Annotated in this window: 36 protein-coding genes (1 of these 36 cut by a window edge); 17 read left to right on the top strand and 19 right to left on the bottom strand. The window is 46.1% G+C overall.

Translation table 11 applies throughout. The annotated features are described in order from the left end of the window. Positions 1–1,053 carry the final stretch of a DNA topoisomerase (ATP-hydrolyzing) subunit B gene (gene gyrB / locus YWE_RS0106495; RefSeq protein ID WP_029093794.1) on the top strand. Its footprint begins 1,368 nt before the window's first position, so 1,053 of the gene's 2,421 nt are visible here — the last part of the coding sequence; the start codon falls outside the window, past its left edge; it ends in the stop codon at positions 1,051–1,053. 111 nt (positions 1,054–1,164) lie between these two features. On the opposite strand, the gene YWE_RS0106500 is transcribed toward gyrB, so the two are convergent. From YWE_RS0106500 to YWE_RS0106520, 4 genes are all read right to left on the bottom strand, one after another. Beyond that, entirely contained in the window at positions 1,165–1,554 is a 390-nt protein-coding gene (locus YWE_RS0106500; protein ID WP_127526392.1) for a hypothetical protein, read from the bottom strand. A 303-nt stretch (positions 1,555–1,857) separates the two neighbouring features. Then, a complete protein-coding gene (locus YWE_RS0106510; RefSeq protein ID WP_029093796.1) occupies positions 1,858–3,126 on the bottom strand; it encodes an MFS transporter in 1,269 nt (422 codons plus the stop codon). A 168-nt stretch (positions 3,127–3,294) separates the two neighbouring features. Beyond that, positions 3,295–4,266: a sugar phosphate isomerase/epimerase family protein gene (locus tag YWE_RS0106515; RefSeq protein WP_029093797.1), complete on the bottom strand. Its 972-nt coding sequence runs from the start codon at positions 4,264–4,266 to the stop codon at positions 3,295–3,297. Positions 4,267–4,276: 10 nt separating this feature from the next. Further along, positions 4,277–4,984 carry a GntR family transcriptional regulator gene (locus YWE_RS0106520; protein ID WP_029093798.1) on the bottom strand — a complete coding sequence of 236 codons (708 nt, stop codon included), beginning with the start codon at positions 4,982–4,984 and terminating at the stop codon, positions 4,277–4,279. A gap of 188 nt (positions 4,985–5,172) precedes the next feature. On the opposite strand from YWE_RS0106520, the gene YWE_RS0106525 reads away from it, so the two are divergent. The 4 genes from YWE_RS0106525 to YWE_RS0106540 all read left to right on the top strand — a co-directional run bounded on the left by YWE_RS0106525 (position 5,173) and on the right by YWE_RS0106540 (position 8,924). Next, positions 5,173–5,562 carry a hypothetical protein gene (locus tag YWE_RS0106525; protein ID WP_029093799.1) on the top strand — a complete coding sequence of 130 codons (390 nt, stop codon included), beginning with the start codon at positions 5,173–5,175 and terminating at the stop codon, positions 5,560–5,562. A 70-nt stretch (positions 5,563–5,632) separates the two neighbouring features. Then, complete coding sequence (locus YWE_RS0106530; RefSeq protein ID WP_029093800.1) at positions 5,633–7,690, top strand: protein-disulfide reductase DsbD family protein; 2,058 nt, start codon at positions 5,633–5,635, stop codon at positions 7,688–7,690. Continuing rightward, positions 7,687–8,421, top strand: coding sequence for a DsbA family protein (locus YWE_RS0106535; RefSeq protein WP_029093801.1), 735 nt, complete (start codon positions 7,687–7,689; stop codon positions 8,419–8,421). The genes YWE_RS0106530 and YWE_RS0106535 overlap by 4 nt, the downstream gene beginning before the upstream one ends. After that, entirely contained in the window at positions 8,421–8,924 is a 504-nt protein-coding gene (locus YWE_RS0106540) for a protein disulfide oxidoreductase (protein WP_227659912.1), read from the top strand. Before YWE_RS0106535 ends, YWE_RS0106540 begins: the two co-directional genes overlap by 1 nt. A gap of 73 nt (positions 8,925–8,997) precedes the next feature. On the opposite strand, the gene dsdC is transcribed toward YWE_RS0106540, so the two are convergent. Continuing rightward, positions 8,998–9,951: a DNA-binding transcriptional regulator DsdC gene (gene dsdC, locus YWE_RS0106545; RefSeq protein WP_029093803.1), complete on the bottom strand. Its 954-nt coding sequence runs from the start codon at positions 9,949–9,951 to the stop codon at positions 8,998–9,000. 227 nt (positions 9,952–10,178) lie between these two features. Here dsdC and dsdX point away from each other — a divergent pair, with 227 nt between their 5' ends. The 3 genes from dsdX to YWE_RS0106560 all read left to right on the top strand — a co-directional run bounded on the left by dsdX (position 10,179) and on the right by YWE_RS0106560 (position 13,774). Further along, the gene (gene dsdX / locus YWE_RS0106550) at positions 10,179–11,519 is read left to right on the top strand and encodes a D-serine transporter DsdX (protein ID WP_029093804.1); all 1,341 of its coding nucleotides are present in this window, start codon (positions 10,179–10,181) and stop codon (positions 11,517–11,519) included. A gap of 16 nt (positions 11,520–11,535) precedes the next feature. Next, the gene (gene dsdA, locus YWE_RS0106555; RefSeq protein ID WP_029093805.1) at positions 11,536–12,867 is read left to right on the top strand and encodes a D-serine ammonia-lyase; all 1,332 of its coding nucleotides are present in this window, start codon (positions 11,536–11,538) and stop codon (positions 12,865–12,867) included. A 127-nt stretch (positions 12,868–12,994) separates the two neighbouring features. After that, a complete protein-coding gene (locus tag YWE_RS0106560; RefSeq protein ID WP_029093806.1) occupies positions 12,995–13,774 on the top strand; it encodes a hypothetical protein in 780 nt (259 codons plus the stop codon). A gap of 14 nt (positions 13,775–13,788) precedes the next feature. Here the strand turns inward: YWE_RS0106560 and YWE_RS0106565 are convergent, their stop codons facing one another. Then, positions 13,789–15,885: a WG repeat-containing protein gene (locus tag YWE_RS0106565; protein ID WP_029093807.1), complete on the bottom strand. Its 2,097-nt coding sequence runs from the start codon at positions 15,883–15,885 to the stop codon at positions 13,789–13,791. A 214-nt stretch (positions 15,886–16,099) separates the two neighbouring features. Between YWE_RS0106565 and YWE_RS0106570 the strand changes: the two genes are divergently transcribed. Beyond that, positions 16,100–17,572 (top strand): PstS family phosphate ABC transporter substrate-binding protein, encoded by a 1,473-nt coding sequence (locus tag YWE_RS0106570; protein ID WP_029093808.1) that lies wholly within the window; start codon positions 16,100–16,102, stop codon positions 17,570–17,572. 76 nt (positions 17,573–17,648) lie between these two features. On the opposite strand, the gene maeB is transcribed toward YWE_RS0106570, so the two are convergent. Then, entirely contained in the window at positions 17,649–19,928 is a 2,280-nt protein-coding gene (gene maeB, locus YWE_RS0106575) for an NADP-dependent oxaloacetate-decarboxylating malate dehydrogenase (RefSeq protein ID WP_029093809.1), read from the bottom strand. A gap of 456 nt (positions 19,929–20,384) precedes the next feature. On the opposite strand from maeB, the gene YWE_RS0106580 reads away from it, so the two are divergent. After that, positions 20,385–20,729 carry a YegP family protein gene (locus YWE_RS0106580; protein WP_029093810.1) on the top strand — a complete coding sequence of 115 codons (345 nt, stop codon included), beginning with the start codon at positions 20,385–20,387 and terminating at the stop codon, positions 20,727–20,729. Positions 20,730–20,854: 125 nt separating this feature from the next. On the opposite strand, the gene YWE_RS26800 is transcribed toward YWE_RS0106580, so the two are convergent. From YWE_RS26800 to traT, 5 genes are all read right to left on the bottom strand, one after another. Next, complete coding sequence (locus tag YWE_RS26800; protein WP_051323229.1) at positions 20,855–21,478, bottom strand: GNAT family N-acetyltransferase; 624 nt, start codon at positions 21,476–21,478, stop codon at positions 20,855–20,857. 20 nt (positions 21,479–21,498) lie between these two features. Beyond that, on the bottom strand, positions 21,499–22,953 hold the full coding sequence (locus tag YWE_RS26805; RefSeq protein ID WP_071605837.1) for an MFS transporter: 1,455 nt from the start codon (positions 22,951–22,953) through the stop codon (positions 21,499–21,501). 173 nt (positions 22,954–23,126) lie between these two features. Beyond that, a complete protein-coding gene (gene gsiB / locus YWE_RS0106595) occupies positions 23,127–24,689 on the bottom strand; it encodes a glutathione ABC transporter substrate-binding protein GsiB (protein ID WP_036015311.1) in 1,563 nt (520 codons plus the stop codon). 538 nt (positions 24,690–25,227) lie between these two features. Next, positions 25,228–25,623, bottom strand: a complete 396-nt coding sequence (locus YWE_RS0106600) for a hypothetical protein (RefSeq protein ID WP_029093812.1) — start codon at positions 25,621–25,623, stop codon at positions 25,228–25,230. A 427-nt stretch (positions 25,624–26,050) separates the two neighbouring features. After that, positions 26,051–26,788: a complement resistance protein TraT gene (traT, locus tag YWE_RS0106605; RefSeq protein ID WP_036015315.1), complete on the bottom strand. Its 738-nt coding sequence runs from the start codon at positions 26,786–26,788 to the stop codon at positions 26,051–26,053. 831 nt (positions 26,789–27,619) lie between these two features. On the opposite strand from traT, the gene YWE_RS28935 reads away from it, so the two are divergent. The 6 genes from YWE_RS28935 (at position 27,620) to YWE_RS29525 (ending at position 30,836) form a co-directional block, all read left to right on the top strand. After that, a complete protein-coding gene (locus YWE_RS28935; RefSeq protein WP_051323230.1) occupies positions 27,620–28,333 on the top strand; it encodes a 4'-phosphopantetheinyl transferase family protein in 714 nt (237 codons plus the stop codon). A 48-nt stretch (positions 28,334–28,381) separates the two neighbouring features. Continuing rightward, entirely contained in the window at positions 28,382–28,972 is a 591-nt protein-coding gene (locus YWE_RS0106615; protein ID WP_029093814.1) for a hypothetical protein, read from the top strand. 184 nt (positions 28,973–29,156) lie between these two features. Further along, the gene (locus YWE_RS26815; protein WP_051323231.1) at positions 29,157–29,537 is read left to right on the top strand and encodes a hypothetical protein; all 381 of its coding nucleotides are present in this window, start codon (positions 29,157–29,159) and stop codon (positions 29,535–29,537) included. 6 nt (positions 29,538–29,543) lie between these two features. Continuing rightward, positions 29,544–30,062, top strand: coding sequence for an O-acetyl-ADP-ribose deacetylase (locus YWE_RS0106625; RefSeq protein ID WP_029093815.1), 519 nt, complete (start codon positions 29,544–29,546; stop codon positions 30,060–30,062). Between the two features lie 223 nt (positions 30,063–30,285). Then, complete coding sequence (locus YWE_RS0106630) at positions 30,286–30,540, top strand: type II toxin-antitoxin system ParD family antitoxin (protein WP_029093816.1); 255 nt, start codon at positions 30,286–30,288, stop codon at positions 30,538–30,540. A 5-nt stretch (positions 30,541–30,545) separates the two neighbouring features. Further along, entirely contained in the window at positions 30,546–30,836 is a 291-nt protein-coding gene (locus YWE_RS29525) for a type II toxin-antitoxin system RelE/ParE family toxin (RefSeq protein WP_071605838.1), read from the top strand. Between the two features lie 317 nt (positions 30,837–31,153). Here YWE_RS29525 and YWE_RS28940 read toward each other — a convergent pair whose 3' ends face one another. The 7 genes from YWE_RS28940 to YWE_RS0106665 all read right to left on the bottom strand — a co-directional run bounded on the left by YWE_RS28940 (position 31,154) and on the right by YWE_RS0106665 (position 42,051). Next, a complete protein-coding gene (locus YWE_RS28940) occupies positions 31,154–32,341 on the bottom strand; it encodes a YadA C-terminal domain-containing protein (RefSeq protein ID WP_051323232.1) in 1,188 nt (395 codons plus the stop codon). Between the two features lie 379 nt (positions 32,342–32,720). Continuing rightward, positions 32,721–34,106 carry a DUF6880 family protein gene (locus YWE_RS0106640; protein WP_029093817.1) on the bottom strand — a complete coding sequence of 462 codons (1,386 nt, stop codon included), beginning with the start codon at positions 34,104–34,106 and terminating at the stop codon, positions 32,721–32,723. Between the two features lie 45 nt (positions 34,107–34,151). Continuing rightward, entirely contained in the window at positions 34,152–34,946 is a 795-nt protein-coding gene (locus tag YWE_RS0106645) for a M48 family metallopeptidase (protein WP_051323233.1), read from the bottom strand. 10 nt (positions 34,947–34,956) lie between these two features. Continuing rightward, positions 34,957–38,274, bottom strand: a complete 3,318-nt coding sequence (locus tag YWE_RS0106650; RefSeq protein WP_036015318.1) for a type I restriction endonuclease subunit R — start codon at positions 38,272–38,274, stop codon at positions 34,957–34,959. 3 nt (positions 38,275–38,277) lie between these two features. Then, complete coding sequence (locus YWE_RS0106655; protein WP_029093820.1) at positions 38,278–39,315, bottom strand: virulence RhuM family protein; 1,038 nt, start codon at positions 39,313–39,315, stop codon at positions 38,278–38,280. After that, positions 39,315–40,523 carry a restriction endonuclease subunit S gene (locus YWE_RS0106660; RefSeq protein ID WP_036015321.1) on the bottom strand — a complete coding sequence of 403 codons (1,209 nt, stop codon included), beginning with the start codon at positions 40,521–40,523 and terminating at the stop codon, positions 39,315–39,317. Before YWE_RS0106660 ends, YWE_RS0106655 begins: the two co-directional genes overlap by 1 nt. Continuing rightward, positions 40,516–42,051 (bottom strand): type I restriction-modification system subunit M, encoded by a 1,536-nt coding sequence (locus tag YWE_RS0106665; RefSeq protein ID WP_029093822.1) that lies wholly within the window; start codon positions 42,049–42,051, stop codon positions 40,516–40,518. Before YWE_RS0106665 ends, YWE_RS0106660 begins: the two co-directional genes overlap by 8 nt. 265 nt (positions 42,052–42,316) lie before the next feature. Here YWE_RS0106665 and YWE_RS31090 point away from each other — a divergent pair. Beyond that, the coding region (locus YWE_RS31090) for a hypothetical protein (protein ID WP_029093823.1) at positions 42,317–42,669 on the top strand (353 nt) is incomplete at its 3' end.

Below are 42,669 nucleotides of genomic sequence, written 5' to 3' on the forward strand. Positions count from 1 at the left end.
AAAGCACGCTTCGATAAGATGCTCTCCTCACAAGAAGTCGCCACGCTGATCACTGCTCTGGGCTGCGGCATTGGCCGTGATGAATATAACCCGGACAAGTTACGCTATCACAGCATCATCATCATGACGGATGCCGACGTGGATGGTTCACACATCCGTACCCTGCTGCTGACCTTCTTCTACCGCCAAATGCCTGAAGTTATCGAGCGCGGCTATATCTATATTGCCCAACCGCCGTTATATAAGGTGAAAAAAGGTAAGCAAGAGCAGTACATCAAAGATGATGAAGCAATGGACCAGTACCAGATCGTTACCGCTCTGGACGGTGCTTCTCTGCACGTTAACCCGGATGCACCAGCTATGGCCGGTGAACCACTGGAGCGTTTAGTCGCTGAATATTACAGCGTCCAGAAAATGCTTAAGCGTATGGAACGTCGTACCCCATTAGCGCTGCTGAATGAACTGGTTTATCAGCCAGCCCTGACCACTGAAACTCTGGAAGATAAAGCCAAAGTACAACACTGGATTGAAACTCTGGTTAATACTCTGAATGAGCAAGAGCAGCATGGCAGTACCTATATTGCTCTGGTTCAGGAAAACAGTGAACGTGCCATCTTTGAGCCGGCAATCCGTATTCGTACTCACGGCGTTGATACTGACTACAGCCTGAATATCGACTTCGTGCTGGGCGGTGAATACCGTAAAATCTGTCATCTTGGTGAGCAACTGCGCGGCCTGATTGAAGACGGCGCCTATATCGAACGCGGTGAGCGTCGTCAGGCTATCGATAGCTTTGAACAAGCCATCGAGTGGCTGGTTAAAGAGTCGCGCCGTGGCCTGACTATCCAGCGCTATAAAGGGCTGGGTGAGATGAACCCTGAGCAACTTTGGGAAACCACCATGGATCCGCAAGGTCGCCGTATGCTTCAGGTCACCATCAAAGATGCTATCGCTGCCGATCAGCTGTTCACCACATTAATGGGTGATGAAGTTGAACCTCGTCGTGCGTTTATCGAAGAGAATGCCCTGCGCGTGGCGAATTTGGATATCTAGTTTCTCACTTTGTCGGATCTAGTCGAAAGTGAGATGAAATCCAGCAAAGATGGGATGATGTCTAGTCCGCAATAAGATAAAAGGAGCCAATTGGCTCCTTTTGACAATTAATTATTGATCATGATGTTTGGAAATACCTCTAAGATCGGGTAATACTTTTTCTTCTATTAGAGCAAGAAGAATATCTCTTAACGCACCATGTTTATTGGTTAGGTGATATTGTTCATCATAAGATAATGATTCCCACCATTGACCATAACGAAAATGCCAATGGTGTTCAGACCAGTCAGGTAAAAGTGTGAAATACTCTTTTCTAAAGTATTCCTCACTTACATCACCATTACAATATTGTTTACACAGCTCTAATACACGGCATGTTGGTTTGTTCTTGCTTGCACTAGATTTGATTAAATCATTAATTTTTCTTGTACGTTTCTTCTTTATTTTGGCATCAATCATTTTTATTATCTCTAACAAACTCAAACGACCTATCCATTCCACCTGAGTAGCATCCCAGTAATCAGCCGCTATTGGAGCATTAACCTCTGCTGGACAAGGTCCTTTATTTTACCCACGAACAATGGTTATCACCAATATTACAGGTGTACACTTTAAATTATCTTTTTCAACATCAACTATAAAATTTAAAGATAGTAGTATTCGTCGCATTCTTGGATATATCATCATATACCACAATCAATATTTCGATTAATTGGTCATTAACCAAACCTTTTATTTTTAGAATAACCGCCCACAAAAAAGCGTACAGCATAAATATGCTGTACGCTTTTTTTATGGTTAGTGCTAAACATTAGCCGATAATGTTTGATTTGTTTCTTTGCTTTTATTGATATTTTTAATTAACGCTACGGATACAATGGCACCACAGAAAGCAAAGCAGGCCATAATCCCGAAGACGATCTTATACCCCAGCATCCCCGGATTAGAATCCAGAATATGACCGTACAGGCTAAAGCAGAACATCGCCGGAGCATAGCCAATAAAGCTACCAAGCGCCATGGCAGCCCCTGTCGATTCTTCACCAATCTTAGCTTCACCAATCGGAGCGAAGAATACCGCTCTCTGAGTAAACACGATAGCACCAAAGCCTAATGTGCAAACCATCCCTAAATAAACCGGCATCTGCTCATGGGGAAGAATAATCAGCAGTACTAAAACCGCCACGCTAACGATAAACGAATAGCATAAGTATTTGCTTGGCGATTTGAGTATTTTATCTGAAATCAGGCCGCCAATCGGCCCACCGATCATCTTTAAGCAGTATTGATTAATAATGCCGTATGCCCCGACTAAGGCAATCGGCAGCGCATAGATATTTTTCAGGAACGGGATAAAGAAGGTTAAACCACAATAGACCGCATAAACAAAGAAGACGTTGAAGGCAATCATCCATACCGTCTTATTCTTTAGTATGCTCGACATTTTATTGCTGTCATTCTTTGGCTTGTCTGCATGAGCTACCAGCGGTTTATCATCACTATCATTTAATACTAAAGGGATAAAGATGCCGACCAGAATAGCAATCCCCGAATAAAACCAGATACCAGCTTTAAAGCCCAATAGCCCGCTACCGTAGTAAGCAAACAGCCCGAGCGCTGAGAATGCAACCACGGTGTCAACAACGCCCCGCCCGGTCTCAAAGAAACCAAACAGGCGTCCTTGCTGACTGCTATCGCCTAACATACTGATAGATTTGAGTAATACCGGCCAGTTCAACATATCACAGGTTACGCCAAACAGTGCCCAAACTAAAAGAATACCCCAGTAGCCCGGCATAGTTGATAAGTAAATACCCAGTAAGCCGGTCGCAATAAGTGAAAACGACATGGTATATTTTCTGGGTAATTTATCGGCAAAGTAAATAGATAAAAAGAAGCCTATGGTTGTCACGAACGAGTTAACCGACATGGCATTACCAATCTGGCCATTGGTTAAATGGAAGAATTCCTGCATTGGAATATAAAATGCATCTTTCAACGAAGGTAATTTATATATTGTACCGCCACAAAGCGTTAGCAGGCTAAATATAGCCCACTTTTTTTTAGTTAGCATAGGGTTACCTACTCATGTCTAAGAGTATTTGTTATAAGCGAATAAAATCACTCACTTAATATAAAATAAAGCAATACCGTTTAATTCTTGTAATAAAATTTAATTAACACCTACATTTAACAAAAATATTCTATTTTCTTAAATACATTAATTTAGTTTCACTCATTTTCATTTAATTAATAGGAGAGCATCTTGTTTTATTTCATCAAGCATACTTCGTACAAAGCTAATCTGTTTTAATGCATCGTTTCGCTCCTGAACTAGCCGTTCAGCCAATTGCTCTTTTGGTAGCGGTGTTTCACTCATTTGGCGCCAGGGAATCCAAGGATTATCACCTTCATCGTCAAAACGAAACGCCGGTGCATAATAATCCACTTCTTCTTCCAAACCGTAAGCCACTACCTGTGGTCGTTCATCCCCAAGGCAAATCAGCCGGGTTAATAGCTGTTTAAATGGCATATCACCCGCTCCCGAAGCACAGGCTTTATGCCCGGTTCCTTTTCCTTCAGGAATAATAAGGGCATCTTTAATATGTACCTGAGTAACCCAAGGAGCCATATCACTCAGGGCGACCAGCGGCTGCTCATTTGCATTAATCATATTGGCAAAATCAAACAAAATAGACAGCGTATCCATACCACTTCGAGAGACAATATCAGCCAGTTCAGCCCCTTTTAAGTCTTCATGTTGTTCAAGGGTGAAGGTTAATCCTGAGTCAGAGTAAGTGTTTTTAATATATTGAATATCTGAATCAATTTTAGCTATCACCTGCTGTAGATTGCCTTCATAGCGAGGATAAAATCGTACTGATGACGCCTTCACTTTCAACGCAATATCTACAGCCTGATCAATCAGCTTTGGCTCAGAGGAGCTGGTCTCAATATGTATATCTAACCCTAACTGCGCTGCTTTTTGACCAAATAGTGCCAAACTCCGATCGTCTGATTGCCCCAATGAACGAGTCTCACCATCTAATACGTGAATCTTCACGCCGAATAGTTTCTGCTCAGCGGCAATATCTAATAGGTCTAACGGCAGAATATTTTCTACCCTCATATTTAGATGGTAAGCATATGCATGTAAATAAAGCGGCAGGTGATCTATACGCTGAATTATTTTTTCAGCCTCACTCCTTATCATGACTCACTCCTTACAGGTTGATAAAAAAATCGACTGACTCAAAGCGCCAGTATTCAATATCTATTTGAACAATATTTTTATTATTATCCGCCCGATGTTTTTCGACTAAAATAATCGGCGTCCCCGCAGAACCACCAATAACTTTACAGGCATCGCCGGATATTCTGGTGGGACGAAATGCCAGCTTCTGAATATTAAGTTTCTTTTTATATTCATTTTCCCACAGCTGAGAAAAAGAGAGATCGCCTAATTTATCAATAAACCCCGGCGCTACCGCTGGGTTAATAAAGGTTTCATGATAAAATACTTTATGATTATCTAATGCCCCCCAGCCGGTGATTCGATAGAGCGGGTGATGCGGCTCTTCACCAAATAAAGGCTCTACGATAGCGGGATAATCAGCAACCGTGCTTTTTTCAATAAATCCCCAAGACGGAACCCGATTTTGTTCAATCGCGGCTAATTTAAAGCTGGCTGATGATTTAGGGTTATAGTTGAAGCGCGGCTGAGCAACAAACCATCCTCGCCTGTCTTTACGAAAGATTTTTGATTCTGATTCCAGATTCAACAGCGCCTGACGCAGCGTCATACGTTTGACCCCCAGCAGGTCGCCTAACTCTCTTTCTGAAGGCAATTTGGCACCGGGAGCAACCGTACCGTTGCATAACCATTGGTCTAATTTTTCTTTAGCCACTTCAACTGTCGAGATGTTATTCATTCTGGGTTAATCCTTCTGGTTTAAACCTGATTGAAAAATGGTATCACCAACGTTAAAAAATAAACAAACAATTCTCCTATATAAAAGTATAAACGTGATGTTAATCTCAGTTCGTGCCCAATCCGCAATGATTCACATTTGCGTAAGGTTACGTTAGACTCTTGGCAAACTCACCGCCTGATAAGACAATGCCGCGCAATAAACAACCTTTAGCCCACTGGCTGATTACTCTTGTTTGCCTGACTATGCTGATGTGTATAGTGCAGCGTGCCGCCGCGCCATTGTTAAAGTTCTACCAACCGGTTGTCTCGGCCAGTATCGCCCTGAAAGCGGTTGATGCCGTAGTTTCTGACAGCCTGCCCGCCGCAGGCAGCGATGACGAAAGCGGCTGTACTAAAAATCAGAAGCTACTCTCTTATTTGCAGGATCACCTACAGAGCCAACCCGCTCTATTATTTATTCTGCTATTTCTGCTGGTTCCGTTACTTCAGTTTCTTTCTCCTGCCTATCGTCATTCACCGCCAATATCGTGCCATGAACGGCGACTCCATCTGCGGCTGTGTAATTTCCGCGAATAAATAGGTTATGCCGTAAGCAGCATGAGTTGGAATTGCTGCATCTCGCTAATATTTATTTTTGGAGGTATTGATGTACTCTTTTTTTAGAGCGGCACTGGTCTGCTTTAATCTGTTATTACTCTCATTTTCGGCTACGGCTGCTGATTCCGGCTGGCTCAAAAAGTCAGACAAACATCATGCTCAAGTGCGGATTTGGAGCGAACAAACCGACTCAGCCAGTCAGGTAAGGTTACTGCTGGACGTCAAACTAGATCCTGACTGGAAAACCTACTGGCGTTCACCGGGTGCCGGCGGGTTAGCCCCTGAAATCAAGTGGAACTCACCCGATATACAAACCCAGTGGAACTGGCCGGTTCCGCAATGGTTCGACGTTGCGGGTATCAGCACTCAGGGTTATAAAAACTCGGTGTCTTTCCCGATTGTTCTCAAAGGGCAGATTCCTCAGCAGCTCTCCGGAGTATTAACGCTGTCATCCTGCAGCAATGTCTGTGTGCTAACCGACTTTCCGTTTTCGTTGAATTTACAGGGCGTTCAGGATGCTAACTTTGATGCCGCGTTTGCCCGCGCCAGCGGTCAAATACCGATAGCATCTGGAATGATAGAACCAGCGAATGTCAGTGCGACATATAGCAACGGGCTGCTACAGGTCACAGCGACTCGCCCAAGCGGTTGGGCATCACCAATGGTATTTTCTGACATTTTGCCGGGTGCGGAATTTCATCAGCCCCAAATTACCGTCGACGGTGAAACGCTGCTGGCAAAGATTAAAGTGACTCCGGACTGGGCTGGCGAAGTACCCGAGCTGGTTAATCAAAATATTGGCATGGTGATTAGCGATCGGGGAATTGCTCAGGAAATTCCGCTGAAAATTTCTGCCGGTTCCGCGACAGCAGATTCAGAAAGTAGCCCGGGGTCTATATGGGTCATTTTACTGATGGCACTGGCAGGCGGGCTGATACTCAACCTGATGCCCTGTGTATTACCGGTATTGGGCATTAAAATCAGTACCCTTTTGCAGTCACAACCTACGTCAAAATCAGAGGTGAAAAAGCAGTTTCTGGCATCAGCGATGGGAATATTAACCTCATTCTGGATACTGGCGCTGCTGATGACCGTTCTCAGCGCCTTGCAGATCTCGCTGGGCTGGGGAATTCAGTTCCAAAGCCCGTGGTTTATCGGCTTTATGGTGGTGGTGACCGGATTATTCACCGCAAACCTATTTGGCCTGTTTACTATCCGGCTCTCTTCCGAAGTAAATACCCGCTTAGCCACCACCGGTAATAACGGTTACAGCGGCCATTTCCTTCAGGGCCTTTTCGCTACCTTACTGGCAACACCCTGTTCAGCGCCATTCTTAGGCACGGCCGTTGCTTTTGCACTCGCATCGTCATTGCCGGTGATGTGGTTGATTTTTACCGCTCTGGGTATTGGCATGAGCCTGCCATGGTTGCTGATTGCACTATTCCCCTCTGCCGCACTTTTATTACCTAAGCCGGGCCGTTGGATGAACGGGCTTCGTCTGGTGATGGCGGGGTTAATGTTAGCCTCCAGCTTATGGTTAATTAGCCTGCTTACGACCCATCTAGGCCAGACTTATACATTGATCATCGGTGGCGCATTGATCGCCGGATTATTGCTGGCAACGGCTATCCGCTTCGGGACGCGCAGGTTTATTCAGGCGGCGTTATTTAGCTTAGCGATTAGCGCCATTGTATGGTCTTTGTCAATCTTCAGCCCGACGAATGGCACGTCACTTACAGAAGATCGGGTTCACTGGCAGCCGTTGAGTGAGCAAGCAATAACTCAGGCCCTGTCAGAAGGTAAAACAGTCTTTGTTGATGTTACCGCCGACTGGTGCATTACCTGTAAGGTGAACAAATACAACGTTCTGCTTAGCCCTGAAGTTCAATCAGCGCTCAGTGCTGACGATATCGTTGCCCTGCGCGGAGACTGGACGACACCGTCAGAAGAGATCACCCGCTTTCTAAAAAGTCGCAACAGCGTATCAGTACCGTTCAATCAAATTTACGGGTCGGCACTGACGCAGGGAGAAATAATGTCTCCTATTCTTACTAAAGAGAAGGTTCTGAATACCTTGTCATCGGCTAAAAAAGGTCACTCGTTATGAAAAAAATTAATCTGATTATTACCGCTTTATTACTATCAACTGCCAGCCTGAGCGCGGTTTCTGCGCCATTTACCCAAGAACAGGAGCAGCGCATTCGCGAGTTAATTCGTGAAACCTTGGTTACACAGCCTCAGATTCTGGATGAAGCTATTGGCGAACTACAAAAGCAAGAGATGGCCAAACAGGATTCCGTACTTAAGAACCTGCTGAAAGATAACGCGGCCAAGCTCTATAACAGCGCTGACAGCCCGAAGATCGGCCCTAAAAATGCAGCGCTCACTCTGGTCTATTTTACTGACTATAACTGCCCGTACTGTAAGCAGTTTGAAGCCTCGCTGGAAAAAGCCATGGCTAAGCATGCTGATGTGAATCTGATTATTAAGCCATTGCCCTATCTGGGAGATAGCTCTCAGTCTTCTGCAGAGCTGGCGCTAACCCTATGGCAAACGCAGCCGGAAAAATTTGCAGCATTTCATCAGGGCTTAATTTCAAAAAACGGCCGACACGATCAGGCCAGCATTCAGAAAGTGTTAAGCCAAATCAATATGCCTAAACTGACCGCAACTGCGCAGGCAAAAGCATCGTTGGAGAATAATACCCGCCTGGCAGAAACCCTTGGCGTTGGCGGCACCCCTGTCACTGTGGTCGGAGATACCATGCTGATGGGGCTTGTTCCCTATGAGGATTTAGAGGCTGCGGTAGTTGCAGCACTCAAACAGAGTAAATCCTGATGCGGATAAAAAAATGGCTAAAGGAACTGGTTCTATTCTCCGTTATTGCACTGATGGTTATCGGAGCGATTGACTGGTGGCGGGCACCGACAATGCCAGAGGATATGGACTTCAGCCAACAAATGACGCTGAGCGGCCAGCCGATCGACTTACAGCAGCTAAGCCAGGATAGGCCGGTCGTGATCTACTTCTGGGCAACCTGGTGTGGCGTTTGTAAGCTGACAACGCCGATGGTGCGCGGGCTGGCTAATGACAACGTACAAGTCGTTACCGTAGCTTTGCGATCGGGGGCGGATTCACAGCTGGCCCCGGCGCTGGAAAAAGCAGGCTTCACGCTCCCTACCATCAACGATGAGGACGGTATTATTTCCGATAATTGGGGAATTGGCGTAACGCCAACCTTCGCCATCATTTATAAAGGCAACATGGTTCACAGCACGACAGGGTGGACCAGCGCCTGGGGAATAAAATTCCGCCTCTGGCTAACGGAAAAATTTAGCTAATCCGACAGGGTGCCATAAAAGTGGCACCCTATTTCAGGCGGTTAACAAACCCAAGACACAAACTGCTTTCGATTTACTCATTAACCTCTGACTTCAACCATTCAATAAATGCATTAATCTTCGGGCACTCACGGCTGGAGAGGGTAGAAATGTAATAGCGCTGCGCGCACTGAACTTCCATCTCAGGAAACGGGCTGACCAGCTCATTATTTTCCAGTCGTTTAGTCACCAACTTTTTACGCCCCATGGCGATCCCGCCGTGATTAATGGCGGCAATAATGGCTAAGTCGGAGCGGTCAAACCCCATTCCTCTCTTGGTTTCCTCCAGTGAAATGCCAAAATGCCGGGCCCACATCGACCACTCATCGGTATCGGTATCATAGCCCCATGCCTGCTTATCGTGCAGCAAAGTACAGAGTTTTAAATTTTCAGGATGGCCGCATAAATCGAATTTTTTTGCATATTCAGGACTACATACCGGCACGATCGACTCATTCATCAAATGCTGGCAGGACAGTTTTTCTGGTGTTTTATCATCAAAATAGATTGCCAGATCGATACCATAGCCGCGAAAATTCACATTTTCATTGCCGGTCAGAATATTCAGGGTGATTGAAGGATACAGTTCAGAGAACGTCGCCAGCTTCGGTACTAACCAGCACTGAGCAATCGACGGTCGGGAATACACCGTTAAGCTGCCGGTCAGTTCCTGATTTTTAATTTCGAAGATTTCCTGATTAAGGTATTCCAGCGAAGACTTAAGCGCCCAGAAAACCCGCTGTCCTTCTGCAGTAAGCTCAATCTTACGGTGAAAGCGCTGAAATAGCTTAAACCCTAGCTCATCTTCCAGACCATTAATCCGGTGACTGACTGCGCTGGGCGTAATGGATAACTCCTCTGCAGCCATAGCAAAAGAGCAATGCCGGGCGGCCACTTCAAAAGTATGTAACTTAGACAGCTGGTAACCATTGAGTAATTTATTTTTGGCAATGTAGTTGGCTGTAATGTAGTTGTTTTCAGTATACATACGGATTTATCCCTGATGAGTGTTCGTCCATATCATACCCTGACATTGCCATTAACCGAGTTTAAAGATGAGTTGATGTGATTCAAATCTCAACCTATTGCTTAAATTAGAGCAATATCACTAAATTGATATAATTTAGCTCATGTGAAGTGCGATTTTTATCGTTTGTCACCAACGCGGGGTTCCGGCCAAATAGTACAGACAATTACTATTCGATGAGGTTGCACATGGACTCACAACTCTGGGTAGTCGGTACCTTACTGACAAGCATCATTCTGATCGTCTTTACCATCGTTAAACTTAAGTTCCATCCCTTTTTAGCCCTGCTATTAGCCAGCTTTTATGTCGGCTCACTAATGGGTATGAACCCGGTTGACATGGTTAACGCCATGGAAGGCGGGATCGGCGGTACCCTTGGTTTTCTGGCCGCAGTCATCGGCTTAGGCACCATTCTCGGCAAAATGATGGAAATCTCCGGGGCCGCAGAACGCATCGGGATCACGCTACAAAAATGCCGTTGGCTATCGCCAGACGTCATTATGGTGCTGGTCGGGCTGGTTTGCGGTATTACCCTGTTTGTTGAAGTCGGGGTGGTATTACTTATTCCACTGGCTTTCTCTATTGCTAAAAAGACCAATACCTCATTACTTAAGCTGGCCATACCTCTGTGTACCGCATTAATGGCCGTTCACTGTATCGTTCCGCCCCACCCGGCAGCGCTGTACGTCACTAACGCTTTGGGTGCGGATATTGGCTCAGTGATTATCTATGGTCTGATTATCGGGCTGGGTGCCTCTCTGGTCGGTGGCCCGCTGTTTCTTAAGCTGGTCGGAAACCGCCTACCCTTTAAGCCCGTACCTGAAGAGTTTTCCGATCTAAAAGTTCGCAGAGAAGAAGATTTACCCTCGCTGGGCGCAACGCTGTTTACCGTATTACTGCCTATTGCCCTGATGCTGATTAAAACCGGCGCAGAGCTGATGAATATGGAAAAAGGCACCACGCTGTTCACCATTTTACAGTTTATCGGTAACCCGATTACCGCCATGTTTATTGCCGCCTTTGTGGCTTATTACATACTGGGTATTCGCCAGAACATGGGCATGTCGACCCTGCTAACTAAAACTGAAGACTGCTTTGCCTCCATTGCCAATATTTTGCTGATTATCGGTGCCGGCGGTGCGTTTAATGGTGTGCTAAAGGCCAGCGGCCTGGCCGACGTACTGGCCCTGATTTTGTCTAATCTGGATATGCACCCGATTTTGCTGGCATGGCTGGTTGCAATCATTCTGCACGCGGCGGTTGGTTCAGCCACCGTCGCCATGATGGGGGCAACGGCGATTGTTTCACCCATGCTGCCGATGTATCCGGGCGTTAGTCCTGAAATCATCACCTTAGCCATTGGCTCTGGCGCAATCGGCTGTACCATTGTGACTGACTCGTTATTCTGGCTGGTCAAACAGTATTGCGGCGCAACGCTGAATGAAACCTTCAAATACTACACCACCGCGACGTTTATCGCCTCGCTGGTCGCCCTGGGTGGCACATTCCTACTTTCTTATATTATTTAGTCAGAAGAGAAACGACATGAAAAATACAGACATTCAAACGCTTATTGCCGAATATCCTTTAGTGAAACAGCTGATCGATTTAGAAGAAGTTAGCTGGTTTAATCCGTCAGTCACTACTTTGGAAGCCGGTCTGCCTTATGTCGGTCTGAATGCCAGCGATGTAAAACAGGCTGAACAGCGGCTTAACCGCTTTGCGCCTTACCTGTGTAAAGCCTTCCCGGAAACGCAGGTAACGAACGGTATTATTGAGTCTCAGGTTGTGGCGATTCCGGCCATGCAAAAAACGCTGGAACAGCGTTATGGCATCGATATTACCGGTAAGATTTTACTGAAGAAAGACAGTCACTTGCCTATTTCCGGCTCCATAAAGGCGCGCGGTGGAATTTATGAAGTTCTTACCCACGCGGAAAAGCTGGCGATACAGGCCGGCTTATTAACTGAATCTGATGACTACAGCAAACTGTTCTCTGAAGAATTTAAAGCTTTCTTTGGTCAATACAGCATCGCCGTCGGTTCTACCGGTAATCTGGGTATGTCGATTGGTATCATGAGCGCCAAGCTGGGCTTTAGCGTCAGCGTTCATATGTCTGCCGATGCTCGTGAGTGGAAAAAACAAAAGCTACGCTCCCACGGCGTTAAGGTAGTTGAATATGAGCAAGATTATGGCGTTGCCGTAGAGCAGGGGCGTAAAGAGGCTGAATCTGATCCAAACTGCTTCTTTATTGATGATGAAAACTCTCAGACCCTGTTTCTTGGCTATGCCGTTGCCGGTCAGCGCCTGAAAGCTCAGTTTAGCGAAATGAAGGTAGTGGTCGATGAAAACCATCCGCTGTTTGTTTATCTGCCGTGCGGCGTAGGCGGTGGCCCCGGCGGCGTGGCCTTTGGTCTGAAGCTGGCCTTCGGCGACCACGTTCACTGTATTTTCGCTGAACCAACCCACTCCCCTTGTATGCTATTAGGCGTTCATACCAGCTTACACGATCATATCTCGGTGCAGGATATCGGCATTGATAACGTCACCGCGGCAGATGGCCTGGCGGTAGGGCGAGCTTCCGGCTTTGTTGGTCGGGCCATGGAGCGCTTGCTGGATGGTTATTACACTATCAGCGATCGGGAAATGTACGATCTGTTAGGCCTACTCAATCGGGAAGAAGGTATTCAACTGGAGCCTTCAGCTCTTGCCGGTATGCCGGGCCCTTCACGGGTAATGGCCGACGCAGAATACCTAAAACGTATGGACCTGACCCCGGAGAAAATGAGCAACTCCACCCATTTAGTCTGGGCAACCGGCGGCGGAATGGTACCGCAAGCGGAGATGGAAAAATACTTAGCCACCGCCAAAATCTGAGTGATATAAACCAACTAAAATAATCAATCCGGCACAGGTGATAAGCCTGTAAGCCGGATTGATTGAGTCTATTGTTGAAAGTCATTACACTCCAAGCAATATATCGTACAGACAAGGATAGCGAACAATGACTACAGAAAAATCGACGGGGTTAACAGACTGGGCTCGCCCTTATTATCAAGCAAGCACCGAATCTCCATTTCTGTTTTACGTCATATTTGGCGCAACGGCAGATAACTTTGCAATTTCCCGCAATAAATACCTCTGTGACGGAATTCCTGATAGCCTCGAAATTTTAGCCTATGGACCAGATAACCACCCTGAAGTTATCGATAACTTTCGCACGGCTAATTTACAGGTGCTGGAAGATGACGCCGGACTGATTGCCGAAATCGCTCGCCAAACGCACTGCGTTATTATCAAAGGCCATATTCAGAACAGCGAAAACCTGAATTACTTTAGAAATACTATCGGGCTACTGACCTTTCTGCTGGATAACGGCGGCGTGGCTATTTTTGATGCACTCAGCCTTAGCTGGTGGTCAAAATCTCGCTGGATGGCTGAAATCTTCCAACCGGCAACTCCTCAGCCGAACTCCCACGTAGTCATACTAACTTCAGCCGAAAATGATGACGCTAATACGCTTTGGTTCCATACCCGCGGGCTATTAAAGTTTGGCCGCCCCGATTTAAGCATTCACAACGTCCCGTCTCATTATCACAGCGCTGTTATCGAGATGTTTAATCGCTTTATTGGATTTCAAGCATTCGGCGGGATGATTGAACAAGGGCAGGAAATTAGAATGAACTCCCTGCCCGATAATATGTATTGTTTACATTCTGGCCATTATGATGACCCGGACTTTAACAACGTTCATATTGAAATTAAGTGGCCTGAAATATATTAACCTGGTGCATTAGCCTATGGAATCAATACACCTTTGTGGTCGTAGGTTTCATAAATATCATCCATCCCTTCTGGCTGATAAATAACAAAGGTATAGTCGGCCTTTTGGCCGTCTTTTCTTGAGGTATAAGTCCTTAGCGAATTGGCAAAGGTCGCCACTACCTTATTATCAGGGGTAATCAGTTGGTATTGGTCTTCCACCTCAACCAATGCTGTTCCACCCTGAAAATAATTAGCACTTTTATATATCAGAGGGATAACCAACTGGCCTTGCGTATTAATATAGCCATATTTCCCACCGTCTCCGTTTACCGCGGCTAATCCATTAGAGAATGGGTATATTTGGCTATAGCGACTGAGGTCGAAGTCGACTTTTTTAGCCTGGCGGTCAATATAATATTGCTGTGATTTTTTATCCGTCACCGCCATTAAACCGTCTTTACCAAAGGCGGAATCAATAGACAATTCCTTATAGGGTGATGGATTAAGTTTTGTCCCTTCAGCATCATAAATATCATAATTGATGTAGCGATAAACTTTATCATTCTCTAGAGAGTAATAATCTTCATCAGCCTTAGGCTTAGTGGTTCGCTCCGAATATCGGGTAATAATATTATCGCCATCAACGACAACATCATCAAAAACGCCGCTTAAAATTAGCTTATTATCACTCTGACGATAAACAACATAGCTTCGAGTATCGGTTTTATCATCATAATTACTACCAATATAAAAAGGTCCGTCCAGAGAGATACCTTGATACTTCAAAGGTAACAAAATCTGATGGGTATGGATATTTAACAGCCCTTTAATAAAGTTATTCGAAGGATCTTTATTAATAATAACGAATTTATCCTGTTCGATTTCGGTACTCATCATATGGAAAGGCTGTCGTTCCAACCGTTTCTCGGCCCGATTCAGTAAATAAATCTGCTCACTATTATAATCTTCGTTAGCCTTCACCGCCGAGTAATAGTCCCCGAGCCTGACATCCAAACGTTTATATTGCGGCGCAATAATCCAAACGCCCTGTTCATCAATTAAACCATATTTCTTTCCGCTGCTGTCCGTACCGGTCGTCAGACCATCAGTATACCGATCCTCCAACGGCTTTAAGCTAAAGGTATACTGATATTCTTTATTCTCCGGTTTGATAAATACCGTAACGGCAATAGCCTCACCGCTAAACTGATAGGAGGCAATAGTTTTAGGCGGGTGCGTCTTTCTTGCCGCTTCTTCTGAAGGGAAGTTATCGAGGAAAAAGGTTAACAACTGGTCTTTAGTATTAATTTTCCCGTTATCGACCTGTTCAATCGCCTGACTAAAAAAGTCATGGAGTTGATCAATATAGTAAACATCATTGGAATACGAAGATGACCCGGCAGATCGCAGCGCCTTCCCCTGTTTATCCATGGCTTCAACACGAAGAATATTGTCATAAACCTCACGCGGCATTGCCAGAGTCACTTCCGAACCGTTAATCGCCATCAGCGCTATATCATTTTGGCTGGCATTACTCTCATGGTTAAAGTAAAAGCGTTTAACCTGGCCCGGTAAGGAATAAGTCGCGGTGGCATCAATGGCTGAAATCCGCTGTACGCTATCAACGTTAAATTCACCGTCCTCAGTTTCCGTTACCGGAAGAGTGGGTGAATTATTGAAGATATGGACCCGATCAAATTTTATTTTTGGTGTCTCGCTATCAAAGAAGTCCTCATTTCCAACCTTCTGGTCTAGGTCATACTTGCGAAAGTTGGTTTGTAAATAGGAAACCTTGCCGACAATATTTTGAACAAACCCGATTGAATTAAAGTAATCCTGATACTTCACATTAGAAACATCGGCAGGAAGCGGATCAAACTGGGCTACATATTCAGGCTCGCTGCCTTCTGCTGGCTTGCCGGTTGAAAAGCGGATGGAACTAAAACGCTGCAATTTTTCCAACTCATCAAGCTGTTGTTGCAGTAATGTCTTTATCTGTGAAAGAGAGTGGTCCTTAAACTGCTGCTGAAATTCAGCCGCCATCTCTGCACGCTCAATATCGGCCAATGCGCTACCGGAGCATAGTATTCCCAGCGCCAGAAACAGGGCTTTAAACTTAAAAATAGACATTTTTGTTTTCTTACTCATATTAGTTTAGCGGCCAGGACGACAGAAAGGGGTTATTATTCGGACTATAGTGACATAATTAAAGTATCCTTGTCAGTTCGAAGATAACCGCAGTTTCAAAGTTTTTCGCATCATAATTAGTTACGTTACGCTATCATTTATCATCACTATAGAAGGTAGCTTAATCTCAAAATGAGACCAACAGGGAAGTAATAACATGGGTAGTCAGGAAAAGCCGGTCGGCAACAAACGATATATTATCGAAACCTCACTGATGGCGATCGTCGGATTGCCAATTTTAATGCAGGTTGCTGTATTTACAATCGTTCAGCTATCTTTATCAGAACTTCTGGCAAGCGCTCTTGCCTCATTAATTACCCTTCCAATAGGCTATCTTTGGGCTAAGAAAAACAACTTACCGTCCAGCTTCTTTGCACGCTATCTGCCAGTCCTAATTCCTTTAATTTATTGCTTGCTCCTCTGGAGTCTGGCGATGTTTATCGGCAAAGGCGATTTTACTCATTCGGTATTTGAATACTTCATGCTGCTGATATTCCCTTTTCTTGGTACCAGCCTTATTGCCATATTCACCGGACAACTCTGGATAACTATTCTGATGCCGCTAGTTGGCTATCTCTGTTTCGCCTTAGGCCTTGCTATCGGTACTAAAAAATTAGGAAAAAATATGAACGTGACTCGCGGACGGTTACCAGTATTAGGCCTGTGCTCAGCGTTGCTAATCCTCACCGCCTGCCAAGGGTATCAGCGTGAAACTCACTTAGTTACCGAAAACTCAGCGCTGACGGTCAATGAAACAATAAGCCTGTGGGATTACGCTCCGTTTAAGAAAGAGGGTAGCCGGCTCACTGCACTTTCCTCTCCGGCGACTATCAACATCGACAACGAATGGCCACGGGTGGACGGTGCCACTGCCGCATACCCCATCTATGCGTCGGCAGTACAGGCACTGTACCAAGGATTAGACTACAACTCGGTAGATCCTTATATTGCCAGCCGCCGTACTCCTGAAGCCTATAAAGCCCTGATCGCGGGCAAAACCGATCTCATCTTTGCCGCCCAACCTTCAGAACAACAAAAGAAGCTAGCCGCAGAAAACGGTTTAACCCTGACGATGGTTCCGTTAGCTCAGGAAGCCTTTGTCTTTATCGCGAATAAAGACAACCCGGTGAAAAACCTGTCTGTCGAGCAGATACGCGCAATCTACGCCGGGCAAATCAATAACTGGCAGGAAGTCGGCGGTGAAAATTGGGATATCATTGGCTATCAACGCCCTGAAGGCTCAGGCAGCCAGACCACCATGCTGGCGAAGGTCATGCAAGAGACTAAAATGCGTCAACCGTTGGAGTCAGAAGTAGCCGCGGGTATGGGGGGGCTTATCCGTCGGGTAGCGAATTATCAAAACACCACTAACGCACTGGGCTATTCGTTCCGCTACTACGCCAGCCAGATGAATCACAACGACCAACTGCAGTTGCTGTCAGTTAACGGCATTGCGCCCACGCCGGAAAATATCCGCAACGGCAGCTATCCGTTTAGCGTTAACGTTTACATGATCACCGCCGGTCAACCCACGCCTAATACCCAAAAACTAATGGATTGGTTCCTCAGCCCGCAAGGGCAAAAGCTGGTGGAAGATGTGGGATATGTGCCGGTGAGGCCGACTAAGTAATATTTTACTATTCAATAAGCTAGCAGACATAAAAACGGCCCATCGCGGGCCGTTTTATTACTATTCATTCTAAAAACTACAGAACCTTAGTCTGAGCCTCAGCCGCAGCCAGTGCCACCATATTAACGATACGGCGAACCGAGGCAACCGGAGTCAGAATATGAACCGGTTTAGAAACCCCCATCAGAACGGGCCCGACGGTAACACCCTCAGACGAAGAGACACGCAGCAGGTTGTAGCTGATACGCGCAGACTCCATATTCGGCATGATCAAAATATTAGCCGCACCTTTCAGGGGACTGTCCGGCATGATGTCATTGCGAATGCTTTCCACCAGCGCTGCATCACCGTGCATTTCGCCGTCAATTTCCAGCTCAGGCGCAGCCTGCTTAACCAGTTTAAGCACTTCTCGCATCTTGCGAGCGCTCGGGCTATCAGAGGTACCAAAGCTTGAGTGGGACAACAGGGCAACCTTCGGCTCAATACCAAAACGACGCACGGTTTCAGCCGCCATCAGGGTAATTTCCGTTAGCTGTTCCGGCGTAGGATCGTCATTCACATAGGTATCAGTGATAAAGGTATTACCACTTGGCAACAGAAGAGCATTCATCGCAGCGGCAACGTTGACGCCATCACGATAACCAAACACCTCTTCTACCACGCTGTAATGGTCGTGATAATTGCCGATAGTGCCACAAATCAGGCCATCCGCCTCACCGCGTTGGACCATAATAGCGCCAATCAGCGTAGGGTTGCCGATCACCGCCCGGCGGGCAGCTTCACGGGAAATCCCTTTACGTTTCATGATCTGGTAATACTCGCTCCAGTACTCATTAAAACGCGGGTCTGATTCGTTATTGACCACATCAAAATCTTTACCGATGGTCAGTTGCAGACCCAATTTTTTCAGGCGCATTTCGATCACGCTCGGGCGGCCAATCAGAATCGGGAATGCCAGACCTTGGGAAACAATATCCTGAGTGGCGTGTAATACGCGCTCTTCTTCCCCTTCTGCAAACACAATCCGTTTAGACTGGGCTTTTGCCTGAGAGAAAATCGGCTTCATAAACAGGTTAGTTTTGTAGATGAATTCCGTCAGGTGCTCAACGTAGGCATCAAAATCTTCGATAGGGCGATTGGCTACGCCGGAATCCATTGCCGCCTTAGCGACCGCCGGGGCAATCTTCACAATCAAACGCGGGTCAAAAGGCTTTGGAATAATATAGTCAGGACCAAAAGAAAGCTCCTGATCGCCATAGGCGGAAGAAACCACATCGCTCTGTTCAGCCAAGGCCAGATCGGCAATCGCTCGTACGGCAGCCAGTTTCATCTCTTCATTAATCACCGTCGCGCCCACGTCCAATGCGCCGCGGAACAAGAACGGGAAGCACAGCACGTTATTGACCTGATTTGGATAATCAGAACGGCCGGTACAAACGATCGCATCCGGACGCACCGCTTTAGCCAATGGCGGTAAAATTTCAGGTTCAGGGTTAGCCAGCGCCAAAATCAGCGGACTTGGTGCCATGGTTTTGACCATATCCTGAGTCAGAACCCCCGGGCCAGAACAGCCAAGGAAGATATCCGCATCAGAGACCACCTCGGCCAGGGTACGCTTGCCATTATCGACAATGGCATACAACGCCTTATTCTCTTCCATGTTTTCATCGCGGCCCTGATAAATAACGCCACGGGAGTCACAAACAGCAATATTCTCATGCTTCATACCAAGAGCAACCAGCAGGTTAAGGCAGGCGATTGCCGCCGCACCTGCGCCGGATACTACCAGGCGAACATCTTCCATTTGCTTTTCAACTACCCGCAGGCCGTTCAGTACGGCAGCAGCGCAGATGATCGCAGTTCCATGCTGGTCATCGTGGAACACCGGAATCTTCATACGCTTACGCAGCGCTTTTTCAATATAGAAACATTCTGGTGCTTTAATATCTTCTAAGTTAATGCCGCCAAACGTCGGTTCCAGCGAGGCAATAATATCGATCAGCTTGTCCGGATCGGTCTCATCCACTTCAATATCAAATACGTCAATACCGGCAAACTTTTTAAACAATACCCCTTTACCTTCCATCACCGGCTTACCGGCTAACGCGCCAATATTGCCTAATCCTAATACCGCCGTTCCATTAGAAATTACCGCCACTAAATTACCGCGAGCCGTATATTTATAAGAAGCCAGCGGATCGGCAGCAATCTCCAGGCAAGGGGCCGCCACGCCCGGAGAATAAGCTAAAGCCAAATCACGCTGCGTCGCTAAAGGCTTAGTTGGGGTAACTTGAATTTTTCCCGGTACGGGAAACTGATGAAAATCGAGTGCACTCTGTTTTAACTGTTCGTCCATTTATCGTGTCCTTTTCAGGGAGAAGCAAAAGCGATAGCCTGCCATAGGCATCGCTCCCAGATATGTTTGTAACCGCCAGATAGCCCGTCAAGTCGGGCTGCAAGTTCACCAGTCAGCTTATTTTTATCGAATCGTCTGATTAATGTACTTAACAACCAAACATACAGGTTTGCTATCAATCTTAACATTAATTTAATATTTGCCTATCCGCTCGGTCGGGGTTATGTGATGAGGATCCAAGTCAAATAAGGAATAGCCAACTGTCGGTTCACTCTGGTTGGGCAAATTAGCCGTTATTCTCGGGTATTTTCATCCAATAATTTTTCATCTAGCACCTACCAGACTTAGCGCCATCAACTATGCTTAATAAGAACCAGTGAAAACCGGGCTGCCCGGTAGAGACATAAAGACCCGTCATACTAACCGGTAATATTGACTAACTTTAGGGTAAGCGATATGAGTGCAAAATTTGAAATTTTTCATGGTAAAAACGGTGAGTTCTATTTTCGGTTAAAAGCAGGAAACGGTCAGATAATTCTTGGCAGTGAAGGCTATACCACCAAAGCTAATTGCCTTAATGGAATTAAGTCGGTTAAAAATCATGCCAAAGAACACCGCTACTTTGAAAAGAAAGTCACCACCAACGGTAAATTCTCTTTTAACTTAAAAGCATCAAACGGTCAGATTATTGGCACCAGCCAGACCTATACCACCGAACAGTCCAGAGATGCAGGAATTGATTCCGTAAGCCATAACGGCCCGGAAGCCGAAGTGACCGATTTAACCGCTCTCGCGGATTAGCCCGAATCAATAAGAGAGTATCTTTACACCCTGTAGTGCTTCGTCCGTTAGTCGGTTACTCGATTAACGGACCTTTTTCTATCGGGCATCATGGTTTGCCTTCAGGCTAAGAATTATTGTTCTGTTTAAACCATTGAGTAAGCCTTCCCCAGGCTTCCTTGATCATCGTCCCCATTGCTGCGCTTCGCGTTACAGGCTCTTATCCACTGTTCGCGCGACAGTTTATACAGACAATGTTTAGCCAAAGGGCTATTCACATCAACCGCAGGATGAATAAAGTGTTCCGATGAACGTCGCATCCCTAAGCGTTCCATAACCGCCTGAGAGCGGTGATTAATCAGGGCAGTAAAAGAGACAATCTCAGGCAGTTCCAACCGTTCAAAACCAACCGCCAGTGCACCCAAAGCCGCTTCTGTTGCATAACCTTGTCGCCAAAACTCAGCGGCGATTCGCCAGCCAATCTCAACGCAGGGATTAAAGGGTAAGTCCGCCGTCGGAATATGTAACCCGACAAAACCAATAAACTGGGCGTCATCCTTTCTTTCTGCAACCCAGAGCCCCCAGCCGCGTTCTGCGATCAGGGCCTGACAGCGATCGGCCATGGTATCACTGGTTTGTCGATCCATCAGGGCAGGAAAAAACTCCATCACCTTTGGGTCAGCACTCATCTTAGCAAATGGCTGACGATCGGACGGTAGCCACTGGCGTAATCTCAAACGGGCGGTATCAAACTCTATCGGCTGACTCATAATGCTGACCTTTTGATTGGCTAAACCATGGTATAGGCTTTTTCCAGACTACCTTCATCGTCGTCATCATCTTGGCTGCCGGGTTTGTTTTCTCCCGGCTCTCTGATAACAATAACCTGATGTTCTGGTTCATCAGGTTGCAAAATGATATCAGGCTCTGATTCTGTCACTTCAGCCTCAGCGGCGTCAATTTCAGGTTCTTCGATAACTTCCGGCGCCGGCATGCTTTCCTGAATCATTTGCTCATCAAAGCTTGGGTTAAGGGCCGGTGATAACGGTGAACTCATTAGGCTATCCGGCATAGCAATATGTGGTAGCGGGGCATCGTCCACAAACTGCTCTTCGTCTTTCTTCACCGTACGGCTCAGGGACATCATCATCACCCCGCACAGCGCAAAGAAAGCATACAGAATATTACCGCCCAACGGCTGCATCAGCGCGCCGACAATCAGCGGGCCGATACTGGCTCCAACGCCAAACGACATCAATAAGCAGGCCGCTAATGACACCCGACGCTCCGGTTCAATCATATCATTGGCTAAAGCGACCACTAACGGATAAAGGGTAAATTGCAGCATGCCGACCACAAAACCAATACCGAGTAACAGGTGAAACTCAATCTGGGGCAAAATAGCCAGCGGCAGCGCCGCCAGCGCCAATAACAGGGCATTAATACGCATCAGTAGCGTACGGTTATATTTGTCCGACAGCCAGCTTAACGGCAACTGGGCTACCAGCCCGGCAAAAATCGAAACGGCCATAAACAGACCGGTTTGCTGAGTAGAAAGCGATTGCAGGCTGGAGTAAACCGGAGCCAAACCATAGAACGACCCAACCACCATGCCAACCACTAAGGTTGAAGCCAGAATCTTAGGAATCGAACCAATAAAGAACTTCAGCTCCATCGGTGCCGGAGAGATTTGCTGAGCATGGCTGCGGGTAGTCAGGGCAATAGGCACCAGGCAAAGTGAAAAGCACAGGGCAATAATCAGCAGCGAGCTTAGGCCTAAGTCCGGCTGCAACATCAGTACCATCTGGCCCAGCGCCATTCCAAGATAGGACGCTGCCATATAAAAGCCAAACACCACGCCACGCTGATTAGGCTCAGCCTGATCGTTAAACCAGCTTTCGAGCACCATGTACTGACACATCATACACAGGCCGATAATCAGCCTCAGACCAACCCACACGGGAATAAATTCGGTTAATCCGTGCATCAGCACTGCGGCAGTAATAATACCGGCACAGGAGACATAAGCCCGAATATGGCCTACCCGGGCGATTAAAAAATGACCAATCTTACCACCGATAACTAAGCCAATGTAGTTAGCTGCGGTAATCGCACCGATCAAAGCACCGCTAACGTTAACGGAAGCCAGACGAAGAGAGATATAGGTGGTAAGAAGGCCTGAACCTAACAACATGATCATCGTTGTGGTATACAGCGGAAAAAATACGCCAAGTGCTTTTTTCACGACACCATCCTGATTTTATCTGTTGAAGTAGCAATGTTGTTAATAGTAACAAAAAAACCGGCATATTGGGTGAATATGCCGGTTTTTGTCGGGATTGATAAGTAAATGTGATGAACTTCGCCTATCTCAACGGCGTCACTCACATAAACTAACCCATGACTAATACGCTGATGCTATTTCTTCTTATCAGCCAGATCGATCTCTTCAAAATTAAAGGAGCCATCAGGCATAACCTTCACGCCGGACAGATTATTATTGTGCACATACAGCACTTTTTCAGTCACTAAAAATGCCCAAGGAGCATCGGCCCAAACCTGATCCTGAACGGCCTTATAGATTTTGGCTTTGGCTTCTCGGTCGGTAGTTTGCAGCGCCTTTTTAAGATCCTCATCAACCAGCGGATTACTGTAGTACGCGGTATTGAACTGCTTAGGTGGCCATGCCTGAGTCGATACCAACGGCGTCAAGGCAAAATCCGGCTCCATTGTCGATGCCGACCAGCCCACGTAATACATGCGTACTTCTGCTTTTTTAGCATCCGGCACGCTTTCAACTAATGCCACCCGTTGCCCGGCCTCCAGCGCTCGCACGTTAACTTTAATTCCAACCTGCCCTAGCTGCTGCTGTACAGACTGAATCACTTTTTGCGCCGTAATATGGTTAAATGCTGACCACAACGTGGTTTCAAAGCCGTCCGGGTAACCGGCCTCTTTCAGCAACTCTTTGGCTTTAGCCGGATCGTAGGGCCATTGACCATAGCTCTGTGAAAACTCAATACCCTTAGGTAAAACACCTTCAGCCGGAACCGCATAGCCGGAGAAAGCCACCTTAATCAGCGCATCTTTATTAATCGCGTAGTTAATCGCCTGTCTGACCCGAACATCATCAAATGGCTTTTGCTGAGTATTAAAGCTGATATAACGCTGAATAATCGACGGACCGCTGACCAACGTCAGGTTCTTATCATTCTCCAGCAGCTTGGCCTGCTCATAAGGAATAGTATAAGCAAACTGGGCTTCGCCGGTTTGCATCACCGCCGCCCGAGTATTGTTATCAACAATCGGTCGCCAGGTAATGGTATCGACCTTTGGCAGGCCCTTTTTCCAGTAACCGTCAAACTTCTTCACTTTCAGGCTATCTGTCGGGTTCCAGTTCACATACTCAAACGGACCGGTACCCACCGGATGGAAACCGATCTCCTTGCCATATTGCTTAATTGCCGCCGGAGAAATCATGACGGCTGAAGGGTGAGCCAGCGTGTTAACAAATGCTGAATAAGGCTGATTAAGCGTAAGTCTCACTTCATCCGGCGCAATCACTTCCGTTTTAACGATCCGATTAAACAGATTAAAGCGTTTGAGGTGGTTATCCGGGTTGGTGACCCGATCAAAGTTAACTTTCACCGCATCGGCATTAAAGTCGGTACCATCGTGAAACTTAATATTTTTCTTGAGCTTAATGGTATATATCAGCCCATCATCGCTAACGGTATAGCTATCGGCCAAGACGTTAACCAGTTTGGCATCGGCATCAAAACCAAATAATCCCTGATAAAACGATTTAGACACCGCTTGAGAAAGGGTATCGTTGGCATCATAAGGATCTAAGGTTGTGAAAGTAGAATAGACGGCAATAACCGCGTCTTTATCAGCGAAAGCATTGGCGCTGAATCCCATCACCGCGGAAAGCCCCAAGGCCAGCGTACTTCTTCGTATTGTTGTGCTCAAAAATGTCATCCTATCCCCCTGCGTAGAATAGATTTATTTATCAATATGTTAATTATTATGTTGTGTCAGACTTTTATCATAAGAACACATAAAGATTAGTAACAGATCTGAGGATTAAACAGAAATACAAAAAAAATATGAGATATAGCCAAAATAATTCGAGTTGCATCGCGACGGCAAGTAAGCGAGTCCCGATGAGCTTACTCAGGTAAGTGATTATTAGGCCCATTAATGGGCCTAACCCCTTCGGGGCCGCTGCCAGCAGCGTTCAAATCTACTTACAGCAGATTTGTCGGGTGAGTAAACGCAGCCAACAAAGATGCAGCTTGAAGTATGACGGGTATAGAGGTTAATTAAATAAGGTGAAGTAATCATTGTAGATACGCGATGAGAGTCTGCCATCGATATAACTTAATCCTCCATCCTGTTTTAGCAGAAGATCGTCGTCATAACCATACCGCACTTCGGTATCGACACTATTTAAAAAAACCAACGGGGGCAATATTAGGCCCCCGTTCGTCAACGTTATCAGTATTCAGATCAAATATTATTGATACAGAGCCTGTTGCTGAGCCAGATTTTGCTGAATATCACGATCTATATTAGCAACCCAGCGATTATAGTCACTCGGGACTCGATCCATGCTCACAGTTAAGTTCTTACTGCCAACATATTCAATCGTGTATTTAGATGAAGTGTAAGGAATACGAATATCAACGTAGCTTTGGCGAGTGATCAGTTTTCCGGTAATAACACCATCACGTACTTGCTTCATCTCCCAGCCCTGACCGGTGCCCGCATCAACAATCGCTTTTTCAATCTGTGCCGGGGTAAAGCTACCGTTGATATCCGACGTTTTATTACGGGCCGGTACGTTTCCGCTACAGCCAACAATAAACATCACTGCAATAACACCGATAAATAGCGCTTTTAAACTTCTCATAGATTTATGCTCTCCATTTTAACTAACCGGGAAAAATACCGTTTATCTTCCCACATTCCATAAAATTACCGCCAGATAATACCCTAATATTTGATCGGTTAGCTAACAATGGAAGAAAAAAACAGCAGTTTTCCTCTAGGCTAACGCTTAATACAGTATGGATACAACGTCATCAATGATGCAGTCCACCGAATAATACTCCCCGTCTATTAGTGGCATAAACTGGGTTAATCTCACAGGGGGCAACCTGTCGGACGCACAGCATTTGTAGCCCACATGGTGAGTTCGAAAGAACCTATAACGTCATTGGCCATCAGAGCCAGACAGCGGGATATCTCACCGACAGATTCGATAGCATCTGTTCATAATACTGCTGTCAGGTTACTGAACGCAAAAACACCATCACCGAGCATATTCCATTTTTATACTACAAAATATTCACTATCGACTTAGACAATTGTTCTTCAAGAATAGGTTGTGCTTCTTCAAAAACTAAATTTACTTTATTAGCATTTGAAACCACTCGTGTCTGATATTTATTTTGATTCCCACTTTCTGTACTAGATTGAATTTTCGCACCAGACGTTCCCTGCCTTAATACGGCAATATTATCAGTAGTAACAGATGTTTTTGTTCGTTCAGAAATTTGGACATCGGTAATCATTGTATAATTTACATCTTCAACCATTGCATCTGCAGCCAACCCTATCACACCAGATACGAGTCCAACACCTAATATAGCCCCACCAGAACTGGAATTATAAGCAGTTATCCCGGCCCCCAGAGCTGCTCCCATCATTGCCCCTTCATAACCCTGATTTAAAAACTTCTGAGAATCACGCAGGTCCATTTTTTCGGCTTTTAAAATATTAGCCTGTATCCAATAATGAGCAGCATCCGGATCGTTAACAACCTGATATCCCTTAGAAGATATATCCGTAGCTATACGCTCTTTCAACCCACTCATATCTCTATCTGAGGTATTTTTAACTTGAATGAAAACTGTTTTTTGACTTGATGGTTCTAGCCAAATAGTCTGGCTCATCTGTGTTTTTACATCCAAATTTCGTTTTTTAATCGCTGTATTCATTGCCCCGCAGCCAGACAACACCAATGCAGAGAAAATAACACTAACCAATAAAATTTTTCTTTTAATCCGTAACATGCGAAATCCTTTATCAAAATAAGAAAGTGGGGGGGACTATAATTCTATTTAAATAGATAAGTAACCATGATAGATAGCCTGCTATTAATTATTTTTATTGCAATAACATTATACAGATAATTTCAATTTAAAAAATAAATCGCTCATCATCCTTATCAAGAACAAGATATTACTAATAACCCAAGATTTATCACACCAGATTGTTTATAAATCATTTTTAAAAATGCGATTCTTAATAGTGTTGCTTAACTAGCAACATCTTCAATTTCATCAAAATGAGACAAAGAGCTCTACTAACGACCAGTACACAATACCATGGTCGCATTTCGCAGGTTTCGCAGGTTTCGCAGGTTTCGCAGGTTTCGCAGGTTTCGCAGGTTTCGCAGGTTTCGCAGGTTTCGCAGGTTTCGCAGGTTTCGCAGAATAAGAACTTTCAATAAATCACACAATAAAAATATAACCATTTGATATAAAACATTAATTACTTAAATGAATAGTAATAACCACCAATATTGTAACCATGCTGAGTACTAGAAGTCGTTCTTCGGTCTGGCAAGCGCTCCCCACAAACCAAAATAGCAATCCCGCCTAAAAAATCAGACGATTTATAAGGTAGTGGCTCTATAATGATGACAGACTATATATCGCTCTAGGTGGCAATACACCAACACAGCGTGCATTATGTGTTACTTGAATTTTATTTATAATTCCCCAACCCGACTACGTTACGGAGAAAAGGCAAGGAACAGAGGCTCAGTATCTCCAGCCTAATTATTTTGCCTCTGATAGTATTAACACCTCGCTGATTATTAAACTCAGGAACCGATCGTCATGACGCCATTGCCAAAAATCGCTGTTGCTCTGCTGCACTTACCGTCAGAGGAGTGGTTGCCGCCGGATGTTTCTCGGCTGCCGGCAGCGTTGCGGGCTCAGGCAGAAGGCTTTAACCCTAAGCGCCGGCAACAGTTTCTTGCCGGGCGCTGGCTATTAGCGGAGCTGCTATTTAATCAAGCCAACTGCCCTGAACTGCCGGAAATTGATACAACGGATAATGGCCGACCGGTATTTACCGGCTCTGGCTTACCCGATTTTAATATCAGCCACAGCGGCGAATATATTATGGTCGCCCTGTCATATGGCCATCGGTTAGGCTTAGACGTTGAACATATCCGCCCGCGTAACAAACTGATGGCGCTGGCTAAATATAGCTTTAGTGTTGAAGAGTATCAGTGGCTAATGGCCCAGCCTGAGTCGCAGCAGACAGACAGGTTCTGGCAGCTATGGACGCTAAGAGAATCAACGCTCAAGCTGGCAGCCAAGGGCGTGTGGCAGATGAAACAGATTCGTATTAATCCACAGCAAAAATGGCTATCGGCAGACTTTCAGCCCCGTTTATTTGGCTTAACCAGCCGCCACGATGACATCGCTTGGGCCATAGCCAGCGATAGCCTGGTAGAAAACATCGAACTCTGGCAGGCTAATGGGGAATCTCCCTATCTGACAATGGCCCGAGTGCCCTGTATTTATCAGTTTAAAACGCCATAAGACTTAAGATAATCCGTCTTTTTACTACAGGGAGTTATCAATCGCTTTATGTCATTATCTACCGAACAAAAAATGGCTATTCTGCTAGCCCTTCTTCAACAGCAGGCTATCGCTGAAAAAGAGTTTAATAAGGCTAAATTTTATCTGTTATCCGATCGCGATAGTGACTTCTATGACGACGCAACAGCAATATCATGGCTGTTGAAAAATCAGATAATTGGCGCCCGACAGGACTCTATTGAAGACAGGTCAACACGGCAACCTGAATCAAAAATTGCCCAACAACAGCGACATACGCAAGAGTTGCTTACCCAGTTACTTAATACCGACTTTATCAATCAGGCTCAGTTTGGCTCCATAAGTAAAACCCTGATGGCCCGACCAGACCTCAAATTTAATACCGCTTATCACCTGTTCGCCTGGTTGGTAGAGCAAGGTATGGCTTCACCTCAGCCCGACCATCAGGCGACGACTTCCTCAATTAAAGCTGAAACTGAAAGATTGCAAAGTGACATAAGGGACAGTTCTCGGCAAAGCCCGTCGCCGGAAGATAAGAAAAAAACGCTCACCCGCAAACTGCTATTCGGCTTTGGACTGATTATTATTCTTGGCGTAATCAGTAATTTGATTCAGCGATAGAAAATGCTCAAACAGTTGAGAGTATGGCCTGAAGTGCCCGTTTATAGTCTGGATAATTTTCCCACTTAGATTAAACTAGCGGGGAAAAATCAGCCCGCAATAACGAAGCGCGAACTAAAGATAAATAACGTCACTTATTATCACTGTACAGCGACTTAATCACGACGACCAAAAGGAAATTTGAATGAAATTAATCGGTTCCCGCAACGAGCTTAACCGACGCAATGAGTTATTGTATTCCGAAAGGTTTATCAATAAAAAAGCATCCATCGTGTCTTTTCTGAATAAAAGATATAACGAAATAAAATCTGTGTATGTATTGGCGCAGATACAAGAACAAGATGAAGACATCTATAAACTGATAGTTAACAGTAAATTAGTTGTCAGTTTCAAATTATCGCGAACGGATGAAAGTATTAGTGATATTTCAGAGATATCTGTTTTAAATTACAAAAAAAGCATAGAAAAAAAAGCAGATAAATTAGATCTGGCTATTGCATTGGATATGCTGAATACCGATATCCAAAAAGCCGGTTTATCATTGAAAAGAAAAAAGAACTATTGATAAATAATGCATAAAATCAAGTTAATTCAGGGTGATATCACCACAATAGCCGTAGAAGCCATGGTGAATGCGGCCAATTCATCGCTGCTGGGCGGCGGCGGTGTTGATGGTGCAATCCATCGGGCCGGTGGCCCTGAAATTCTGGATGAGTGTCGGAAAATAAAGAACCGTCAGGGTGGCTGTAAAACCGGTGATGCTGTGATTACCCAGGCTGGTCATTTACCGGCTGATTACGTGATACATGCCGTTGGCCCATTCTGGAGCGGCGGTAATAACCATGAATGTGAATTACTGAGAAAAACCTATCAAAGCTGCTTTGATTTAATATCTCAATACGGTATTAAAAGCGTCTCTTTTCCTAATATCAGTACCGGAATCTACAAATTCCCAAAGGAGTTAGCAGCTCAAATCGCATTAGACGTAATCAAGAAAAGTCTGGCTGAACACCCTGAAATCCAGCAGGTAAACATTTGCTGCTTTGAACCAGAAAGCTATCAGATCTATCTGAGCATGGTATCCCGATAATATTGAGATCGCTTTTTGCGAGCCATTTCCAGAATCTCAAATTCTCCTACCACAACGGCAATCCGCTAATTGACCGGCTATCAGGGTAAATATACTGTTTATCCGTTAGCGTCTTTGATGTTAAAAAAACCGATATCACGGATTCTTCGGTCTAACTTGACGATAATGGCAAAAAGACAAATACTAATAATTAGTAATAGATAACATATTAGAGAGCGTCATTATGCCAACCAGTATCTCACTCAGCCCTCATTTCGAAAACTTTATCCAAGAACAAATAAAAAGTGGGCGCTATAACAACGTCAGTGAAGTTATCCGAGCCGGGCTGCGCGAGTTAGAAGAGCAAGAACGAGCGCGAAAATTGGAGATACTTCAAGCTGCCGTCGCTGCTGGAATAGGCAGCGGAGAGAGTATTCCGGCTGAAACAGTATTTGATCGTCTTCAGCAGAAATACCATAAGCAGACAGAAAATGGATAAAAAGAATGGTATTGACCTTATCACCGCTTGCAGTACAAGACCTCGAAGAAATAGGAGACTATATTGCGGATGATAATCCCGTCCGAGCCTTGAGCTGCGTAAACGGACTTTACCAACAATGCTTATTGATAGGTGAAACTCCAGCACTGTACCGGCAACGCCCCGAGCTAGGCAGAGGGATAAGATGCTGCCCATATGGCCGTTATCTAATCTTGTTCTCAGTGAATACTAACGACATTAGAATTCAGAGAATACTTCACGGTGCGAGAGACATCACACCCCAATCATCTTCATAGCAGGCTATTCGGAACATTAGCACCATTCGCTTTTTGCGAGCCATTTCCAGAATCTCAAATTTTCCTGCAAAAATGCCATTGCCCCATTCCCTGCATCGCCATACCGTGACGGTGTTCAGATGGACGCTCTATTCACCTCACTATCGACTATAACGACTAATTCTACAGCGATAGTTATTACTTAATCTGAGGTGCCAATCGACACCTCAGATTGATGGCAAAGTAGTCTAATTTGATTTCAGTACAAATTTCGGCTGCATAATCGGCATCTATTCTTAGTCACTATCGATACTGATTGCACTTACCTAAGCCAAGGCTTACCAACCGATGGCCACGCCTGCACCAGCGCCAACGTTACTTTGGGTATCATCAGATACCGTGAGTTTCACAATGGTATTTTGCGAAGCATGGAAAGAAGCCCCGACGGCCAAAGCCTGCTCACCGTTATAGGTCCCAACCCCGGCTCCCATAGAGAAGCGCTGAGACTCCGTCACCTGTGGAATATTAGCCTGTGCAAATGCGGCACTGATGCCCGCTGACGCATGCTTCTTATTATCAGAGATTGTTCTGTCTTGCTGATTCTGGTGGCTTTCAACGTTATTCAATCGCTGAGAATTGCTGCTAGAAACTCTGGCGTTTTGCCTAACCACCGACTGGGTCGCCACTAAGGCATCGGCGTTGTTATTCACTACATCCTGTGTACGTTGAATAGCGTTAACCGTATTGGATTCAGTGGCCTTTTGTTTAAAGTTACGCTTGGCGGCTAAATCAGCATAATGACGCTGCTCAGCCTGATAACGCAGCGTTGCTACATCGCCGTGCTCGCCGTCCAGATGAGGGGTTGTGCTTACGGGCGTACTATTATCGTGGTCAGTCGTATGGCTATCATTAAATTCTTCTTTCTTCACCCGAAGGTCGCGCTTGGCCGCTAAATCAGCGTAATGGCGCTGCTCAGCCTGATAACGCAGCGTTGCCACATCGCCGTGCTCGCCGTCCAGATGAGGCGTTAGGCTTACGGGCACACTATTATCGTGGTCAGTCGTATGGCTATCATTAAATTCCTCTTTCTTCACCCGAAGGTCACGCTTAGCCGCTAAATCAGCGTAATGGCGCTGCTCAGCCTGATAACGCAGCGTTGCCACATCGCCGTGCTCGCCGTCCAGATGAGGGGTTAGGCTTACGGGCACACTATTATCAGGATTATTTACATCACTCGAATCGGTCAACGTTAATGCCGGTACCGATGTCAGAACAGAGATCTGATTAACAGGCACAACCACCGAGCCATTGTAATAGCTATTTCCTTTCAACTGATCGTTTGCCTGTTGAAGGCTATTGGCACCGAGAATGGCATCTCTAATCCAGGGCGCTTTACTCGAAATTTCAGGGTAGCGGGCAAGATAAGCATTAGCTGCAGCCAGATCGGCACCGGTCAGTGCAGCATTTGCTACCATTGATGTCATTGATGTCATCAGTAATGCACCGAGAATTATTTTGGACTTCATGTTGGGTGTGCGCCTTTATTTTGAATGGATGCCAGTTATTGACAAGATTAAAGCCCACTGATGCCTGTGTGATTTGAGGGATGTTTCTCAACGTATTGGTGACGCCATGTCATGCTGTTAGCTTGCACAGTTGTTTAAAGCGTGGGGATAATAAGTTTATTTTCATCGCGAAATATTGACATAAATCATGTTTGAAATAGTTTGAAAATGAAACTATTTCATTATGAATTTTTGTATATTCATGCTAATAAGCGTTGTTTTTAACTTAATAGGGCAATGTTATTTTACATAGTGAAATATATTGCTTTATTAACGGTTATTACCAGCCTCACTATCACTCACCATGATGGTGAGGCTGAAGAACTACAAAATCAGCCAGTTAATCTTGCGCTGAGTTGTATTTTGGCCAAAAACTCGATTTTCGCTTATGTTTTACTTGAATTTTCGCCATATAGTCGGCGTGAGAGGGGAGAGAAGCATAGCTAGCCACTTTGTCATCCAACTTATCTAACTGCTGCAAATAACTAGCGGCATGGTGATAAGCCGGGCTTCTACCTTGGTCTAAAATATCATCGGCTAAGCTACGCAGCAGGATAATACGAACAATGCAGCCATCTTCAGGCGTGTTATCCAGCAATGAAAGTAGCTGGGTGTAATGCCACTCGGCTATTTCATCAGCGCCCTTTATTGCCAATGCTTGAGCTTTAGCATATTCCTTCAATTTAAGCAGTGGATCTAATTGATCATAAAGCTCAGATTCATTCAAAACTGAAGCAATTAATTGCTTGCGCAGCTTATCGATATGATCGTCAGAAACCAAAGGCACTAACATTTGGAAATTTTCGTATGTCGGTTCCACATTCATCAATTTAATTAATGTGTCTAGGCGTTTTTCCGGCTGATTGAGCCCCAAATAACAATCGGCTAATAGTGATAAACGTATGGCATTTGGCTTTTTCCAACCAACAGAACCCCAATCATCCTCCAACCATTTCATCGCTTGATCGTAAGCACCACAGCGAATGCAGAAATTAACTATACGTTCTATTTGCATCACGTTCGGCAAAGGGCTTACCAGCAAGGTGGCCAGCTTATATATCTCCGGGTCTTTTAACGCTTCAGCTACACCCTGTAGGTTCACAGACCAACGAGTATCACTAAATTCACACTCTTTCTTCTTTAATGATGCGCGCAATCCATTTTCGTAATACGCCGCCAACTGGCGTAATTCATCTGGTGAAAGCAGCAGATGAGCATTAGGTAATATAGGATCAAGCACACCATAATCATTATTATCGACTAACGATCTGACCACAGGTACCCAGCCGGTAGCCGGTACCGAGCTCTGACTCGCCGCTTTCAACCATAATAAACAGATATCCTGATAAACGTCGCCCACCAAACCATCAGAATCATCGCACCGTTCCAGGCTATTTTCTGCGGTATCCAGTAGATCATCGGCCAGTTGAAAAGCCTGATCGGGAGAGGTGGGTAAAATGTGGTTCTCAATTTCCACCAGCAGTTGGCGAACGTCTCTCGCCAACTCGATAGTCTGGTAATATCGGTAGAAATAGTTATCTTTACTTAAAGACTTTATATTTTTCTTAAGTGATTTGATTAAGGCGCTGGTATCTTTTTTTAGCAAAAGCCGCTCTATCTTTGTGTCCAGCATTTTGTCTTTACCATAGATTGAAGCAATAAATACGGCTAAGACCACGCTATCCAATAAAGCGAGTTCATTAATTAATGCATTTTGTTTTTTCATTTGCTTGTTACTCCCCTATTCAAAAGTACAGGCATTCGGCATTGGTTATCTGTCAAAATATGATGTCACTGAACTGCCATTAAGCAGTTCGGCAGCCATGCCATCAAGGTGGATTTTGATCTTCTCCCAATGCGGCATCACCTGTGTCATCAGACGGTAGAACTGTGCGCTGTGGTTGTGCTCTGCCAAGTGGCAAAGCTCATGCAAAATCACATAATCAATGCTTTCTCGTGGCGCTTTAACCAAGTGTGGATTCAGCGTGATGCGCCCCTGCGGTGAACAGCTTCCCCATTGAGTTTGCATGGTTTGCACACGTAATTGCGGCCGCTCACTGACCCACAACGCCTGCCCAAGCATAGCCTCTAGCCTTCTGGCAAACACCTCTTTAGCGCGGTCTTTGTACCACTCATTGAGCAGCACGCGGATGCGTTCCGGTTTTTTCTCCCGTACGGTAATTTCCAGCCTGCCGCGCAGCATTTTAACCCGTGGCTTTTCCTCCGGTTCTACCAGAACCTTCAGCATGTACTGTTTACCAAGGTAATAATGGCTTTCACCGCTGATATATTGGCGCGGGGTAAGGTGCTCCTGCTGGGCACGAAATTCGCGCAGCTGTCGCCAAATCCAACGCCCGCGCTTTTTCACTGCACCGAGTACGTCTTCGTCGGAACTGTTTTCAGGCGCGGCAACCTGCACCCGACAATCCGGATGTACCTTGATCAGCACCTTACTTTTCTGACTGCGCCGGGCATTGATTTCAAAACAGATGCGCTCGTCACCATAGTGAAAATACAAACTCGATGAATGCTTATGCGGTCGGGGAATCACTATTCTTACGCTCATGATTTCTCCGTTATACGCCAGATAAACCGACGCGGGTGATTTGTACCACGCTTTCGACAATCATATTCACCTGATTGATCCCAGCACCGACCGCTTTACACGCCTGAAACAACGTGGGTAGCAGGCTAGTACGAATAGCCGCCTCGATATTCTGGCTATTAATCGAGTTTTCCATCACGGCGCGATCGACCTCAGTATCAATCTCAAACGCCAACGCTATCCATTTCTGTTCGACTTGTTCATCCGTAAGCGAAAAAACCTGAGGTAAGGCTTTTTTAAATACCCCGTAATAAGCCTGAGCATGCTTATTGCCACCAAAAACGTCAGGAATGTCCTGCAACCGGCGGTCTTCAACGTCCTGCATAAATTCGGTATACAGCAGGTATTGCTTTGAAGGATGATCGAACTGTTTTTCCGCTTCTTCGATGGTTTTCAGCAACAGAGCCGAAAACTGTTCACGCGCATACGGATCGTCATGCAGGTCCTGTTCAATCATTTTGGTCACGCGGGTTTTGATAATATCAGTTTCGTTACGGGTTTTATCTTCTGACCAGGAAGCATCCAGCGTTTTGGGTTTTTGCCTACCCATTTTTGAAACGTCATACACGGCATCGGGCTCTTTGACCTGAACGCCGACCACGTGCTTATCCAGCAGTTTTTTTACCTGTTCGGCATATTGGTCATAGTCCACCGTTTCACCGGCATCTTCTTTGATTTGCTGGCGCAACACAGAAAGCTGCCTGACCGTATCTTTATAATTATTGCGTTTGACGTCAGTGAATTCGCTATCTTCAAAGAAGGTGGCGGACTGTAATGCGACTTTCAAACAGCCAGCAAACGCACTCAGCGCCTCGTAAAAATCCTCACGCTTTTTCAGGTGAATATCAACAAACTCCCCGTGGCGCAGTTCCATTTTAGGTACCAGCACCTGACGTAACTGTTCTGAATCACTTGTATTGGTAACGCCGTCAAATATCGCCCACAGGGTTTTATACAATAATGGCAACTGCCTGTATTCCGTGCTCATCTGGTTATACAGGCCGTCGATGTCATTGATGTCATAGCCGCCCTGAGTGCGTGAAGCCAGATCCTGATATTTAGCAATGGTGGTGTCCAGTTCGGACAGCACACCACGATAATCGATAAGCAAACCCTCTTTCTTCTTATCATGCAGCCGGTTAACTCTGGCGATCGCCTGAATCAGGTTGTGCCCTTTCAGTGACTTATCGATGTACAGCACGGTATTTTTAGGCTCATCAAAGCCGGTCAGCAACTTGTCGATCACAATCAATAGCTTTAACTGGTTATCCTTATCAAAGCGGTTAATCAGATGACGGGTATATTTCTGCTCATCCTGGCTGCCAACGTTATCCTTCCACCACTTAGACACTTCCGGCAGGGCTGATTCATCAATACCGGTATTACCTTCACGAGTATCCGGCGGGCTCATGACTACCGCCGATTCAAACAGCCCGGCTTCGTCGAGGTACTTTTTGTACTTAATAGCAGAAAGCTTACTGTCACAGGCCAGCTGGCCTTTCAGGCCGTCAATAATGTGTTTGCTGAAATGATTGGCAATATCCAGCGCAATTAACCGGATGCGATCGTCAGAACTTTGAACCGCCCCTTTGCGGGAATATTTGCGCTTTAAGTCGGCACGCTGTGCTTCGCTCAGCCCCTCAGTAATACGGTCAAACCAGCTATCCACCGCCTTTTCATTGACGTTCAGCTCAGGCTTGCGCTCTTCGTACAGCAGCGGTGTGACCGCTTTATCTTCCACCGCGCGCTGCATGGTGTAGGCATGAACGATCGGGCCAAACTTGTTGGTGGTTTTATCGTCTTTCAACAACGGTGTACCGGTAAAGGCGACAAAGGCGGCATTGGGCAGCGCCAGCTTCATACGGGTATGATTTTCACCGCCCTGACTGCGGTGGCCTTCGTCGATCAGTACCACAATATTCGGGTCGGCGTTGTAGCATTCCGGCAGTTCAGTGGCGGAGGTAAATTTTTGGATCAGCGAGAAGACAATCCGCTGTTTGCCTTTACCGATTTGCTCGGCCAAGCGCGCGCCCGACGTTGCCATGGCAAGTTTGAAATCATTCTTACCCGACAGTTCACCGCCGGACACAAAGCTGTTGCTAAGCTGAGTTTGCAGATCCACCCTGTCGGTCACGATGATAAAACGGCAGGCTTTCAGCGATTGATCCAGCAGCAGCGCTTTACTAAACAGCACCATGGTCAGCGATTTGCCCGAGCCGGTAGTATGCCAGATAACGCCGCCTTCACGACCACCTTTGGCATTCTGTCGTTTGATGCGATCGGTCAGCCGCTTGATGCCAAATACCTGCTGATAACGCGCAATCACCCGGCCAACCTTTTTGTCAAACAGCGTATACAGGCGCACCATATCCATTAAGCGCGTGGGTAATAACAGGCTGATTAATAGCCTATCCTGTCCGGTAACCGCTAATTGACCACCGGCGATCAGGTTCTGATACCAGGCTAAATCCTGCGGTTTGCGGTGGCTAAACAGGCTGAAAATTTGCTGTTCATTAAGCTTTTTATTCTTCAGCGCCAGCATTTCAGCATCGGTGATATCTTCTTCGCGCCAGCCGCCCCAGAATTTTGGCTGGGTGGCGCAGGTGGCGTAGCGCCCGTCGTTGCCGTTAATCGAGAGCAAAATCTGGCCGTAGACAAACAGCTGAGGAATTTCATCGTTCATCTGATTACGCAGGTTTTGGGATATACCTTCTTCGAGAGTCGGGGCTTTTTTACTCTGGCTGACCGGCCGCTTGGCCTCGATCACTACCATCGGAATGCCGTTCACAAAGCCGACGATATCCGGTATGCGGCAATCATAATGCGACGAACCAATGCCGCCGGTGCGGGTAACGCGAAACTCTTCAGTCACCAGAAAACTGTTATTAGTGATATTGTTCCAGTCGACCAGCTCAACGGTTTGGCTGGTTTTACGACCATCAACAAACTCGGTGACCGTAATACCGTACAGCAAATGGTTGTGCATCCGCTGATTGGCTTGAATCAGCCCCTCGTTAAGCGCCGGGCTGCACACTTCACCAATAATGTTTTCGATAGAGGCTTCAGACAGCGGATGCTCTTTACCGGCGTAATGGAAGCGGCGGGTTTCCAGCACCCGGCGCAACTCTGCACGCAATACCACCTGCTCCTGTTTGCCATCACGGGCTTGCATCGCCCGTTGAGGCGAAAGAAAGTACCAGCCCATATTGGTCATTAGCGTCAGCGCGGGTAATTTGGCAATGTACTCTTCTTCAAACTTTGGCGGGGTATGCAGCTCAGGTTGCGGCATGGGTTAGTCCTTTTTCTGCACGATAGCGTAAAGTGCCTCAAGATTGCCTGTCGCCCCTTCAGCCTCTTTCAGGCGGCGGCGCTGCTCGGCAAAACGTTCATATTGCTGGCCGGCTTTTTCATCAGCCTCTTTTTTACTGGTTTTTCCTGCGCCCTGTAAAATATCCAGCTCATTAAAGTTAAGAAACTGCGTCAGCTTGTCCTGCCAGCTGTTTAAGAATATCTGCTGGCGGCGTTTAGTCTGGTCTTCGGCGTAATCCAGCCACATGGTGATAATGCGGTTAAGCCGATCGATTTCATCTTCGCGCAGGTAATTCTTGGCAATGGTGATGTCGGTTTTACGTACGTTGTCATATCTAAAGCTGGTTAGCCCCATATCCGGCCGGTCGGCATCTGCGCGCTGAGCAATGATTTCTGCCGCCGTCAGGCCGGTGCAGGCGTAATGTAGTTTATTCTGGATGGACTGGAAGAAGCGGGTGGTTTCTTTATCCGATGGCTGATAGTCCGCCGCCATAGCAAAAATGTCTTTAATGCGCAGATAGACCCGGCGTTCGCTGGCGCGAATATCGCGGATGCGTTCCAGCATCTCGTCGAAATAGTCCGGCACTACGGACTGCCCGACCGGCGGGTTTTTCAGCCGCTGGTCATCCATCACAAAGCCTTTAATCACATATTCTTGTAGGGTTTGCGTGGCCCACTGGCGGAACTGGGTACCGCGGGCTGAACGCACGCGGTAGCCAACGGCTAAAATGGCATCAAGGTTGTAATAATCAATCTGTCGCGCGACTTCTCTGCTGCCTTCTAAACGAACTATCCGGAATTTCCGGATAGTTGCCGCGGGCTCAAGTTCGCCCTCATTAAATATATTGATCAGATGTTCATTAATGGTGCGCACATCTTTTTGATAAATATCAGCAATCAGCGCCTGAGACAGCCACAGCGTATCCGACTCAAAGCGGCATTCAATCTGCAAACGACCGTCTGCGCTTTGAAACAATACAAACTCACCTTCAGGCGCTGGCGGCACACGCTTGTCATCCATCAGGCCGCCTCCACTTTCACCCGGCGTTTACCGGTCAGCAGTTGCTGCATTAATGCGGTTTTTTCCTGTTTTAGAAAGGCCAGTTTTTTTTGCAGGGTTTCAATTACATTGGCACAATTATCCAAGACCTCTGCAATTTTTATCTGTTCATTATAATCAGGGCAAAGAATCTGAAGGTTTGCAACATCAGATGAATTTATCGCTGGATAGTTACTTCCAACAACTAAAGAATCTATCTGGGAAGTAAGGCTATCACTGAATAAATAGTGATAGATGTAATCAGAGCAAAATAATTCCTTTGGTGAAAGAACTGAAAAACCCGTAGAAGCGATCATATCCTCATGTTGCTTTTCGATCCGTGCAAATCCTTGCAAATTAGGTCTAACGGTAGCTAAAAGAATGTCGCCTTCTTTAATAATTCGTCTTGCCCGACTCGGGGCATTTTCGAAAGTAAAACACTCCAATTTTTCCGCAATAACGCCAACTTTAACATCAGAAAGAGAAATATATTTAAAGGAAAAACTTCCAAGAGTTTTGTTATTAAGGTTGTCTTTATCAATCCTAGAAACATCTGAAAAACTATATAATCTTAATTCCCCCTCAAACCCCGGTAACCGCTTCTTACCCGTCAACAAACTCTGCATTAGCGCTTTTTTCTGCTGCTGGCTGTTGCTAATCAGTTGTTCAGTAGTGGCTATCGCCTTATCCCAGGTTGAGAGAATTTGGGCGATTTTGGTTTGTTCTGAGAGTGGGGGAACCGGTACCAATAAGGACTTGATCAACCCTGCACTAAGATTTTTTTGCCCACCAGAGTTACTCATATCTCGTAAATTTTCATATTGGCTCTCAAGATATAAATAATAATAATCTGTGCTGTATCCCTTTAAGAGTAAAATAGCTGCGCATGCTTGGTTTGTTGATGCATCGATGCCAAGCTTAGCCACTTGTCCTCTAGTTTTTCCTTGACCATACATAGCCATGAGTAAGGTACCTGATGGAAAAACTTTTGCTGAAGAATTATCGAGCCCTGTTTTTGTAATCTTTTCGTTTGTATCTTTAATTTCATTGAAATGCACCTCAGCGGTCGTAACCCAAGGTATGTTCCCATTCCAGAAAGTTAAGTTGGCCCTGCTTGGAGTTCCGCCAGAAGTGATTTTCGCGATAGCCTCTAATGGTTTTATATCCCACCCAGCCGGAACCTTACTCATAACCTAGCTCCTTTAAATACCCCGCCATTTCCACTTCCAGCGCATCTAACTGCGCGGTTAACGCCAGACGCTGTTCGCGCACCGCTACTAAATCAATCTGTTCCTCTTCTTCAAAGGTATCAACATAGCGCGGGATATTCAGGTTGTAGTCGTTGTCCTGAATCTCTTTCAGGCTGGCGATATAGGCGTATTTCTCTACGCTACCGCCTTCGCGGTAGGTGGCGATGATTTTGGCGATATTTTCCGGACTAAGTTCGTTCTGGTTTTTACCAGATTTATATTCCCGGCTGGCATCAATAAACAGCACGTTGCTGTCGATTTTGTCTTTTTTAAATATCAGGATCGCCGCCGGAATACCGGTGCCATAAAACAGTTTTTCCGGCAGGCCGATAACCGCATCGAGCAGGTTCTCTTCAATCAGCCGTTGGCGGATTTTGCCTTCGCTGGAACCGCGGAACAATACGCCGTGCGGCACCACCACGCCCATGCGACCGCCTTTTGTTCCACGGGACGCGGGCTTCAGGGTTTCGATCATATGCGAGATAAACGCATAGTCGCCCTTGGTTTTCGGCGGAATACCACGGTGGAAACGACCAAACCTGTCGGCTGCCGCATCATCATGGCCCCATTTATCCAGGCTAAACGGCGGGTTGGCGGTCACGATATCAAACAGCATCAAATCACCGTTTTTATCCAGCAATTTCGGGTTGCGGATAGTATCGCCCCACTCGATTTTGTGGTTGTCTTCACCGTGCAGAAACATGTTCATTTTAGCCAGCGCCCAGGTAGAGCCAATGGCCTCCTGACCGTACAGCGCATAGCTTTTTGAATCATGATTGGTGCGCACCCGAGCACCGCATTTGATCAACAACGAGGCCGAGCCGCAGGCCGGATCGCAAATAGTATCGCCGGGCTGAGGGTCGAGCAGTTCAGACATTAAGTCCGACACTTCCGGCGGGGTATAAAACTCACCGGCCTTCTGGCCGCCGTTAGACGCAAATTTCTTAATCAGATACTCATAGGCATTACCGATAACGTCCAGCGTACCAACGCGGCTTGGCTTAAGGTTGAGCTCCGGCTTGTCAAAATGCTCAATCAGCTCACGCAGAATACCGTTCTTCTGCTTTTCTTCGCCCAGCTTGTCGGTATTGAAAGAGATATCCTGGAACACGCTTTTACCGGCATCTTTCAGCTTGGTACCGTTGGCTTCTTCTATCGCGTGCAGCGCCTGATCGATACGTTCGCCGTTTTTGGCTTCATGACGGCGGGCATAAATCGCGTAGTAACTGGCATCTCGCGGCAGCACGAAGCGTTCGCTGTTCATCAGCGCTTCAATCAACTCCGGCGAGTCGCCGTGCTGTTTGGCGTAGGTATCGTAATGGTCCTGCCAAACGTCGGAGATATACTTCAAAAACAGCATGGTCAAGATAAAATCTTTATAAGTATCCGCGCTGATGGTGCCACGGAACGTGTCGCAGGCGTCCCAAAGTGCTTTATTAATGTCGTCTTGTTTTACTTTATCATTCATTGCAATAGCTCATTTTTGGGTGTCGAAATTTATCGCCGGTTGTCTCTGCCCGTCATTCTACCCTTATCACCCCGCGGTAAGAATAGCCATTTACCCATAATGTCGACACCAGCGGCGGAAAGTGCATTGATACCATCAGACCGAGGCGGTTTTCATCCCCGTTCTTACATTGCCCATCAGCCATAACCATAAACATCTCCACCAAAACAGGGTATATTTCCTCAGACCACCAAGGACAATAATCAAAGAAAGGAATCAGCCAACGATGCCAGATAGCCAAAGAACAGAATTGCTTAATCAGCTACGCCTGCAGGATCTGATTACAGAAGATCAACTAAGCCGGGCCAAGCTCTACCTGCAATTTATCTCCGGTGTTGGCTTTGAAACGCAAGAAGGGGCTATCGACTGGCTGCTGGAAAACCGGATTATCAGCGAACGTCCGGTCGCTCAAAGACCAGAAGAACCTGAACCAGTCATCATTCCAGAACCGCCCGTTAACCCCATAATTCCGGTAGAAATTACCCCTGAGCCTGAGCCTGAGCCTGAGCCTGAGCCTGAGCCTGAGCCTGAGCCTGAGCCTGAGCCTGAGCCTGAGCCTGAGCCTGAGCCTGAGCCTGA

This window comes from Budvicia aquatica DSM 5075 = ATCC 35567 (genome assembly GCF_000427805.1).
In the GTDB taxonomy this organism is placed as follows: Bacteria; Pseudomonadota; Gammaproteobacteria; order Enterobacterales; family Enterobacteriaceae; genus Budvicia; species Budvicia aquatica.

What these genes read in the sequence shown, in the direction of transcription:
- YWE_RS0106510 (WP_029093796.1), bottom strand. Translation starts at nt 3,126, where the DNA reads ATGCTAACTAAAAAAAAGTGGGCTATATTTAGCCTGCTAACGCTTTGT.
- YWE_RS0106515 (WP_029093797.1), bottom strand. Translation starts at nt 4,266, where the DNA reads ATGATAAGGAGTGAGGCTGAAAAAATAATTCAGCGTATAGATCACCTG.
- YWE_RS0106520 (WP_029093798.1), bottom strand. Translation starts at nt 4,984, where the DNA reads ATGAATAACATCTCGACAGTTGAAGTGGCTAAAGAAAAATTAGACCAA.
- YWE_RS0106525 (WP_029093799.1), top strand. Translation starts at nt 5,173, where the DNA reads ATGCCGCGCAATAAACAACCTTTAGCCCACTGGCTGATTACTCTTGTT.
- YWE_RS0106530 (WP_029093800.1), top strand. Translation starts at nt 5,633, where the DNA reads ATGTACTCTTTTTTTAGAGCGGCACTGGTCTGCTTTAATCTGTTATTA.
- YWE_RS0106535 (WP_029093801.1), top strand. Translation starts at nt 7,687, where the DNA reads ATGAAAAAAATTAATCTGATTATTACCGCTTTATTACTATCAACTGCC.
- YWE_RS0106540 (WP_227659912.1), top strand. Translation starts at nt 8,421, where the DNA reads ATGCGGATAAAAAAATGGCTAAAGGAACTGGTTCTATTCTCCGTTATT.
- dsdC (WP_029093803.1), bottom strand. Translation starts at nt 9,951, where the DNA reads ATGTATACTGAAAACAACTACATTACAGCCAACTACATTGCCAAAAAT.
- dsdX (WP_029093804.1), top strand. Translation starts at nt 10,179, where the DNA reads ATGGACTCACAACTCTGGGTAGTCGGTACCTTACTGACAAGCATCATT.
- dsdA (WP_029093805.1), top strand. Translation starts at nt 11,536, where the DNA reads ATGAAAAATACAGACATTCAAACGCTTATTGCCGAATATCCTTTAGTG.
- YWE_RS0106560 (WP_029093806.1), top strand. Translation starts at nt 12,995, where the DNA reads ATGACTACAGAAAAATCGACGGGGTTAACAGACTGGGCTCGCCCTTAT.
- YWE_RS0106565 (WP_029093807.1), bottom strand. Translation starts at nt 15,885, where the DNA reads ATGTCTATTTTTAAGTTTAAAGCCCTGTTTCTGGCGCTGGGAATACTA.
- YWE_RS0106570 (WP_029093808.1), top strand. Translation starts at nt 16,100, where the DNA reads ATGGGTAGTCAGGAAAAGCCGGTCGGCAACAAACGATATATTATCGAA.
- maeB (WP_029093809.1), bottom strand. Translation starts at nt 19,928, where the DNA reads ATGGACGAACAGTTAAAACAGAGTGCACTCGATTTTCATCAGTTTCCC.
- YWE_RS0106580 (WP_029093810.1), top strand. Translation starts at nt 20,385, where the DNA reads ATGAGTGCAAAATTTGAAATTTTTCATGGTAAAAACGGTGAGTTCTAT.
- YWE_RS26800 (WP_051323229.1), bottom strand. Translation starts at nt 21,478, where the DNA reads ATGAGTCAGCCGATAGAGTTTGATACCGCCCGTTTGAGATTACGCCAG.
- gsiB (WP_036015311.1), bottom strand. Translation starts at nt 24,689, where the DNA reads ATGACATTTTTGAGCACAACAATACGAAGAAGTACGCTGGCCTTGGGG.
- YWE_RS0106600 (WP_029093812.1), bottom strand. Translation starts at nt 25,623, where the DNA reads ATGAGAAGTTTAAAAGCGCTATTTATCGGTGTTATTGCAGTGATGTTT.
- traT (WP_036015315.1), bottom strand. Translation starts at nt 26,788, where the DNA reads ATGTTACGGATTAAAAGAAAAATTTTATTGGTTAGTGTTATTTTCTCT.
- YWE_RS28935 (WP_051323230.1), top strand. Translation starts at nt 27,620, where the DNA reads ATGACGCCATTGCCAAAAATCGCTGTTGCTCTGCTGCACTTACCGTCA.
- YWE_RS0106615 (WP_029093814.1), top strand. Translation starts at nt 28,382, where the DNA reads ATGTCATTATCTACCGAACAAAAAATGGCTATTCTGCTAGCCCTTCTT.
- YWE_RS26815 (WP_051323231.1), top strand. Translation starts at nt 29,157, where the DNA reads ATGAAATTAATCGGTTCCCGCAACGAGCTTAACCGACGCAATGAGTTA.
- YWE_RS0106625 (WP_029093815.1), top strand. Translation starts at nt 29,544, where the DNA reads ATGCATAAAATCAAGTTAATTCAGGGTGATATCACCACAATAGCCGTA.
- YWE_RS0106630 (WP_029093816.1), top strand. Translation starts at nt 30,286, where the DNA reads ATGCCAACCAGTATCTCACTCAGCCCTCATTTCGAAAACTTTATCCAA.
- YWE_RS29525 (WP_071605838.1), top strand. Translation starts at nt 30,546, where the DNA reads ATGGTATTGACCTTATCACCGCTTGCAGTACAAGACCTCGAAGAAATA.
- YWE_RS28940 (WP_051323232.1), bottom strand. Translation starts at nt 32,341, where the DNA reads ATGAAGTCCAAAATAATTCTCGGTGCATTACTGATGACATCAATGACA.
- YWE_RS0106640 (WP_029093817.1), bottom strand. Translation starts at nt 34,106, where the DNA reads ATGAAAAAACAAAATGCATTAATTAATGAACTCGCTTTATTGGATAGC.
- YWE_RS0106645 (WP_051323233.1), bottom strand. Translation starts at nt 34,946, where the DNA reads ATGAGCGTAAGAATAGTGATTCCCCGACCGCATAAGCATTCATCGAGT.
- YWE_RS0106650 (WP_036015318.1), bottom strand. Translation starts at nt 38,274, where the DNA reads ATGCCGCAACCTGAGCTGCATACCCCGCCAAAGTTTGAAGAAGAGTAC.
- YWE_RS0106655 (WP_029093820.1), bottom strand. Translation starts at nt 39,315, where the DNA reads ATGGATGACAAGCGTGTGCCGCCAGCGCCTGAAGGTGAGTTTGTATTG.
- YWE_RS0106660 (WP_036015321.1), bottom strand. Translation starts at nt 40,523, where the DNA reads ATGAGTAAGGTTCCGGCTGGGTGGGATATAAAACCATTAGAGGCTATC.
- YWE_RS0106665 (WP_029093822.1), bottom strand. Translation starts at nt 42,051, where the DNA reads ATGAATGATAAAGTAAAACAAGACGACATTAATAAAGCACTTTGGGAC.